This is a genomic window from Streptomyces himalayensis subsp. himalayensis (assembly GCF_013778455.1).
Lineage (GTDB): Bacteria > Actinomycetota > Actinomycetes > Streptomycetales > Streptomycetaceae > Streptomyces > Streptomyces himalayensis.
In genome coordinates this window covers 1-56,958 of record NZ_JACEHE010000026.1, presented here as the reverse complement: position 1 = coordinate 56,958, position 56,958 = coordinate 1, and the positions used below count along the sequence as shown (strand labels likewise).

Here is a 56,958-nt window from a genome sequence, read left to right as displayed (position 1 = left end):
TCCCACAGCTGGTGCGGTCCTTGATCTCCACGTGGGCGACATGGGGCGAACGGCGCCGCGAAGCCGGGCTCGATGAAGAACCGGCGGACCAGCTGATGGAGACCACCAGCAGCCTGTCCAACCACGCACGACGGATCACGCTGATCCGCGACCAGGCCGCCCGGCGCACCCCAGCGCACCGCGCTCCCTCCGGCCCGGCCGCCGCGCCGCCCTCCGCCTCGCCCGCGCCGTCCGCCCGACGGCGATAGCCCCGACCCGCACAGGAGCAACCGCACGTGGGAAACCGTGCCGACGACGAAGGCACCGACGTCACGGTCTACCGCAAGCCCCTCAGCGACACCGTTCACGCCGACACCCCGACCGGCGCCCCGAGCGGCTGCTCGCCACCCATGCGGTGCCCTGGCTGCACAAGGCCGGATACGTGGTCCACATCGACGATGTCTGGGATCCCGTCGCCTATACGGACGCCGTATCGGCCAGGCTCCATCACAGGGCCCCAGCCCCGCCGCCCGCAGTGACCTCAGCGCGTGCCGCGGAACGTCCGGCAGGAGCACGCCGCCTGTGAGCCTCGCCGATGAATACGACGCCGACGTCACCTTCTACCACCGCGACGGAACGATCTACGTCGGCACCCGCGCCGACGCCCCCGAGCAACTCCATGCGCTGCTCGACGATCTCGGTCTCGCCCGGCACAAGGACCTGAACGACGTCTGGCATCAAGTCCCCGACGAGATGGACGAGATCGCCATGAAGTCCATGTCCGACCGGGCCGTGCCCCTGCTGGCCCGTGCCGGATACACCGTCGACATCGACGCCGGGTTCTTCGGCGGCACCGCTTACCACGCCGCCCTCGCCGGACAAGCAGCCCGCCAACAGCCACCGCCACCCGCGCCCCGCTCGGCTCGGGCGCGCCGTACACCACCCGCCCGCCGCCGGCCCCGGGGCTCACCGGGGCCAGCCCGTCACCACCAAGGAGGCCCACCGTCCCGCACGAACCCGACCGCACGCCCCCGCCGATCACCGCCAGCCGCAAGCCCCGCCTGGCCGCTGCCCTGTTCCACCGCTACCTGCGCGCCGTCACCGTCGGCAGCCGGGAGCGCACCCTCCCGCTGGCGGGCGGACGCCCCGAAGCGGCCCTCGACGAAGCCCGCCGCCTCGACGCGCCCCTCCTCGCCGGCAGCTACCGCATCCGCCACCACGACTAGCACCTCGAACCGGCCTGTTCAGGAGGCCCATGACCGACTCGAACCTCCCCTCCATACAGCTGGCCGACGCCATCACCGCTCAGCTCGGCCAGCTCCGCCGCCACCTCGCCCTGGCGCCGCCGCGCGAGGCAGCCCAGATCCTCGCCCACGTCCTGGACTACGACACCGGACTCCTCGGCGAGGTCACCGAACTCGTCTCCACCGGCTCGCGTTTCGCGAAGGTCAACTCCGAGCGCGGCGTGCTGCCGCCCGAGGTCTGGCTGGCGCTTGGCCGCGCTGCCAACGAGCTCAACAGCGTGGGCGTCGACCTCACCGAACACACCGGCGCCATCCAGAAGGTCGCAGCCCCCGCCGTCGAGTCCAGCAGACCGACCGCTGCGCCGGTCGCCTCCGCGATGGTCGTCAGGCGGCGCCGGTGAAGAAGAACAAGCAGTGGTCCGGCTGGGGCCCCACAGGTCAGCAGGCGCAGCAGCACTACCTCGTCGAACCGCGCCACCTCGCCGGCGGCGGCGACCTGCGCCACGTCACCGAGTACCTGCGCGCCTCCGGGTGGAAGGACAAGTCCAAGTCCGGCGGCCCGGTCGTGTTCGACAGCCCCGACAAGTCCGTGCGCATCGGGTATGACCCGTACACCCAGCCCGGCGGCTGGACCATCAGCGGGAAGCAGACCAGGACGCAGGAGGCGTGGCACGCCACACTCGGCCGGCAGGTCCCCGTCGAGATCGTGGCCGGGTTCACCGACGCACTGACCCGGCCGCGCTCGGCGCATGCCCCCAACGTGTGGGCGCCGCTTGAGGCCCAGGGCTGGGAGACCGAGCGCGGGCAGCATTTCACCGCGCGTAGCCCGGACGGCGACGCCGTGCTCCGCTTCCACCAGTCCGGCCCCGGACAGGCGCACTGGTGGGCTGGGGCCCGCAATGAACACGGCCGGGTGTGGGAGGCGATGTTCACGCCGACCACACCGATGCACCTCGTGCAGGCGTTCAGCACCGCGCTCGCCGATCCGCAGCCGGCGATGCGGCCCCTCGGCCACGTGCCGCCCTCGCAGAGGATCCGCACCACCTCCGTGTCCGTGCTGCCCTCGCAGCTCAGCGCGTGGCAGCAGGCCCGGATCACCGCGGCCCGCGCCGCCACCTGAGCCAGCAACACCTTCGCCACCAACAAGGCGCGCCCCCACCAGCCCGGGGCCCGCCCGTACGCCAAAGCCGGACGGAGGCGGTGAGCCACGAACGCTTCTACTCCCGCGTCAACGGCCCCACCCTGCACCGCGTCAACGCCGTCCGATGGCTTGACGAAGTGTCGCCGCGGCACCTGGCCGGCGGGGGGCGACCCCCGGCACGTAACCGAGTACCTGCTCGCGTCCGGCTGGAGCAACCACTCGGTCGCCGGCTATCCGCACGTCCTGCTGGAGAGCCCCGACCACCGACTCCACCTCACCCTGGAGCCCGAACTCGACCCGCACAGCGCCTGGTGGCGTATCCACCCGGCCGAAGGCCACGGGTGGTCCGCCCAGTTCGGCGGCAACACCCCCGTCGAGATGATCGCGGGGTTCACTGACGCCCTCAACAACCCGGCGCCACTACCGGAGACGGACCTGTGGCGCCTCGCGGCCGGTCGGGGCTGGGCCACAGTCCGGACGGCCGAGAACGGGCTGCCCTGTCCCCGGATGAGACCGCCCTCCTGTCCCGGGTCGCCTCGCTCGCCGAGACACCCGTGTGGCGCTGGACCGTCCACGTGTCGATCCCGCGCTCCGACGGCCGGCACCAGTGGATCTGGAACTCCTCCATCGACGAAGCCGCGCCTGCCGCCGCGCTCGCCGGGTTCGTCGACACGCTCACCGCCCCCGAGCCGCTGCTGCGCGCAGAGGGCCAGACGCCCGGCCTCGCCTTCGGCTTCCTCGACTCCCATCGCAGCGCCGTCACACCGGGACAACACCGCCTGCAGCATCGGCATCGCCTCGAAGCTGCTCAGCGCACCGGCCCGTCCGGGTCTTCTTCCGCACCTGCGGCGCCCCCACCCGGAACGGCTCGCCACAAGAGACACCGCTGACCCGGCGCCCGTACGACCTCCCCCCCTTTCCCCTTCGCCCAAGGATCTTGATGCCCAGCCCCTCCGCCCCCAGCGCCGATGACGTCGCGCAGGCCACCGCCACTCTGGCCCAGGTGCAGAACTGCCTGCACACCAATCCATCCGTAGTCGACGTGCTGCCCCTGCTCGCCGTCCTCCTCGACGAGGACACCGGCGTCCCCATCCTGCTCGGCGACATCCTGCGCAGCGCCGCCCGCCTCATCACCCAGGAAGCGAAAGCCGAAAGCGACGAGATCCACCTGATCGTCAGCGGGCTCCGGGAAGCCGCTCAGGAGGCCACCGACTGGCACGTCCTGCACTGGGACGTGCAGCGCCTGAACACTCGCGCCTCTGCGTCCGCCAGCCCGTCGGCGTCGTGACCCGCCCCTACATCGCCAGCGCCGCCGACGATCCCTGGTCCCCGGATCTGGTTCGACACCACGCCCCGCCACCTCGCCGGGCCAGGAGACCCGCGCCACGTCACCCAAGCCCTGCGGGCCGGCGGGTGGAGGAACTTCGGCGACCCCGACTTCCCCCACGTCGTCCTGGCCAGCCCCGACTACCGGCACACCCTCGTCCTGGAGCCCACCCCGGACACGTACGGCTCCTGGTGGCGGATCTCGTCGCAGCACTGGCACGCGTCCTTCGGCGGCAACACGCCCGCCGAGATCATCGCCGGATTCACCGACGCGCTCCTGCACTCCCCGCCCGCGGCCGAACCGGACCCCTGGCCGACGCTGCAGGCAGCGGGCTGGACGTACGAGCGCGACGAACGGGGCAACGAGAAGGCTCACCACCCGGACGGCATCACCACCATGGAGCGGTCGGCGACGCTGACCAGCGACTACTTCAGCTGGAAGGCCGAAGTAGCGCTGCCCACCGGCCTCGGCGGCCACCAACGGCTGTGGCACGCGTACTTCGACCACCGCACCCCGCGCCACCTGCTCGCCGGCTTCGCCACCGCCCTCGTCGACCCCGAGCCCGTCTCCCGCGGCCACTACGACGTGCCCCACTCCCATCTGGTCGCGCAGGTGGAACGCGGCGCCCAGGGCGAACAGCTCGCTTCCGCCCACGAAGCGCGGCTGAAGGCCAGCCGGTCCGCCGCTCGTAAGGCCCGCCGCAGCGCCGCCCTCAGCACCCGGCCACCGGCGCCGGCCGCCGAGGCGACCACGCCTACGGCCCGCAGCCGCTGACCCGTGCGGAGCGGCCCCGGCCGCTCCGCACGCATCCCCCAACTTCCCTGTCTTAAGGCCCCTTTTTGACCATCTCACTCGAACCCGGGAGCCCGTCGCACCGGCTCTATCTGAGCCAGCTGGCGCTCTACCTGCGGCACAGCCGGCAGATCCTGGCCGCCTGGGATCACTACTCCGCCCGACACTCCGACCCCGAGGACTTCCAGCCGTACGACGAGGACGCCTACGGCCTGCGGCAGCAACAGCGCGACGCCGATACCCTGTCCGCGTTCGGCCGGGTGTACCACCACGCCGACGAACTCGTGCACGTCGCCGAGCAGCAGCTCGCCCAGCTCACTCCCTCCGACCGGACCCGGCGCTACGCCTGGCAGGTCCACGAACTACGCGAGGCCACCAGGCGCCTGCACGCCGTCCAGGACGACTGGCGCACCGTACGCGACGCACTGCCCGCCAGCGCCCGGCCCGGCACGAAGGAGTACGACGAACCGCTCGCCGAGAGCCACGCGGAAGCCTGGTCCTACCTCGACCAGTGGGCGATCCACGGCCAGGCCCTCTTCGCCGTCAACGCGCTGGCCGAACGGCAGGCGCGAGCAGCGACGCCCACCGCGGTCGTCGCGCCCCCTGCGCCCACGGCTGCTGCCGCGCATCGGCGGTGACGCCCGTGACCGAGCCCATCGAGCAGGCATTCGTCACGCCGCGCTATCTGGCCGGCGGCGTCGATCCGGCCTGGGTCACCGTGCCGCTGCACCGCGCCTGCGGCTGGAGCAGCGCCGATGACCCGCTGATGCCGCGGGTCATCCTGACCAGTCCCGACCAGCTGGCCCAGCTGCGGATCGATCCGACGCCGGACCCGGGCGAGCCCTGGTGGAGCATCCGCCACGCCCGCGTCGCGGACGAGCGCCCGTGGTCGATCACCTTCGACGCACAGACGCCAGTCGAGATCATCGCCGCGGTCACCGACGCCCTCACCGACCCGAGTGCCCCACCGCCGGAGTCAGGCGACCTCTTTGCGCCGTTGCGCGCCGCAGGCTGGCAGGTGCCACGCCACCACGAAGAGGGGACCGTGACCGAGGTGTTGGCCGCACCCGACGGCCTGGCCCGCGTCGAGCGACTTCATCATGAGGGCCGCACCGTCGGCTGGAACGTCGAAACCTCCGTCCCCCACCTGCCCACGCTCTGGCGCGCATACCTGGACGGCAGCACCCCCGCCCCGCTGGTGTCGGCGCTCTTTCGCGCCCTTGCCGACCCCGACCCGATCATGCGCGCCCCACAGCGGCTGCCGTACCTGGCCACCGCACGCGGCACCAACAGCCGGCGCCCCGTGAGCGCCGAGACCCTCGCCTTCGCGCTGGAGCACCGTACGACGGCCCTCACGCAGCGCCGCACTCCACCGGCCCCCGAGGCGACGCCCGCACGTCCGCCCGTGTCACAGCCGCGCCGCACCCGCTGAACCGACTGCCGCGCGCAGCGCCTCCCCGCTCCCTGGAACAGCCCCTTGCCCCAGCCCAACTCCACGTCCACCGACGGCTACGACATAGCCTTCCGCGTCCTGGGCGTCGCCCTGGCCATCGCCGTCCCCCTGTCCAACCTGGCCTGGCTCGGCGGCAACCTCACCGCCTGGGCCACCAACTCCCCAACGGCCCCCTACCAGCCCGTTCAGGCCCTCCTGCACCCCGACCAGCTGTGGCCTGACCTGAGCGCAACGACTCTCCTCCTCGGCACGCGCATCCTGCCCGTCGCCGTACTCGTCGCGCTCGGCATCACCGCCGCCCTGCTCTACAAGCGGCACCGAGGCGGCGGGCGCAAGAAGCGCATCGCCGGGATGGCCAAGCAGCGGGACATCGAGCCGCTGATGTCCAAGGCCATCACCGCCAAGGCACGCTCACTGCGCCCGAGTCTGAAGGACGCCAAGCACATCGACGCGGCCGACACCGGCATCCTCCTCGGCAACCTCCAGGGCACGAAGCACGAGGTGCGCATGGGGTACGAGGACGTCGCCGTCGCGATCATGGCGCCCCGCTCGGGCAAGACCACCTCGCTGGCGATCCCCTCCATCCTCAACGCCCCCGGCCCGGTCCTCCTCACCTCCAACAAGGCCGCCGGCGATGCCTACACCGCGACCCTCGACGCGCGGGCCGAGGTCGGCCGGACCTGGTCGATGGACCCGCAGCAGATCGCCCACGCGGAGCGGGCCATGTGGTGGAACCCGCTGGCCGACGCCAAGACCCTCGACGGCGCAGGCCGGCTGGCCGGCCACTTCCTCGCCGCCTCCGTGGACGCGAGCCAGCAGGGCGACTTCTGGTCCAAGGCCGGCAGCAACATCCTGTCCCAGCTCTTCCTGGCCGCCGCGCTCGACGAGCGTCCGATCACCGACGTGATGGCGTGGCTGGCCTTCCCCGCCGACCGTACTCCGCTCGACATCCTGCGCGACCACAAGTTCGCCGCGGTCGCCGCGCAGTTGAAGGGCACCGTCGAGGGCCCGCCCGAAACCCGCGACGGCATCTACGAAACCGCCCGCCAGTACGCCGCCGCGCTGCTCAACAGCGGGATTGCCGCGTGGGTGACGCCGCAGAAGGACGTGCCGGAGTTCAAGCCGTCCGCGTTCGTCACCTCGACGGACACGCTCTACCTGTTGTCGAAGGACGGCGGAGGCGGAGCCTCGGCCCTCATCGCCGCGTGTGCGGACAGCGTGATGCGGGCCGCGACCGCGCAGGCCGAACGCGCCGGCGGGCGCCTGGACCCGCCGATGCTCGCGATCCTCGACGAGGCCGCGAACGTCTGCAAGATCTCGGACCTTCCCGACCTGTACTCCCACCTGGGCTCGCGCGGCATCATCCCGATCACCATCCTGCAGTCCTACCGGCAGGGCCAGAAGGTGTGGGGGGACGCGGGCATGGACGCCATGTGGTCCGCCTCCACCATCAAGGTCATCGGCTCGGGTATCGACGATCCGGACTTCGCCGACAAGCTGTCCCGGCTGATCGGCGACCACGACGTCGAGACGACGTCCACCTCGACCTCGGAGTCCGGCAAGTCCACCTCGGTGTCCATGCGGCAGGAACGCATCCTGGCCGCCGACGCCATCCGCGCCCTGCCCAAGGGCACCGCGCTCGCGTTCGCCACCGGCATGCGCGCGGCCATGCTCGACCTGCGCCCCTGGTATCTCGAGCCCGGCGCCGACGAACTCTCCGCCGCCTCCGCCCGCGCCTCCAAGGGCATCACCGCCCGTGCCATCGCCAAGGCCGCTCCCAGGCAGAGCGACTTCGGCCCCGCCGCCTAAGCGCCCCGAGCCCGGCGGCCGTACCCACCTAGACGGGAGACGAGCCCCATTCACCCCTGCCCGACCACGCGGCGTCGCTCATGACCGAGCCGCCCGCCGAATCTCTGCTCTTCGACGTGGCGCCACCGCCCACGCCCGTCGAACGGCTGCTCCACCTGGCCGACCAGTACACCCAGCACAACGACAGGCTCGACCTCCTTCTGCGCGCCGGCGACCCGCCCGAACCGGATGCGCACGCTGCCTCCGCGCAGCGTCTGGCCACCGACACCCTGTCCGCCGTCAAGGCGATCCAGGGCGAACGTCTCTATGAGAGCGTCGAGTTGGCCGAGACGGTGATGCGTCTGAAGCAGCTTGCCTTCCTCACCGGTGCCTCGGTCGATCTCAGTACGGGGACCGCTCGCGAGCTGACCGCGCTGGCCCCGGAAGCCGCCGTCAGCTGCGCCGTGACGCTGGCCGCCGAGACCCGGCGGCGCCGCTGGGCCACCGCGCCGGCCCCCGACGACCGGCTGAACGCCGTGCAGCGCACGGCTCTGGCCGAGATCGCCTGTGGACATGTCGTGGCCAGCAGCTCGCTGGGCCGCGAGTTCACCCGCTCCCGCGAACCCAAGGTGCTGATGAGCACCCTGCGTTCCTTGGAGGCGAAGGGCCTGGCCGAGAGGACCGCACGCTCGGCGCACGCCGCCTATGTCGGCGGCCCGCCCCTGGACCGCGTGCGGCTCACCTCGGCCGGCATCACCGCCCTCGCCTCGGTCATCGACGCGCCTGCAGCCGGGCCGAGCACGGCGCCCGGCACCGCACCCCGCCCCGTACCTGCCGCCGCGCAGGCCGCCACACGAAGCCGCTGAACCTCCATGGAGTCACCCATCCCCACGCCCGCACTCGATCTGAACGAACAAGTCCTGCAACTACGGCAGTTGGCCCGCGACTTCGAGGCCCTCAAGGCGCGCGTGCGCGACATCTCCTACACGCCCGGAACAGACGCGCTGCGCCACATCAGCCCCTTGCTCCTGCAGGCACAGGACCTCACGGCTACCGCCCTGGTGCGCCTGAAAGCACTCGACAACAGCACGTACACCAGCGTCGCCGGCAGCCGGGCGAGCCTGGAGCTTCTGGCCTCCGTCGTGTCCTCGTCGTCGCTCGCCGCCACCGACCTCGCCCACGTCGTGCTCGCCAACCCGTACGAGGGCGCGCAGTTCGCCGGCTACCCGGCCGACGGCGAGGCGGTACGCACCGCCCGTCACGCCGAGGCCATTCCGAAGATGCGCGGGCACCTCGACGATGCCGTCCACCAGCTCGACCTGTGCGCGACCGGCTGCCACTACCTCGCCCACGGCATCACCGAGGACCTGGCCACCGCGCAGGAGCACAAGCCCAAGACCGTGCAGCAGACAACATGCCCCGCGCTCACCCCCGCCCAGTACGACGCCCTCGCCGCGTTGACGAGCGGCGGTCGCCTGTATGAGTCCTCAACGCGCGGCCTGGGCGTGACCCGGGTCGCCACCGTTGATGGCACCCGTGTCTCCATCGCCACCTTCCGGGCCCTGGCCAGACGTCGACTCGTCACCACTGACACGAGCACCTCCCTGTTCACCGGGCAGAAGATCACCGTCACCGATCTGGGGCAGCAGGCCCTGGCCCAGCCACGGCCCCGCACCGCACTGAAGACCGCCGTGGCCGCACCGCCCAAGGCGGCCCTCGCGCAGGGGGCACCGGTGACCTCGCATGCACCCGACGACCGGGTCATGGTCTCCCCGCGGTACATGGCAGGCGCCGGCGCTGGCCACCGCCAGCCGTTCGCGCTGAACCTCGCCGACGACCTCGACGACGTCGCCCCCGTCTTCGCCTCGCCCTGTGTGCCACGTCGCGCCCCCGTTCCACGCCGCTGACCGCCCCACGGACAGCATCCGCTCACCACAAGGACGCCCCATTTCCGCCAACCCCGTATTCCGATCTATCTCGCTCGGCGCCGGAATTCAATCCAGTGCCATGCTCGCCCTGTCCGCCGAAGGGATTCTCCCCAAGGTCGACTACGCCATTTTTGCCGACACCGGATGGGAGCCGAAATCCGTTTATTCGCACCTCGACCGCCTGGAGCAGGAGGTAGCGAAACCGGCAGGCATCCCTATCCTTCGGGTCACCTCCGGGAACATTCGAAGCGATGCACTCGACCCCGGCCACAGATTCGCCTCCATGCCGCTCTACATTCTCAATCAGGACGGCAAGCCCGGGATGACCCGGCGGCAGTGCACAGGCGAATACAAGATAAAACCGATCAAGAAGAAGGTCCGCGAACTCCTCGGCTACCCCTACCCTGCCCGCATTCCGCGAGACGTGTTCGTGGAGCAGTGGGTCGGAATCTCCACCGATAAATTCCACCGCGCCAAGGACGCGGACGTGAAGTACATGCGCAATCGGCACCCGCTCATCGACATGGGCTGGTCACGCAGCGACTGCATCCGCTACCTGGCCTCGCGCGGATGGGCGGACACTCCGAAATCAAGCTGCCTTGGCTGCCCATTTCACGGCAACGCCCAATGGCGACAGATTCGCGACACCTCGCCAGCCGAGTGGGCCGACGTGGTGGAATTCGACGCTGCCATCCGGAAGGGAAACGCCCGCGCCAACGCCACCGGAAACCGCCTGCTGGGCGAGGCATTTCTGCACCGCTCCCGCATTCCGCTGAGCGAAGCTCCGATCGACCACGTGACCGCCGCCGAATGGGCCGCGCTCCAGCAGGAACTCGGCACCGAAGAAGACGCAGAGCAGCTGGAAGAGGGCGTTGCGGACGGGTGCTCGCCCTGGGCCTGCCGAGGCGAGGTCGCAGCCACGCAGGATGACTTCGGGCTGGCCACGTGATCGTGCTGGACCTGTTCGCTGGGCCTGGCGGCTGGAGCCATGCACTGGCCGTGCTCGGCGTACGGGACATCGGACTGGAATGGGATGAGTGGGCCTGCAAGACCCGTGCTGCACAAGGTCAGTTGACGATCCGGACTGACGTGGCGATGTACCCGGTCTGGCCCTTTCTGGGGAAGACATGCGGGCTGATCGCCAGCCCGCCCTGCCAGGCGTGGTCGATGGCCGGCAAACGCCTCGGCCTCCTCGACCAGCCACTTGTCCACCAGGCCGTCGCCGACCTCGCTACCGGCCGCGACACCCGCGAACAGCTGCTGGCCTCCTGCCGCGACGAGCGCTCGCTGCTCGCCGCCGAGCCGATGCGCTACCTGCACGCCCTCCACCAGCACGGGCAGCCCGAATGGGTCGCGATGGAGGAGGTCCCCGACGTCCTGCCCCTGTGGCGCCAGTACTCCGCGATCCTGCGCGGCTGGGGGTACTCGGTGTGGACCGGGATCCTCAACACAGCCGACTACGGCGTGCCGCAGACCCGTCGGCGGGCGATCCTGCTCGCCTCCCGCACCCGGACCGCCGAGCCCCCGCCGCCCACGCACGCCAAAGTAGCCGAGCCCGAGTCGTTGTTCGGGCCGGGCCGCGCGCAGTGGGTGTCCATGGCAGAGGCCCTCGGCTGGGGTGCCACCGACCGCCCCGTGCCGACCGTGTGCGCCGGCGGAGGACCGGGCGGCGGCCCCGAGCCCTTCCCGTCCGGGTCACGCAAGACGCTCACCGACGCCCGCGACCGTGGGACCTGGAAGCCGCAGAGCGACCTCGTCCTGCAGTCGCGACGCGAGGGTGCCGGATGGAGCGCTCGACACGGGGCCCGGGAGAACCGGCCGGCCGACGCTCCCGCCCCTACGTTCACCGGCGAAGCACATCGCTGGTCGTGGTCGCTGCGCAGCAACAACCAGGCGAACGCGACCGTGCGCCGATTCGACGAGCCGGCCGGGACGCTGTTCTTCGGCCACCGCGCGAACGAATGCGTCTGGGTCGCCGAACCCGCTCCCAGTGACGCCGATGGGGAGCAGCCGGCGCCGGAATCCATCCGGATCACCGCCCAGGAGGCCGGCATCCTGCAGACCTTCCCCGCCGACTATCGATGGGCCGGGAACAAGGGTCAGCAGTTCTCCCAGATCGGCAATGCCGTGCCGCCCCGGCTCGCGGCCCACCTGCTGGCCCCGCACCTCAACAAGACGCTGAACCCCAACGACTTCACCCTGGCCGCCTAGATGCCCCAGCCCACCGACCCCGACGAAGACAACCTGGACGACCTGCCCCCTGCCCGGCCGGTGCACTACGCCGAGCAGTCCCTGCTCGGCGCACTCCTCCTGGACCCGCACCGGCTCCCCGATATCGGCGACCTGGACGCCGGCCAGTTCGGCAACCACGCTCACGGCGCCCTCTTCCAGGCCATTCGAACGGTGCCCCCGCCCGACCCGGAAGCCCACCGCTTGGATCCCGCCTGGTTGAACACCGTGCTCGGCGCCGCGCGCCCCAACGCCCCCGGGCTCACCGCCTCCTATCTCCACACCCTCATCCAGGTGTGCCCCTGGCCGAAGCACGCGCCGACGTACGCGCGGATGATCCGAGCCGATCACGCCCGGCGCACGCTGCTCATGCATGCCGAACGCCTCGCCCAGACCTCCACCGACGCCACCTTGCCCAACCCGGCTGCCACCACCCTGGCGCAGGCCGACACGCTCGCGCAGTTCCTGGACTCGCTCGCCGGACAGTTCGCCCCGCACCCCGGCTCGCTGCCGCGCACCGTGGTGCCGGGCACCCCCGGCGGACGCTGCCGCGAGGAAGCCCTCGACGAGGAACGCCTCCTCCTCGCCACGGCCACCGCGCACCCCGCAGAGCTGAAGAACATGCGCTGGCTGCAGCCCGACGACTTCACGCTGCCCCTGCACGCCACCCTCTGGCAGTGCCTGACCGCCCTGGACCACTACGGAGAACCCGTGGACCCCGTCACCGTGCTCTGGGAAGCCCAGCACCGCGGACTCCTCGCCGACGGCCTCGCCCCCGGCGACCTCATCGCCCTGGTCTCCACCCCCGTCGGCTCACCCGAATACTGGGGCGAGCGAGTCCTTCAACGCGCCCTGCTGGCCCGCGCCTTCGACGTCGGCACACGCATCGCCGCCTACGCCCAAGACCCGGCCAACACCCCGCACCAGCTGATCACCGGCAGCCGCCGCGCCCTGGCCGACCTCACCACCCTGCGCACCCGCTGGCACCGCAGCACCAGCCCTCCGACGCCGGCAGCTCGCCAACCGCCCAGCCCGGCCGTCTCACGCGCCGGCCCGCCGCCGCGAGCCACCGCAGGCAGCACCCGAGCACTCCGATGAACCCACCCGCTCCGGCCGGCCCCACGCCGGCCGGAGCCGTGAAACGAGAACAGATTGCCGCACCCCGAAGCAGACCCACACCTCCGCCTCGACCTGCTCGACGGCCGCCCCGGCGCCGTCACCGCCACCATCACCAGCACCCCCACCCACACCGTGCGAGCCCTGCTCGCCCTCCACGGCTTCGAGCCCCTCGCCGACACGACGATGGTCATGGCACGCATCGACCGCGAGGAACCGTATTACGCCGAACTGGCCGCACGTGCCCTGCGCGCCGAGGGCGTCACCGTAGACATCACGCCCCAGCTGCAAGAAGAGATCGACACCGAATGGACCTGGGCCAACTACCCCATGCCCTGGTGCTCGCGTGAGGAGATCCGCGAGGTCTCCAACGACGCCCAGCAGATCTACGACGACATCCGTCACGGCCGCCTGATCATCCACGCTCACGCCCACGACGGCTGGACTACCGTGGCCGTCGGCACCTACCGCGACGGCCCGAGCATCCACCTCCACGGCGAGAACCACCTCCGCGTGGAAGCCGGCCGGTACGACACCCCCGCCAAGGCCATCGCCGAGTTCGAACGCCTCTACGGCGACGCCGTACGCCCCGGCCCCGCCCCCGCCACCAGCACCGAACGCGACGCCGAGCAGGCACGCACCCCATCGACGCCCCACACGGCCGACGCCCAGGCGTCCCCGGCCACGACCGAGCCCGCAGAGGTGGACACGGCCGGCGTCGACGCCCACGAAGCGCTCCTGAAGGACTTCCTCGAGTCACACGGGGAGTGGGAACGCTGGCGCACCTGGTCCGACGACACCACCCATGCCGTCCACGAATCCCTCGTCCTGCGCGCCGAGTTCGTTCACGAAGCCGCCCCCGACGACACCCAGTGGAAGATCGCAGCGTACGAGAGCCCGGTCGGCGAGCGCCTGTGGCACGCCACCGCGAGCACCACGGTCCCCGTGGAGATCATGCGGGTACTCCTCGACAGCCTCGCCTCCGCGGACGCGGCACAGATCGCGGCGGGCAGCAAGGTCTCGGAGGCCGCCATCGGCGAGGCCACCCGCCCGCTGGCCGACGCCGGCTGGGAACACGCCATCGACGGCCGCTGGATCCGCTGGCAGGCACCGGGGGACCACGCCGTCGGCGTCCACTTCGACGCCTTCGCCGCCCACGCCCCTCACAGCGGCCTGCCCGCCTGGACGGTCTGGGGCGGTGGTGACGCCGACACTCCGCGGTGGGCGCTTCACTTCTCGCCGCACGCCGCAGCATCCGTACTGCAGGACGTGGCCTTCGAGGTGGCCCACGTACTCACGCAGAAGCCGGTCACGGCTCGACGCCAGGGGCTCAACCCCCTGACCCGAAACGACATCCGTGCGCAGCTGGCCTCGCGCGCCGGTTCGTCAAGGTCGCGGTGACGTCTGGCCAAGCCGGTGGCAGCAGCCATCACGCCTGCGCCACGATGCTGAGATGCACGACGAACAGGAGCCGCTGGAGGACTGGGCACGCCGCCGCGAGGAACGTCGACACGCCACGAAGGGCAGGCGCCGAGCGGTGCCGCTGACCGAAGGTCCGCACCGCGGGCAACACGTCGACCCCGACACACCACGCGTGATCCAGGAATGGAACGGAACGGAGTGGGAGACGGTCAGCCTCGTCAGCAATCTCGCCGTTGCCAAAACCGTGCTGTACCCACCGCAGCCGGCCGAACAGAAGGCCACCGAATGGGATCGCCCCGCGCTGGGCAAAGGCCGGGGCCGACACCGGAAGCCGACCCCAGCAGAGGACAGAGAGAAGTAGCAGTCCATTCAAGGACACACGAAAAGACGGCGGCAATATAGCGGCGGATCCCCGGTTACCGAAACCGGGGATCCGCCGAATACTTGTAGCTCCACCGCCACTTCCTGACCGCCCGTCGAAAGGCAGCACTGCGACGATCCATCACCTCACCGCCACGCGTCACGCGATGCCCGTTCCTGCTCGGTCACGCCGCGGCGTAGCTCAGCCGGAACAGGTCCTGGGCGCGCTCCAGGTCCCGCTCGGTGCGCAGCTGAACCTCCAGGTCTCCCGTGCCATGGTGGCCGAGCCCGGTCACGTCCCGGGTAAACCCGGGCACCAGATCCACGGCCGTCGGATCCGCTCTCAGGTAGACCAGCACCTTGGTCTGCTGGGGCGGGATGAGGCACGCAAAGTTCCGCAGCCGCTGATAGGCGCGGTACTGCTTGCGCTGCACCCGAGTGACGCCGTCGCCCAGACCGACGAGGACCTCGTCGACCGCTGCAGCCAGCTCGCCCATCGCACCGCCCTGCTGCCGAACCGGCAGACCGGACGCGCGGCGGCGTACCCGCTTGGCCTCGGCCGAGTGACCGGTGACCGAAGCCACGGTCTCAAGGCCAAAGTGGTCGCTGCCGAAGTACCGGTAGCGGACCAGGTCGATCGAGCGCCGGTGCTCGCCTACGGCGTGCACGTCGTAGCGAGTGAAGTCGCCGGCCACGCAGATCAGCCGAGGTGCGCTCCACAGGATCTGGGACGCGGCCGTCCCCCCGAGCCGGTCGCGGACCAGACTCCGGAAAGCGTCCTTGTGGCTCATCAGCCAGGCCATATAGAAGAGGCCCTGGTTGATGACCCCGGCATCCGTGCCCCGCTTGTACTCCACGATCACGGGCGCACCGTTCTCGTCGAGCCCCAGCGAATCGATGCGCCCGCCGTCGACGCAGTCGATCACGTACTCGCTCGCGAGGAACGTGACGCCCAGCATCGCCTCCATGTGCGCCTCGACGAGATCTTGCACATCCGCCTCGACAGCAGCAAGACGCGGCGTGACCACGGTCACGCCGCTATTCGTCGTGTGGAACAGCTTCAGCCCCGACACCTTCCCCTCCTCGGCTTCGAGATCACCAACTCGGAGGGAAGCAGGGTTATTTCCGCAGAGAGCGCCGGGCCTTGCGAGGCAGGAGGGTGACAAGCCGCCAGGAACGTTACCGACCGCAAAGGTGGCTGCCCACCCGTGCCAACTACGGCTACTTCGCCCAGCCCAGACGGACCACTTAACTCGACGCCATAGCGACTCGGTCAGCCGGACAGCGACGCCGAAGACGCCTCCACTAAGCAGGCTTCAACCGACACCAAGGAGCCGCTCGAATGCTCCATCGAGGACAGGCGACGCGAGCGGCCCTTCGCGTATCTGACATCCCGTCAGAAGTACCTGACGGGGTATCAGATCAAGCGTCATTTGAGCGTCACGAGCGTCATTTCAGCGTCAAGATATCGCCCGTAGCGCACACAACGCACATAACGCACAACAAGAAACCTGCAGGTCAACGGCCCTTTTCGGCAGGCTCAAGGATCGCGACGCACTCCACATGGTGCGTCATCGGAAACACGTGGAGACAATGCCGACGGCCCCACCAGCGGTGCCGGCGCCGGTTGGGCCCTATGCAACTCGCCTCCAACGCTGAGCGGAGCAGGGTATCCGTCAATGGCCGGTTACCGAAACCGGTGATTCCGCGGACTATTGGCAGTCCACCGCATCTCCCCGCTTCCTCACTGCCCCGGAAGCAACCGAACCCGAAAGGCACTGTTGACAGGAATGCCCAGCCAGAGCAGCGAAACGCATCACGGCCCGTTCAGCCCCGAGCACATCCGCGCCACCTGGAGTGGGACCGCGAGCGTCGAGGACGCCGCCCAGGCGTTCGGCTTGTCGAGATCGAAGAGCTACGACCTTGTTCGCCGCGGGGAATTCCCCTGCCGCGTGCTGCCGATGGGCCGCACCGCCCGCGTCGTCACCGCCTCGCTCCTCCGCGTACTCGAGAGCGGCGAGCCAGAGTACAACGGAGCCTCCAGCACAAGCCCCAATCCGTCTTGACCAACTGCACGACGACGCCCCGCCGGAGCAACCCGGCGGGGCGTCGTCGTGTCAGGTCCCCGTCCACGCAGGGGCCCCGTCGGAGCAAGCCGACGGGGCCCTCACGTGTCACGAGCGATCACAAGCGTATCACCAACCCCGTAGACGCTCTCACGTCACAGGGCCCTGACCTGGACTTACGCGCTCGCCTTGGACCAGCTGGACGCCCGTGGACGGTTTCTACGACATGTCCCGCCTCCGCACCCTTCGCGGGTACGGAGGCGGATAAGTGCGGGGCAGCGGACCCGTAGAGGGTCTTCTGCCTCACGTCTGGCGCCGTGACCGCGCGCGACGGCCCTTCGGTCAGTCACTTCCGGGGGCGTCGGCCATGAGCTTCCAGTAGACGTCCAGGAAGCGGAGGTTCTCGACCTCGTAGATGTCGTTGAAGGGGCCGGGTACGTAGGCGGTGTTGCTGACGCCCTTCTGGACTGAGGTGCAGAGCTGGTTGTCCTGTTCGCGGGCCAGCTTGTGCAGTTCGAAGAGTGTGCCGGGGTCGTAGTCCGTGCCGGCTTCGGCCTTCTCGGGGACGAGGAAGGTCTGGGTGATGCGAGTGCGGTTGGGAGCCAGGGGCGTGTAGGTCATCACGGCGACGCAGTCCGGGCTGGCGACCATCTCGAAGGTCGACGTGTGCCACTGGAAGAAGCCGCGTGCCTCGTCCAGTGGGGTGGTGCACTCGAAGAGCACCTTGCTCTCCAGGTGGCCTGAGCGCGTCACCGAGAGCGAGTCGCCGAGGAGCGGGTTGACGAAGTAGACGTAGTCGTCGCCGCCGTCGGCGCCGCCGGCGTCACCGTCCTGGTCGAAGACGCGGACGAGTTCGGGGTGGTTGATCGCGCAGTGGTAGCACTCGAGGGCGTTTTCCCAGCAGATCTTCCAGTTGCTCTCCACCTCGTAGGTGGCGACCTCGGCGACCTTGGCCCGGTCGAGGTCTGCGTAGGGCCAGACGACGTCGGCGAGGCTTTCGCGGACCGGGATGGGGGTCTCCTCGCCGAGGTGCACGAAGACGCATCCGTTCCAGATTTCGGTGTGGGCGTGCTTCAGGCCGAACTGGGTCTTGTCGAAGCCCTCGCCCATCTTGGGAGCGCCGCGGAGGCTGCCGTCGTGGTTGTAGGCCCAGCCGTGGTAGTGGCACGTCAGGGCTCGTTTGCAGGTGCCGGTCTCCTCGGAGACGAGTTGCGCGCCGCGGTGACGGCACACGTTGTGCAGTGCGTTGATGCCGCCGTCGGCGGCACGGACCAGGAGGAGGTCGACGGAGCCGACGGCGAAGCGCTTGTAGGAGCCGGTCGTCGGGAACTCCGAGACGTGCCCGGCGTACTGCCACGTCGAGTAGAAGATGCTTTCCAGTTCCTGCTGGAAGTGCTCCTGAGACAGGTATGCCTCGCGCGGCAGTGCCTGGGCGGTCTCGGGGGGACGAATGGTGGGCGCCATAAGGATCTACCTCGATGTGTTGTGGTGTGCGGTGTTGATCTGTGGTCAGTCGGCGGCGTGCACGAGGGCGCCCTCGACGTAGGTCCGCAGGACTCGCGTGCGGGCGATGTCCTCGGGTGGTCCGTCGAAGGGGTTCCGGTCGAGCAGCACCAGGTCGGCGCGGTTGCCGACGGTGAGGGAGCCGGTGTCGTCCAAGTGGTTGGCGTAGGCGCTGCCGGATGTGTAGGCGCGGACCGCGGTGGCCAGGTTGAGGCGCTGTTCGGGAAGGAACACCACGCGTTCGCCGTGTGCTGCGGGCAGGACGCGGTTGACCGCGACGTGGATGCCGAGGAGGGGGTCGGCCGAGGTGACACCCCAGTCGCTGCCGGCGGCGAGAGTGACACCGGCGCGCCGGAGGTCTCCGAAGGGGAATTGCCAGGCGGCGCGTTGCTCGCCGAGTACGGGGATGCACAGGTCGTCCATCTGGTCGTCGTGGGCGGCCCAGAGGGGCTGGATGGTGGCGGTGACGCCCAGTGCCCGGAAGCGGTAGACGTCTTCGGGCCGTACGACCTGGAGGTGGGCGATGTGGTGACGGAGTCCGGTGTCGCCGTTGGTCTTCCGGGCGTGCTCCAGAGCGTCGAGGATCTCTGTGAGCGCCCGGTCTCCGATGGCGTGGAAGTGCAGTTGGAATCCGTGTGCGTCGAGCCGCGTGACGGCACGGTTGAGCCGGTCCGGCTCTACCATGGACAGGCCGCGGTTGGTCGTGGGGCAGCCGCACTTGTCCAGGTAGGGATCGGTGAGCTGCCGTCCCGTTCTCGGGGATGCCGTCCTGGATGATCTTGACGGTGCCGGCGTGGAACCGGCCGGCCCGGCCGCGGTTCCTGCGCTCGATCAGCGAGTCCACCTGCTCCAGGCCCTGGTCCGGGTCCCACCAGAGGGCGCCGCGTACTCGGGCGGTCAGCAGGCCGGAGCGTGCCCCGTCGAGGTACACGCCGAGTGGGTCGGGCTGGCCGCCGTAGGAGCCGACGAGCGCGTCCTGCCAGGCGGTGATGCCCAGGGCGTGGAGGTGGCGCTGGGCGGTGGAGAGGGCGAGCCGCAGGTCGCCCGCGGTCGGTTCGGGCATACATCGTGCTACCAGCGACATCGCCTGCTCGTGGAGGACACCGGTGGGGCGGCCGTTGGCGTCGCGTTCGATCCGGCCCCCCACGGGATCGCCGGTGTGCTCGTCGATGCCGGCCAGTTCCAGGGCGCGACTGTTGACCCAGGCGCTGTGGACGTCACGCACGGAGAGGTAGACCGGTCGGTCGCCGACCACGCTGTCCAGCTGGTCCCTGGTGGGCATGGCGGTGCCGAAGGCGGTGAAGGTCCAGCCCCCGCCCGTGATCCAGGGCCGCTCGGGGTGGCTCGCCGCGTAGTCCGCGACGACCGCGAGGTAGTCGTCGGCATTCTGCGCGGAGCCCAGGTCGCAGTCGAGCAGCTGGAGGCCGGCGAAGACGGGGTGGACGTGGGCGTCCTGGAAACCGGGAAGCAAGAGCTTGCCGTGGAGGTCGACGACCTCGGTCCGCGGTCCGATGAGGTCCCGTACGTCGTGCTCCTGACCGGTGGCGACGATACGGCCGTCGCGAACCGCCACCGCGGCGCACCAAGGATGCGCGGCGTCCACGGTGTGGACGGGGCCTCCGAGGAAGACGGTTTGAGCGTGCATGGAGATGGCTCTTTCGGTGCTCGGGGTCAGGTGTCAGTGACGGCCGCCGCGACAGCACCGCGCCCGCGCCGCAAACGGCTGGCAAGCGCCACGAGGAGTAGGGCGGCGAACGGCAGGGTGACGGCGAAGGTGTTGACGGCTCCGGTGCTGCCGGTCATGAGCTCGACGTTGTCGATCAGCAGGTACGTCACCGCCCCGAGCAAAAGTACGGAGACGGAGGACACCGCGACGATCCAGCGATCGCGGGACGACCGTTGCTTGCGCCAGAAGAAGACGACGACGGCCACCGCGGTCAGGGTCATCAGCACGATGATGCCGAGGACACCGGGCGTGCTCATCCAGACCGTCATGTTCGTGTACGGGTCGAGGCCGACCGCGGCGAACAGGAAGACTGCGCCGACGGTGATGACGGCCTGAAGGTTGCCGTTGTTCGGAGAGCGGTACACCGGGTGGACGCGCGACATTCTCTTGGGCAGCATGCCCTCGCTGGACATGCTGTGTCCGTAGCGGCTGATGGCGTTGAAGTAGGCCAGGGCGGACGCGATGCTGCTGGTGACCATCAGGATCTGCGTCACTTCGCCCGCCCAGGTGCCGACGTAGCGTTCGGCGACCAGGTAGACCATGTCCGTCGGGTGGTCACCGGCCGCCGCCGCGATGGCCGAGTCGCCGAACGCCTGGACGACGGCCCAGCTGACGAAGCAGTAGAAGACGGCCAGAAAGCCCAGGGACACGTATGCGGCGCGGGGGACGGTGCGGTCGGGGTTCTTGGTCTCCGCTCGGTAGATCGCGGTGTACTCGATACCGAGGAAGGCTCCGAACCAGACGACGGATGACGCTGCCATGCCGGAGGTGAAGACGTTGGACGGGGCGAACGAACCGGCCTGGATGCCCTCGCTGCTCCCGCCCTTGAGCAGCACACACACGGCGATGACGGCGAGGATGCCGATCTCCGCGAAGAGCAGAACGCCCAGCACCTTCGTGCCGATGTCGATGCCCCGTCGTCCCAGGTACCAGATGATCACCTGGAGGACAACCGCAATGATGGCCCAGTGGACGTGGACGCCGAAGAAGTTGTCGATCAGTGACTGGGCGACTGTGGCCAGGATGCCCATGGCGCCCACCTGGATCGCCAGGTAGGAGATCAGCGCGACCGCGGCGGCCCCGCGTCCCAGGTCCTTTCCCAGCCCGCGCTCGACGTAGGCGTAGAAGGTGCCCGGACGGTCTATGTAACGGGTCATCGCCATGAAGCCGGCGACGAACGTGGCGAGCACGAGGCCGGCGAGGACGAACCCGACCGGGGCACCGAGCCCGCCGACCATGTAGCCCAGGGGACCGTAGCCGGCCAGAAGGTTCAGGGGGGCAGCGGCCGAGATGACGAGGAAGGCCACCGCGGTCACCCCGAGCACACCCGGTTTGAGCGTGTGGGCGTGACCGTCCGTGCTCCGTGGCTCGGAACTGGTTTCGATGGTGCCGTCAGAAGTCGGTGGCATTGGGGTTCCCTTCGGGCAGGCGAGGGCGGACGAACCGGAAGGCGGTGCGGGTGACGGGATACGGTCCGCCCGGTGGCCGGCTGCGCCTGCTGATGGCGGCGGCCGGCCACGTGCGAGGGCCATTGGGTGACGGCATGCGGGCCGCGGAGACGACGGGGCGTAACGGCGACCCCGCGATTCATGACAGTGTCATAAAAACGTAGGGGCTGGATCGGCGTCAAGAGGGTGAATGCAAAATAGACGCATGCCAGCCTCCGGCACGGCTCTGACCAGCACCGGAGCAGGGGCTGTCACAACAGTCGCCGAGTCAGGCGCAACAGGGGAGGAAGCGTGCCCAAGATCGTCGACCACGGCGAGCGCAAGAAGGATCTGGCCCGCGCCGTGTGGGCGGTGGTGGAGCGCGACGGCGTCGAGGGCGCCACGATCCGCGCGGTGGCCGCCGAGGCGGGGTGGACGCGGGGCGTGATCGCCCACTACTTCCGCGACCGCGACGACTTGCTGCTCTTCGCCTACCGGCTAGCCCTCCAGCGCGAGCAGGAACTGGGGCCGGCGTCCGAGACACCACCACTTGAACGACTCATCGGCGTCCTTCTCCGTGCGCTCCCAGTGGACGCCCAGTCGCGACTGGACTTCAAGATCTGGCTCGGGTTCATGGGACGCGTGGCGGACCATCCGGCCCTCGCCGAGGCGGTGCTGGAGGAGCACCAGGACTACCACGCCCGGATTCGGGAGCTGGTCGAGTCCTGCATCGAGGAGGGAATCCTCGACCCGCCCTGGGAGGCAGCCCGCACGGCCGCGACCCTGGCCACGTTCGTCGACGGACTCGGCGTCATGACCGCCCTGGACCCGGCCACCTACTCCCCCGCCCGGCTGGAGCAGGACGTGCGGGGCTTCCTCCAGAGCTGGAGTCCGGACAGGACCGCCGCACGGGACACGCCGCCCTCACTTTCCAGCGCAGTGGCGCCGAGTAACGAGGTCGACGAGGTCCGCGACTGACCACCTGCCATCCGCAGCGGAGCCGCTGCACCCACCAGGGCGTGTCCAAAATGCTCGTATGCTGAGTCAGCATGCAAAATTCGCTAGTGCCCAGGTGTAGTGTGCGGATCTCTCTCAGGGGTCATGCACACGGAGGTGATGCTCATGCCGCGGCAGCACGACGGGCAGGATGTCGAGCCGGGGGTCCCGGTTCCCGGGGCAGCCCTCGACTCGGTGGACGAGAAGTTGATCAAGCTCCTTACGGCGAACGGGAGAGCCGCGTATGCGGACCTGGGCGCCGGTGTCGACCTGTCGGGAGACGCGGTCCGTGAGCGCCTCAAACGCCTGATCGCCGAAGATGTCATCCAGGTGGTGGGGAGCGTCCCCGCTCCCCTGCTCGGGCTGGAGAGCTTCGCACTGCTCGGCATCACGGTGAGCGGCCCGGCCCTTCCCATCGCTCGCGCGCTGAACGCGCTGCCCGCAGCTGATCTCGTCGTACAGACGGCCGGAGTCTTCGACATCGTCGCCGAGCTGGTGGCCCGGGACGACCGGGACCTGTTGCGGATCCTCGACGAGTCGGTCCGCACGCTGCCCGGAGTGGCTCAGTGCCTGACCATGCAGTACCTCTCCGTGGAGAAGTACGAGCCCACCGGGTCGCACCACGTTCTCCTCGGCGGCGGTCGGCAGCACTCACCGGCCCCCCGTCGTTCCGCCGATGAACTCGACGAGGCCGACAGGGCGCTGATCCGGGTCCTGCAACGGGACGGGCGCGCCAGCTACCGTCAACTCGCCGAGCAGTCGGGCGTCCCGTATGCCAGCGCACGGCGACGGGTGCTGCGCCTCCTCGACAGCGGCGTCGTGCAGATCGTCACCATCACCAACCAACTTCTCTACGGCCATCGCGTGCAGGCCGGCGTGGGAGTACGCGTACAGGGCCCCATGCCCGAGGTCGTGGAGCGTCTGCGTCAGGTGCCGGAAATCGATGTCGTGGCCGCCACGACCGGCCCCTACGACCTCCTGCTGGAGGTGAGCTGCGCCGACAGGGCCGGCCTGTACCGCCTGACCGGCAGCGTCCTGCGCGGCATCCCCGGGGTGCTGACCACGGAGACGTTCAACTACATCGACATCCACAAGCTGCCGTACACCTGGTCCGCCCTGTAGAACCGCAGGAAACCCCTTACCCCCAAAGCAAAAATAGGCTTGCCGAGAAAGCAGCGACTGCAAAATAACCTCCCCAAGCGACCATCGAAACGTCAGATTCCCTTGCCGGGATGGTCATCTCGTGTCATCGTGAGGACGTCCGGCGCTGCCGCGTCCTTGTCGCGCGGCAGCGGGTTGCCGCGGGTTCATAAGGGGAAGCTGATGACCAGGTCACGCACCGTCGTGGTCACTGGAGGGGCGTCGGGCATCGGTGAAGCCGTCGTCCGTCGATTCGTGGCGCTGGGGGACGAGGTCATCGTTCTCGACCGCAGGAAGCCCGGCTCTCCGGTTCGCTTCGTCGAGACCGACCTGAACGACTGCTCGTCGATCGACACCGCTGTGGATGCGCTGGACCGGCCTGCCGATGTCCTGTGCAACGTGGCCGGGGTATCCGGAGCCTCCCCGGTCCCGCTGATCCTCGGCGTCAACTTCTTCGGGCTGCGCCACCTGACCGACCGGCTGGTGCCGCGCATGAACGAAGGCGGCGCCGTCGTCAGCGTGGCGTCCACGGCCGGCTGGTACTGGCGCGACCACCTCGCCGAGGTGACCCGGCTGATCGAAGCACCCGACTTCCGAACCGGCGTCGACACCGGCGCCGCCCTGCTCCCCGACGGCAAGGACGCCTACGCCCGCAGCAAGGAGGCCCTCATCGTGTGGACCTCCCTCGCCGCCCAGCGCTACCGCGGTCACGTGCGCCTCAACACCGTGAGCCCGGGTGCGGTCGAGACCCCCCTCCTGCCCTCGTTCTACGCATCGATGGGACACGCGGAGCTGGACCCTCTGACGGAACTCGCCGGGGGACGCAACGGACGTCCCGACGAGATCGCCGCCGTCATCGAGTTCCTGGCCAGCCCCCGGGCCACGTGGGTCAACGGCACCGACGTCGTGGCTGACGCGGGAGCCGAGATGGCGTTCGCGCTTCGTCAGAACTCCGCCGCCTGACCGGTGGAGTGTCCGACCGTTCGGCGGCGGACGATCAGAAAGAAAGTGAGACACGGGTCATGAGCACCAGCATTGTCGGAGACCGACCGGTGAGTTCCAAAGAGCAGACGTCGAGTCCCGAGGACCGGCGAGTGAGGATCGCCGGCCGGCGTGAGCCCGCCCAGGGCGTGGTGGAGCTGACCCTCGTACCGGCCGAAACGGCCGACGAGCCGCTCGAGGCATGGGAGCCCGGCGCGCACATCGACCTCGTCCTGCCTTCAGGAACGGTCAGGCAGTACTCCCTCTGCGGGCAAGGGGAACGCCCCGGTGAGTACGTCGTGGCCGTGCTCCGGGAGCCGGAGGGCCGAGGCGGCTCCGCCGAAGTCCACGACCGGCTCACCGAAGGCTCGCTGCTGTCGATACGCGGACCCCGCAACCACTTCCGCCTGGCCGAGGCCGACCGGTACCTGTTCCTGGCCGGAGGAATCGGAATCACTCCGATCCTGGCGATGGTCCGCCGGGCCGCCGCCACCGGGACCCCCTGGACGCTCGTCTACGGCGGACGGACCCGGTCGTCCATGGCCTACACGGCCGAACTCGCCGAACTGGCCGCCTCCTGCGAAGGCGAAGCACAGCTGGTGCCGCAGGACGAGATGGGACATCCCGACTTCGCCGCCGCCTTCGCAGACCTGCCCGAGGGAACCGCGGTCTACGCGTGCGGTCCCGAGCCGATGCTCCAGGCCGCCGAGACACTCAGCGAAACGCTGCTGCCCGCCGGCACGCTCCACCTGGAGCGCTTCGGCGCCAAGCCCGTACCCGACAGTGAGCGAACCGGCGCCGACACATCCTTCGAGGTGGAACTCGCCCGCTCCGGACGGACTCTGACCGTTCCCGCGGACAAGCGGCTGATCGACGTGGTGCGCGAGGTCGTGCCGCAGGTCCCCTTCTCCTGCGAAGAGGGCTACTGCGGCTCCTGCGAGACGACCGTCCTCGACGGCACCCCCGACCACCGTGACCAGGTCCTCACGCCGGAGGAGCGCGACAGCAACGAGACGATGATGATCTGCGTCGGCCGATGCCTGTCCCGCAAGCTCGTCCTCGACCTCTGAGCCGTCCGGCCTCCCCATTTCCCACAGCCAGCAGAACAGGCCGTACTCCATGCATGACATCGACACACCCACGAACCCGGCCCTGCCGGAGTTCTGGACCCAACCGGACCCGCAGGCGGCGTTCGCCGCGATGCGCCAGGAGGGCGCCGTGCACTGGCACGACGAGCCGCCCTCCTCCTGGTTCCCCGACGCCGGCCGGGGGTTCTGGTCGGTCGTCCGCTACCAGGAACTGGTCGAGGTCAGCCGCGACCAGGACACGTTCACCTCCGCCCACGGCACCGAGATCGTCGACATGACGCCGGAGATGGTCCACATCTTCGGCGGGATGCTCAACATGAGCGGCGCCGCACACGCCCACCACCGGGCCATCGTCAACCGGGTCCTCACCCCCCGCACCGTCGAGGCCCTCAGCGACACGATCCGCATACACGCCCGGCGGTGCATCGACCGCGTCGCGGACAAGGGCTCGTGCGACTTCATGCAGGACATCGTCGGTGACTTCCCGGCGCAGATCATCTGCGAACTGCTCGGCGTCCCAGCCGACGACCGGGCCCGGCTCGTCGCGCTGACCGGCACCGCACTGTCCGCGTACGGCACCGCCGAGGCGTACAACGCCATGCTGGAGATCATCGCCTACGCCGAGGACCTGGTCGCGCGGGCACGGGAACAGGTCGACGACTCGGCCTCGTTCCTGCGGCGCCTGCTGGCCGCGGAGGTCGACGGGCAGCGCATGAGCGACCACGAGATCGCGGTGTTCTTCGCCCTGCTGGTGACCGCCGGCATCGAGACGACGGCGACCAGCATCGGGCAGGGCATGTACGCCCTGTCGCTCCACCCCGAGCAGCGGCAGCGCTGGCAGGGGGACTTCCAGCGGCTCGCGCCGCGCGCGGTGGAGGAGATCGTCCGCTGGGTGACCCCGGTGATGTACTTCCGGCGCACCGCGACCCGGGACACGGAAATCGCCGGACAGCCAATCGCCAAGGGTGACAAGGTCGTGCTCTGGTACACCTCCGCGAACCGCGACGAGCGGGCATTCGACCGGGCCGGTGAACTCGACTTCGAGCGGCCGGAGGAGCAGCACGTGGCCTTCGGCGGCGGCGGCCCGCACTTCTGCCTGGGGGCGGTGCTGGCCCGCAAGGAGATGACGATCTTCTTCGAGGAGCTGTTCGACCGCCTGCCGGATATCGAGGTCAGCGGCGAACCGGTGCGCCTGCACTCGAACTTCGTCAACGGCCTGGCCTCCCTGCCCGTGAGGTTCAGCCCGGCATGACCACGCTCCTGCCCCGGACCGTGCTGGCGGTGCCCGCCTCCTCCGAGCGGTTCTTGCACAAGGCCCGGACCTCCACCGCCTCGGCCCTGATGGTCGACCTCGAGGACGGCGTCACCGCGACCAGCAAGGACGAAGCCCGCGCGCTGATACGGACGTCGGCACGTCCGCTGACTTCGGCACGGCGACGGCTCTGGCTGCGGGTCAACGCCGCCGGCTCACCGCATCTGGCCGCCGACCTCGACCTCGCAAACGCGCAGCGAGAACACCTCGATGCCCTCGTGCTGCCCAAAGCAACCCCCGACGCGGTGCACGAGATCGCGACCCGCACGGACCTGCCACTCGTGGCGCTCGTCGAAAGCCCCGAAGGGGTCGAGGACGCCCGCGCCATCACCGCCCACCCGGCCGTACGCGCCGTGATGTTCGGCGAGCTGGACTACCGTGCGGAACTCGCCGCGGCGGGCGGGCTCCACGCCCAGGACACCTCCTGGGCGCAGGCGCGGATCGTGAACGCGGCGGCCTGCGCCGCGATCCCCGCGATCGCCGGCCCCACCGCCGCCGTCGACGACGAGCACCGGCTCCAAACCGACTGCCGACGTCAGAGCGACCTCGGTTTCACGGGCAAGCTCTGCATCCACCCAGCCCAGCTCGAACACGCGCTCAGGGCGTTCGCTCCCTCGGACGACATGACCGCCTGGGCGCGCCGCGTCACGGCCGCCGTGGCCGACGCACCCGCCGACGGCGCGATCGCCGTGGACGGAGCCATGGTCGACAAGCCCGTCGTCGACCGCGCCCGTCGCATCCTCGCGGAAGGCCAGCAGTGAGCACACGCAACACAGCCATCCCCCCAGACGGCCCCTACGGCGACGATTTCGTCATCGGTGAACCCCTGCCGAACGCACCGGCCATCACCATCGACGAGGGCACCGCCGCCCTGTACCAGGCCATCAGCGGAGACCCGGCCCGGCTGTCCCTCAGCACACCGCTGTCGCACGCCGTCACCGGCGCGGACACGCGGGTGGTGAACTCGGCCCTCGCCCTTCAGGTCGCCATCGGTCAGTCCACCGTCGCAACGAAGATCGTCATCGCCAACCTCTTCTACCGCGACGTGACCCTGCACCAACAATTGCCGATCGGGGCGACGGTGACCTCGACCGTCACCCCCGTCGCCCGGGCCTTCACGCGCGACAACGGCAAGGGCAGACGGGCAAAGGTACTGCTCTCCATCGAGACGCGCGACGAGCACGGCGCCCTGGTCGCCTCCCTGGAGCGTCTGGCCCTGCTGCCCCTGCGTGACCAGGGCCGCCTGGAGGAGGCCGGAGACATCGGCAGCGCCGACTCCACCCGCCCCCTCACGGACTTCCTGCCCGCCGTACCCGGGCACTGGGATCTCACCCGGCTGTCCCGGGCTGCGCTGCCCGAGAAGGGCTTCCAGGCGGCAGACCCGCTGCGTGACTCGATCAGCGGCGCCCTGGACCTCGTACGCCTGACCCAGAACCAGGCCGCCGCCCATCGCGACCCCGCCCGCGGGCAGCGGGGCCGGCGGCTGGTCTACGGCGGTCACACCGTCGCTCTCGCCCAGGCGTCGCTGTCCCGGCTGGTGCCGGGGCTGGCAGCGGTCGTCGGCTGGCGCTCGTGCGACCACCTCGCCCCCTGCTTCGAAGACGACCTGCTGTCGTTCGACCTGACGTGCGAGGACGTCGTGCCGGTCGCCGGAGGTGCGCTCGTCGGCTTCCGGCTTCGCGGACGGACCGTCGGGCCCGACGCCGAGCCGGTCGACGTCCTCGACTTCCGCCCCGTGGCGCTGGTCGCCGGAAACTCTGGAGGGAACCATGTCTGACGGACTCCACCTGCTCGACGGCATCCGCGTGGTGTCCCTGGAGCAGTTCATCGCCGCCCCGTACTGCACGCAGATGCTGGCCGACGCGGGCGCGGAAGTGATCAAGGTAGAACGGCCCGGAACCGGGGACCCCCGCCGCTGGTACGACCCCAAGGTCGGTCCCGACGACGACTACATCAGCGGCGGCTTCGCCTCCTACAACCGCGGCAAGAAGTCCGTCGAGCTGGACCTGAGTACCGAGGACGACCGGGAGATCTTCGACCAACTCCTCGGGACGGCCGACGTCCTGGTCAGCAACCTGCGCCCGGGCTCCCTCGCCCGGCAAGGGCTGGCCCCCAGCACGCTGCGCGAGCGCCACCCCCGCCTGGTGATCTGCGAGATCTCCGGCTTCGGCACGACCGGCGGACCGTACGCGCAGTGGCCGGCCTTCGACTCGGTCATCCAGGGCATGAGCGGCCTGTCCAGCCTCATCGGAGAGCCAGACGGCCCGCCCGGGCTGGCCCCGATGGGCACGATGGACCTGATGTCCGGCATCTACGGCACCATCGGCATCCTCACCGCCCTCGTCGGCCGAGCCACCACCGGCCAGGGCTCCCACGTCGACGCCGCCATGTACGACATCGGCGCGGCCTTCCTGGAACGCCCCCTGACCCTCCACGAGTACACCGGTGAGGTGCCCACACGCGGCATCGACCGCTTCAGCCCCGTCGGTGCCTTCCGGGCCGGCGACGGGGCGTGGGTGTCCATCGTCATCCCCACCGACGAGATGTGGCGACGCTGCTACGCCGCGCTGGGAAACCCGGAACTGGAGAGCGACCCCGCCCTCGACACCACCCTCAAACGCGCGGAACACATGGCGGACCGCATCGTCCCGCTGCTGGAGGAGTGGGCCAAAGACATGGACCGCCACGAAGCGGTGGCAGCGCTGCGTGCCGCGGGCCAGCCGGCCGGAGTCGTGCAGAGCATCGCCGACGTCCGCGCCTGCGAACACCTCGCCCACCGCGGCCTGTACGCCCCGATCGACGACGAACGCGCCCGGCGTTCCGACGGCTCGGCCCTCAGCCTGCCGCGCCTGCCCCTGCTCTTCGACGGCCGGGGAGCGCGACCGGGGCCGGTGCCCCGACTCGGTTCCAACAACGACGAGTTCCGCCCTCACCACCCCGCAGAGGTGTCCTCGTGATCCCTACCGCTCCCACCGACCTCTTCATAGACGGGACCTGGCGGAAGGCAGAGAACGCCAGCACCTTCCCGGTCGAGGACCCCGCCACCCAGCAGGTCATCGCCGAAGTCGCCGACGCGGACGTCGAGGACGGAAAAGCCGCCGCCGCCGCGGCCGCCGCCGCGCTACCGGCCTGGAGCCGGCGCGCTCCACGCGAACGCGCTGAAATCCTGCGCCGAGCCTACGAGTTGGTCATCGGCGCGAAGAAGCAGCTCGCCGCGCTCATCACCGCCGAGAACGGCAAGGCGCACACGGACGCCGAGGCAGAAGTCGGCTACGCGGCAGAGTTCTTCCGCTGGTACAGCGAGGAAGCCGTGAGGATCGACGGTCACCTCAGCCTGTCGCCGACCGGGGACAAGCGCATCATCGAAATCTCGCAGCCTGTCGGGGTGTCCCTGCTGCTCACTCCGTGGAACCTGCCGGCCGCCATGATCACAAGGAAGGTGGCGCCCGCCCTCGCCGCAGGCTGCTCGGTCGTCGTCAAGCCGTCCTGGCAGACACCGCTGACCGCACTGTTCCTGGCTCAGCTGCTCGCCGAGGCGGGCGTGCCTGCCGGAGTGGTCAACGTCGTACCGACCACCCGTGACGTCGCGGTGACCGCCGAGCTGGTCGCGGACAGCCCGGTGCGTGCCCTGTCCTTCACCGGATCCACCCGGGTCGGCAGCGCCCTGCTGGCGCAGGCCGCCGAGCGCGTGCTGAAGACGTCCATGGAGCTGGGCGGCAACGCCCCGTTCCTCGTCTTCGAGGACGCGGACGTCGATGCGGCGGTCGCCGGGGCTCTGGTCGCCAAGATGCGTCACAACGCCGAGGCGTGCACCGCCGCCAACCGGTTCTACGTGCACAGCTCCGTGCACGACGAGTTCGTCTCCCGCCTCGCCGACGGCCTTTCCGCGCTGAAGGTCGGGCCCGGCACCGTTCCGTCCGTACAGGTGGGGCCGATGGCATCCGCATCCGCGCGCGACACGCTCGCCGCGGCCGTGCAGTCCGCCGTGGACTGGGGAGGCAGGGTCGTCGTGGGCGGCAGCGCCCCCGAGGGCACGGGCTACTACTTCCCTCCCACGCTGATCGACCAGATCCCGCCGACGGCTCCTGTGCTCGGCCACGAACTGTTCGGGCCGGTCGCCCCGGTCGTCTCCTTCGACACCGAGGACGAGGCGATCAGCATGGCCAACAGCACCGAGATGGGCCTGGGCTCCTACGTCTACACGCAGGATCTGCGTCGCGGACTCGGCGTGGCGGAGCGGCTGGAGTCAGGCATGGTCGGCCTGAACACAGGCGTCTTCTCCGACCCCGCGGCTCCGTTCGGCGGGGTCAAGCAGAGCGGCATCGGCCGCGAAGGCGGTCGCCACGGCATTCACGAGTTCCTGGAGACCAAGTACATCGCCACCCAGTGGTGACGGCCCTGGCACCGTCATCGACACCGGAGAGTGAACCAGCATGACCACCCATCTCGCCCCTGTCGTGCGCGACTTCCTCCTGCCTTCTGCCCGTTCCTGGCTGGAGAGGCCGCCGCTCGAGCCGTTCATCGGCGGTTCCTTCCGCGCCGCCCGCTCCGACGACCGCATCCCGGTGATCGACCCGGGCACCGGACTGGCCCTCACCGAATACGCCGCCGCGTCCGAGCAGGACGTGAACGACGCCGTAGCAGCCGCCCGAACAGCGTTCGACGACGGCCGCTGGAGTGAACTCGACCCCGAGCAGCGAGAGTCCGAGCTACGCCTCCTCGCAGACCTGCTGGAGGGCGCGACGGAAACCGTCGCCCAGCTCGAAGCCCTGGACACGGGCAAGACCCTGGCCGAGGCCCGGCTGGACGTCGACGAGGCCGTCGCCGTCCTGCGCTACTACGCGGGCTGGGCCACGAAGGCGGAAGGGGCCGTCTACCCGGCACCCCGCAGCTTCCTGGCGACCGGGACACGAGAGCCGCTCGGAGTGTGCGCGGCCATCACGCCCTGGAACTACCCGCTGCCCATCCTGACGTACAAGCTCGCACCCGCACTCGCCCTCGGTAACACCTTCGTCGCCAAGCCTTCGGAACAGACGGTGCTGTCGACCGCGTACTTCGCCAATCTGTGCGCACAGGCCGGCATCCCGGACGGCGTGGTCAACGTCGTACCCGGCGCCGGCGCGACCGGCGCGGCCCTCACCGCCGCCGAAGGCGTCGACAAGATCGCCTTCACCGGCTCGACCCGCACCGGCCAGGCAGTGATGCGCGCAGCCGCCACCACGATGACCCAGGTGAGTCTGGAACTCGGCGGCAAGAGTCCCCAGGTCGTCTTCGCGGATGCTGACATGGACGCGGCCATCGAAGGCGTGATGGCCGGCATCTGGACCAACGCCGGGCAAGTGTGCGTCGCCGGCAGCCGCCTGCTGGTGGACCGCCGCGTCCACGACGAGTTCGTCTCCGAACTCCTGCGGCGGACAGCGGCCGCGACCTCGCTCGGCCACGGTCTGGCCCCCGGCACGACTCTGGGCCCGCTCATCTCGGCCAAGCAGCGTGACCAGGTGACCACGCTGGTGGAGAAGGCCGCCGCAGAGGGCGCCGAAGTACAAACCGCCTGCTCGCTGCCGGCGGAGGACGGGTTCTTCGCCGCACCTACCGTGGTCACCGGTGCCCGCCCCGGCCAGACCATCGAGCAGGAAGAGGTGTTCGGGCCCGTCCTGACCGTGCTGCCCTTCAACGACGAGGCGGAGGCGATCCGCCTCGCCAACGGCACCACCTACGGCCTGGCCTCCTCCGTGTGGAGCAAGGACATCTCCCGGGTGCACCGCGTCGCCCGCGGCCTGCGCGCCGGCACGGTGTGGGCCAACACCTACGGCATCTTCCACCCGACACTCCCCTTCGGAGGCGTGAAGGCGTCCGGATTCGGCCGTGAACTCGGCTCGGCCGCCATCGACCACTACACCGAGCTCAAGACCACAGTGATCGGCCTGTAGCCCGCCCCCGCAGTCGGCTGCTTGCCGTACCAGCACACCTGATCCCCGCGCAGGACCGCCGCGACTGCCACATGCCCGCACCCGGCGTCCCCACGACACAAAGGAAAGCGCAGTGAGCCTCCCCCTACCCTCGCAGCCACGGGTCCGCCTCGACCAAGTGGTCGGCCAGGTCGACTTCACCCAGGTCCCCCGCTTTGCCGGGCCCACCACGTTCGCCTCCCTGCCCCGTCCCCACGAGGCCGGAGACCTGGACGTCGCGGTCGTCGGCGTGCCCTTCGACGCTGGTGTGAGCTACCGCCCCGGCGCCCGCTTCGGCCCGCAGCACATCCGCCTCAGCTCGCGTCTGCTGCGGCCGTACAACCCGGAGGCCGACGCCTGGCCCTTCCTAGGCCAGCAGGTGGTCGACCTCGGCGACATCGCCGCCCACCCTTACGACATCCCCGCCGCCATCACGGCCATCGAGAACGGCACCCGCGCCGTCCTTGAACGCGCCGGGAAGCTGCTGGTCCTCGGCGGCGACCACACCATCGCCCTCCCCGTCCTGCGTGCCCTGCACGCTCAGCACGGGCCGGTTTCCGTCCTGCACTTCGACGCACACCTCGACACCTGGGACACCTACTTCAACTCGCCCTACCTGCACGGCACGCCCTTCCGCCGGGCTTCCGAGGAGGGCCTGCTCGACCCCGAGGGCTGCATGCATGTCGGCATCCGCGGTGGCCTGTACGGCCCGGGTGACATGACGCAGGACCGCACCCTCGGATTCGCGCCCGTCCGCTGTGAGGAGATCGAGGACATCGGCGTGCGGGGCACCATCGAGCGGATGCGCGCCCGCCTCGGGGACCGTCCGGTCTACGTCTCGGTCGACATCGACGTCCTGGACCCAGCCTTCGCACCGGGCACCGGTACGCCGGAGTCCGGCGGGCTCACCTCCCGCGAGCTGCTCATGATGCTGCGCGCGACGAGTGGACTGAACGTCGTGGGCGCCGACATCGTCGAGGTCGCCCCCGCCTACGACCACGCGGAGATCACCGGCGTGGCAGCCGCCCACGTCGGTTACGAACTCCTCTCCGCCTGGGCGCCGAAGCCGGCGCCCGGTCAAGCGCCCGACACCACGCGAGGGGCCTGACTCAGGCCCGCCACCTGGGCACCCGGCACATCAGCTGACCCGCCCGGAGGCCCGGCCTGGCCTCCGACACAGCTCTACCCGAACAAAACAGCGCCGTGGGCACCATGTCCCCCACTCCCGGCAGCGGCCTGAGCATCTCCACGCCAGCAAGCGCGGAACTGTCAGTCGCCAGAGGTACTCCAGCTCCCAGCCGGGCAATGCCAGCATGACCACCTCGTCACGTGTCCCGACGGCCGTCTCCTCGGCCAGGGGACCGCTGATGCCGGCCACTGCCCGGCAGACAGCACGTACCGGTCCTCGAAGTACAGCTGCTCGCCCGCACCGGGATGTTCTACCTAGGGCTCGTCACCAGCCTCGTACCGCTCGGGGTACTCGCCGGAACCCTCGGGGCGTTCGTCGGCTTGGTTGGACGCGCCGAGGATGCCGCTCACCTCAGTCGTACCTGCGGTGACCAGCAGTAGGGCTCCGACGGCGATGGTGAGCGCGCCCCCGATGATCCCGGTCCAGGTGTTGCGCCACGGGCCGATGGTGACCTCGCGGGGACGGACGAGGCGTTTGACGAACGGGAACCGCCCCCACAGCAGCACGAGGACCATCAACGGCAGGGCCATCCCGGCGGCGAAGACGAGCAGGACGAGCCCGCCGGTGTGCGCGTTGCCCGAAGACTGCGGCGACGGTCAGCACGGCCCCTAGCAGCGGGCCTGCGCAGACCCCGGCCAGAGCCGTAGACGGTGCCGAGCGCGTACACCGCCGTTGCGGTGGTGCCCTCGGCGGCTGTGCCTCGGGAGAGGAAGGGGATGGGGATGTTCAGCAGCATGAGCGCGCCGAGCACGATCACGACGATCGATGCGACGGTGACGAAGGTGAAGCGGTGATCGCTTGCCAGCACCTGACCGTGGCCCGTGTCGCCGAAGGTCTCGGGGTGTCGTGGAACACCGCCAACGACGCGGTCCTGGCCGAGGGCAAGCGGGTCCTGATCGACGATCCCGACAGGTTCGACGGCGTCAAGGTCCTCGGGGTCGATGAGCACGTGTGGCGGCACAACCGCCGCGGCGACAAGTACGTCACCGTGATCATCGACCTGACCGGCATCCGCGAGGGCACCGGGCCGGGCGGCTGCTGGACATGGTCGAGGGCCGCTCGAAGCAGGCGTTCAAGACCTGGCTGAGCGAACGCGAAGAGGCCTGGCGCAACCGCGTGGAGGTGGTCGCGATGGACGGGTTCACCGGGTTCAAGACCGCCACCACCGAAGAGCTGCCCGAGGCGGTCGCGGTGATGGACCCCTTCCACGTCGTGCGCCTCGCCGGTGACGCCCTCGACCAGTGCCGACGCCGCGTGCAGCAGGCCATCCACGGCCACCGCGGCCGCAAGAGCGACCCCCTCTACTCCGCCAGGCGGACCCTGCACACCGGCACCGGGCTGCTCACCGACAAGCAGCGCCAGTGCCTGGAGGATCTGTTCGCGGCCGACGAACACGTCGAGGTCGAGGCGACCTGGGGGATCTACCAGCGGATGATCACCGCCTACCGCGAACCCGACCGACCAAGGGCCGCGAGCTGATGAGCAAGCTGATCGAATCGGTCAGCCACGGTGTCCCCACCGCACTGGCCGAGGTCATCACCCTCGGGCGGACGCTGAAGAAGCGCGCCGTCGACGTCCTGGCCTACTTCGACCGCCCCGGCACCTCCAACGGACCGACCGAGGCGATCAACGGACGCCTCGAACACCTCCGCGGATCCGCCCTCGGGTTCCGCAACCTGACCAACTACATCGCCAGATCGCTCCTGGAGACCGGCGGGTTTAGACCGCAACTACGCCCTCGAATGTGAAGAGCCCGTTATTCAGTAAGTCCCACCGTCAAGATCCAGCCGTTATGGGTTTTCGGATCATGTGGGCTGGACCCCTCGGATGGGAGTGTCCAGGGCGCGGCGCAGGGCGGCGGTGGTGCTCTGTCCGCCCTGCGTCATAGCCCTGCGTCATAAGAGTGAGCCTTTCTGCTGTCACGTCGCTGTGGCGGGCCCGGTGTTACCAGGCGGGCATGATGGGCGCGGGGTAGCGGTCGCCGACCGCGCCGTTCGGCAGAAGCGAGCCGATCAGATCCAGCCCTTCGGGGGTGAAGGTGAGGTGCGCGGCGGCGACGTTCTCGGCCACGCGCTGTGCGCTACGGGTGCCAGGGATCGGCACGATGTCCTGGCCTTGGGCCAGCACCCAGCCGAGCGCCACCTGCGCCACTGTGCAGCCCTTCCACTCGGCGACCGCGCCTAGGTCACGGACCAGTGCCTGGTTGGTTTCGTAGTTGCCGGGCTGCCAGCGCGCGTCGTGGGCGCGCAGGTCGTTCGGCGGGCAGTCGGCGGCGGGCGTGGCTGTCCCAGTCAGGAAGCCGCGGCCGAGCGGGGAGTAGGCGACGAAGCCGATGCCCAGTTCGCGGACTGTCGGCAGCACGTCGGCCTCGACGGAGCGTTCGAACAGCGAGTACTCGGTCTGCAAGACCGAGACCGGGTGGACAGCGTGGGCGCGGCGGATGGCGTCCGGTCCGGCTTCGGACAGGCCGAAGAAGCGCACCTTGCCTTCGGCCACGAGCTCGCCGACGGTGCCGGCGACGTCCTCGATCGGCACGTTCGGGTCGACGCGGTGTTGGTAGAGGACATCGATGTGGTCGGTGCCCAGGTGCCGCAGGCTTGCCTCCACGACCGCGCGGATGTGCTCAGGTCGGCTGTCGAAGGCGCGGCCGAAGCGGCTCATGTCGGTCAGATCGTAGCCGAACTTGGTGGCCAGGACTACCTCGTCGCGGAAGTCCTTGACCGCCCGCCCGAGCAGTTGCTCGCTTGTGCCGCTGCCCAGCCCGTACAGTTCGGCGGTGTCGAAGTGGGTGACGCCGAGCTCGAAAGCGCGGCGGATGGCGGCGGTCCCGCCTTCGGGGTCGGCCGGGCCGTACCCCATGGTCATGCCCATCGTGCCCAGGCCCAGCGCTGAAGAGGTCAAGCCCTGCGAGCCGAGCGAGCGGACCGGCATGGCGTGCTCTGCATCGTGCTGTGCGTTCATGCCCCTGACGCTAGGGGTCAACGTATCCGCAGGTCATTGGGCAACATTCGCGTATGATTGCCTGATCGTCTCACCATGGCCGGCGTGTGGAGCGCGGACTGAGCAGTCGAGGGAACCGTATGCTGGACCGTCTCGCTCAGGCGATTACCGACCACCGCGACGGCCCGTGGGCCGCCACCGCAGTGCCCCGGCTGTCGCTGGTCGCGACCGACGAGTTGCTGCCGCCCAGCCGTCTGCTGTATGAGCCGATGGTGAGCTTCATCGCCGCCGGCGCCAAGCACACCGTCGCGGGCTCGCAGAGCTGGAGCGTGCCCGGCGGCCGGATGCTGCTGAATACCGTGCAACTGCCGGTCACCGCGGTCTTCGAGCAGGTGCCCTACCGCTCGGCGGTCCTGGCCCTGGACAAGCAGATCCTTACCGAACTGCTGCTGGAACTCGGCCCCGCCGCGCCGCCCCCGGCTGCCGAGCCCGCCTGGCGGGCCACGGCCGGTATGCCCGCTGAATTGATCGACGCCGTGACTCGCCTGGTGCGCCTGCTGGATGCCCCCGACGACATCCCGGCCCTGGCGCCGCGCGTCGAAAGCGAGATCATCTACCGGCTGCTGACCAGCCCGCTCGGTCCGGCGCTGCGCCAGGCCGCGGCAGCCCCGAGCACCCGGATCCGCGGCGTCATCACCTGGCTCGGCGACCGCTTTGCCGAACCGGTGAGCATCGACCAGATCGCCGCCGAGGCCGGTATGAGCCCGGCGACCCTGCACCGCCATTTCAAGGCTGCGACCGGTATGAGCCCGCTGCGCTATCAGAAACATCTGCGGCTGCTATCGGCCAGGCGCCAACTGCTGGCCGGCGACGCCACCGCCGCCCAGGTCGCCCACACCGTGGGATACACCAGCGCGACCCAGTTCAGCCGCGAATACCGGGCCTTCTACGGACTGCCGCCGGTCCAGGACATTACCCGCCTGCGCGCCGGTACTACTTCGACCGCCCCGGCACCTCCAACGGACCGACCGAGGCGATCAACGGACGCCTCGAACACCTCCGCGGATCCGCCCTCGGGTTCCGCAACCTGACCAACTACATCGCCAGATCGCTCCTGGAGACCGGCGGGTTCAGACCGCAACTACACCCTCGAATGTGAAGAGCCCGATAAGCGGCGGCGCAGACAGCGTCGACTACATCCGTGTGGGTGGCTCGGGCGGGGAAGGTCAGCCCCAAGAACCGGCGAACTCCATCGCGAGCATCTTCGGTGTAGCCGCCAGTTGGACGGTGACGTAGACCACCGGCACCGGGACCGGGTCGTGCGGGTAACGCTCGCACGTGGCCAACTCGCGAGGCGGCAATATAGCGGCGGGTCCCCGGTTACCGAAACCGGGGATCCGCCGAATACTTGTACCTCCACCGCCACTTCCTGACCACCCGTCGAAAGGCAGCACAGCGACGATCCATTACGTCACCGCCACACGGCATGCAATGCCCGGTGGGTGCTGCTCCTTTCGCGAGACAGCGTCACCTGCGTGAACTGGGACTTGGCGCACTCGGAAGATCGTCTTGACCGTCCGAGCGCGCACCCTCGGGACCTGCGGCACGCGCCGTTTCGAACACGACTCAGCACTCGCGCGTGACCTGCGGATTTCGAAACGATCTCCACGGCCGCCAGTCGGACCAATCCGGCAAATTCCCAGCTCAGCCCGTCCCTCGAAAGGTGCTGCACCACTCCGCCCCCTGGAACACGCAGCCGCGCGCACCCCGAGACTCCGTCCCAACTGGCGAACACGGTGCGACCACCAGGCTCCCTTACACCGCCCAAATAGGCACAGACCCGAAAGGCACGGCTGACAGGAATGCCCAGCCAGAACAGCGAAACGCATCACGGCCCGTTCAGCCCCGAGCACATCCGCGCCACCTGGAGTGGGACCGCGAGCGTCGAGGACGCCGCCCAGGCGTTCGGCTTGTCGAGATCGAAGAGCTACGACCTTGTTCGCCGCGGGGAATTCCCCTGCCGCGTGCTGCCGATGGGCCGCACCGCCCGCGTCGTCACCGCCTCGCTCCTCCGCGTACTCGAGAGCGGCGAGCCGGAGTACAACGGAGCCTCCAGCACAAGCCCCAATCCGTCTTGACCAACTGCACGACGACGCCCCGCCGGACCAAGCCGGCGGGGCGTCGTCGTATCAGGTCCCCGTCTACGCAGGACCCCCGCGGAGCGGGCCGACCGGGGTCCCCACGTGTCACTAGCGATCACAGGCGTGTCACCAACGCCGTAGACGCTCTCACGTCACAAGGCCCTGACCTGGACTTACGCGCTCACCCTGGACCAGCTGAACGCCCATGGACGGTTTCTACGACATGTGCCATGTGGTACCCAGTGAGGGACTCAAGATCAGGACAGGAGCGTCTTCTGGCCCGTCAAAGCGGTATTGCAGGGTGTTCGCTGGTGTCTCACTCACCTGCCTGAGCCTCTCATCTGTCACGACAGCCCCTATAAGCGGGGTCCTGGCTGTAGCTGTTTGACCAGGTGGAAGACGTCCCGAGCAGCGTAGCGCTTGAGGCAACGGACATTTCGCGCCGGGTCTTGCCCTCTTTGATCCGGCGCTCGTAGTAGTCCTGAGTGCGCGGGTCGACCCGTAGACGGGTGAACACGATGCGATGGAGCGCGGCATTGGCCTGACGATCGCCACCACGGTTGAGACGACGGTACTGCCGACGCCCGAGGAACGCTCAACGGGACTGACCCCGCACAAAGCGGCGAAGGACGCCTCACTGTCCAACCGTTCCGGGTTGTCCCCCCACCGCGATCAGCAGAGCGACGGCCGTGTCCGGACCGATCCCCACCACCTCGAGCAGCTGCGGGGCATGACAATCCACGAGCCGGGCCAGAAGAGCGTCCACATCCCGAATCTGCTCGGACATCTGCCCGATCCGGTGAGCCAGCAGAGCCAGCGTGATCCGAGTGGCCTGCAGCACCGCCTCCTCGCCGACTTCCTCGAGACTGCTCACGTCGGTGAACCGCGCACAGGTACGGAAGAGTTCGGCATTACCCAGTCCGGCCAGCTCTTCCCGCAAGGCGGGGTCAGCAGTAATGAGGACGGACTTGAGCTGGTTGATGGCCTGCGTGCGGGCTTTGACCGCCGACGCCTTCGTGAGTTTGTACATTCTCGCGATCTGCACCGGTCCGTCGCCCGATTTGGCCCGGGCGCGGGCCCGCCCGCTCAATACGGCTCGCGCCGCGTTCTGGGCATCGAGCGGATCCGATTTGCCGCGCCGTCGGCGTTCTGCCCGGTCCATCCGGTTCACGTCAAACACGTCTATGTCCTGGGTCAACAGATAGCGCGACAGGGACGCCCCGTAGGAGCCGGTCCCCTCCACCCCGGCCCGCCTCACGGCTCCCGACTTCCTGGCCCACTTCAGCAGATCGCAGTACCCGGCCGCGGTGGCCGGGAACGCGTCAGTGGCAAGCACTGTCCCCATCACGGAGAGCACCGCAGCCACATGAGCGTCCCGGTGCGTGTCCACTCCCAAAACCACCTCCCCCGCAGGGCGACGACGGCGGGTCTGCGGAGCAGGCGACGTAATGGACATGGTCGATCTGGACATGTCCATTCCCCTTTCCGGTCCGACGGCGCGTCGCGTTGCCGGTACCGGGCCGCGTCGGGCGGTCAGAATCGTGAGGACGCCACAACGATCGGCAGGCCCCCATCGGGACACACCCCGCCAGCCCGGCACCGACAACGCACCGTCCCCGGCCAACAGCCGACATGTGACACCAGGACACTTCGGTCAGAGAAATCATGAGTCAGACACCAGACGCGGGACAGCACGCGCTCATCCTCCCGACCCTCACAACGCCCGAACCCCCTGTGCACAAACTCGACCACCGACCGAACCTCCGCGACAACTGGCGTTCGTTGATGGCAGGGAACGCGCGCAAGAGAGACGCAGCATCCGGGCGCCGGACCCGGAGAGGGCTCGCGGCGTCCTCGTCTCCGACGCGTATGCCCATATCGAGGCCCACAACTGGCAGTTAGGCGGGAGGCCGTCGTGAGTGACTAGCGGCGGCTCTCCGCCTCCGCGTGCAGGGCCCGCTCCGGCACCGTGACGCCCGCCCCCGTGGGTGCCCAAAGGGTCGCCGCGGAGAGCAGGGTCACGGCCGCCGCGCCCATGAGCATGGGTACGTTGCCGAGCCAGGCGGCCAGCGCGCCGCCCGCAAGGGCTCCCACCGGCACCGTCGTGAGCAGCACCGCCTGCACGAGTCCCGCGACGCGGCCCTGCATGCCGTCAGGGGTGACCAGTTGCTGCGTGGTCGTCATGGAGATCATCCATACGGTGCCGGAGAGGCCGTAGCAGACCTGGTACGCGAGCAGCACGGGGAAGGCGAGGCCCAGCGACGCGGCCGGGATCAGGAACACGGCAGCGCCTGCCGCGAGTCCGAAGATCTGCGTGGCCCGCCACAGCCCCGAGGTCCTGGCGAAGCGTCCGGCGAGCAGGGCGCCCGCCAGGGTGGCCGCGCTGTAGGCCGCGTACGTCGTGCCCAACTGCCAGGCGGGCAGGGCGAGATCGCGGGTCGCGTAGAAGACGTAGAGGGCGGCCGCCGCACCGCTGCCGAGGTTGAGTCCGGCGCCCGCCAGGACCATGCGGCGCAGCCGGCGCTCGGCGCGCACCACCGCGAGTCCCGTACGCAGCGAGCCGGCCAGGGACTTCGCGCGGGAGGGCTCCCGCGAGCCTGTCAGCGCGTTCAGCGCGGCGGGCAGCGCGAACAGAAAGAGCGCCTCGATTGCGTAGGCCGCACTGCCCGCGAGGAGCGCCGCGTCGGCTCCGAGGAGCCCGACCATGACACCGCCGAGCGCGGGCCCGCCGACCTGTCCGCTCGTACGGGCCGCGGTCAGCGCCGAGTTGGCGGCGAGGAGCCGCTCCGGTCCGACGACGCGCGGCAGCGCTGCCTGGAGCGCGACCGAGAGCGTGAAGGTCAGGGTGCCCGAGACGCCTGCGACCACGTACAGGTGCGCCAGGGTGACATGCCCCACCGCGCCGGCCAACGGGATCGAGCCGACGACCAGGGTCTGCAGGGTGGTCACCCACACGAGGAGGCGGCGCAGCCTGATCCGGTCGACGATCGCTCCGGCCAGCGGGCTCAGCACGGCGCCGGGCAGATAGGTCAGCGCCAGCAGCGCGGCCGCCCCGAACGGCCCCGCGCCGAGGTCGGTCACGGCCAGCAGGGTCAGTGCGAGAGCGGTGATCTGCCGCCCGACGGAGCTGGCGACCTGCTCGCCGCACAGCAGCACGAAGGGACGGTGGCGACGCAGGGGGACCATCCCGTCGGCCCGTGACGCGCCCAACCCTCAGATCCCCGTGCAAGGAACAGGCCAGCGGTGCAGCCGCGGCGGCAGGGCCACCGCCCAACCGTCGGCGACGAGAGCGAGCCGCTCGGCCGCGAGCAGGTCGACGGCCTCCCGCTGCACGGCGTCGAGTTCACCGAGCGCCGTGGGCTCCTGGACCGTGGCGAAGGTGGCGAGCAGATCCGGGTGGTCGAGGGTGAACCTCGCCGAGGCGGGCCGCTCTCTGCGGTCCATGACGGTGATGAAGTCCGGGCCGCGGCGGTGGTAGAGCATGCCGGCGGGGAAGGCGGCGTACGAAGTACGCCAGGCGCTCAACTCACCTGGTTCGTCGGGCCGTTCGACGGGTGGTGGGAGGTGGTGCAGCATCCGTACGTACGAGGCGTCATGCGTGTCAAGCGGGTCGTCGCCTCGCGGCCGGTCTTCGTAGGCGATCTCCCAGTGCGTACGGAGCCGTTGGCTCTGGCACTCGCGCAGGAACTGGACCGCCACCGCCCTCTCGCGCCCCGCCCCGCCCAGGCGCAGCGGCACGTCCACGTGGACCTGTCGGCCGATCACGCGGTGGGGGACGGACGCGGGAATCCCGGTCATCCGGCCACCTCCTGACGGTCCGTGGATTGCGGAGCCGGGTCGGGGTCGATGCGGTCCGGTACGTCCCACGTGGGCAGGGACACGTACGTCCGCCCGTCGCGGAACACCAGCCCCGTCGCCTGAGCCTGCTGGATCCACCCGCACAGCTCCTCGGCCGGGATGTCGTGTCCGTCGCCGGCCAGCAGCCGGTGCAGCGCGGGCTCCGTCCGCCCGTCCTCGAGGCGGCGCAGCGCTTGCGCCTGCCAGCCGGTCAGCCGGTGGGTGCGGCGGGGCCAGCCGTGGCGCCGGTCGTGCACGAGCAGTACGTCCACGCCGTCCTCCGGCTCCGCTTCCTCCATCACCAGGCTCGATCCGTGATGTCCGTCGCGCCATGCCGCGACGGCCCGCTTGAGCCGGCTCTCGGTCTCTCCGCCGATGCCCGCGTCGTCCGTCGCGAACAGGTAGACGAGGTCGGTGAGTTCGGACTCGGGCAGCTCGTAGACATGGCGGTACATCTCGGCTGGGCGCCGCTTGCCGAAGCCGAACCCCGGGTCCGTGAAGTTCGGGCTGAACCGCTCCAGTTGGATGCGGTGGGCGCCGCCCGGGGGCTGCAGGTGGACGAGCGCGGGCAGTTGGTCGACGACCGGGGCGTAGTCCTCGACGGTCTCGCCCGGGAAGCCGTACAGGTAGTTCCAGGTGACGGTCAGCGCGTGGTTCTCGCACTCACGGAGTGTGCGGATGTTGCGGGCGCCGCTGACGCCCTTGTCCATGAGGTCGAGGACCCGGTTGCTCAGGCTTTCGATGCCGGGCTGGATGAGCACGGCTCCGGCCCGCCCGAGGAGGGCGATCTGTTCACGGTTGAGGTTGGACTTGACCTCGTAGTGCATCCGCAGGTCCCAGCCGCTCTCGGCGGCGAGGGGCAGGAAGTCCTTGAAGTACGCCATGTCGATGATGTTGTCGACGGTGACGACGTCGAGGATGCGGTGCCGTCGTACGAGGTGGTCGATCTCGCTCCACAGCTGCTCGCCCGACTTGGCGCGGAACGCCATGGAGGAGCCGTTGAGCCCGCAGAAGGTGCAGTGGTGCTTCTCGCCCCACCAGCAGCCGCGTGCCCCCTCGACCACCAGCTTCGGGTAGACGTATTCGAGGATGGGGGATGCGTCGAGGGCTGCCTGCCACTGGTCGTAGTCGGGCGCGGGGATGTCGGAGGGCGCCACGGTGCGCCGGGACTCGGTGTTCGCCCGCGAGACCCGGTCGTCCGTCTGCCCTTCCCACCAGCACAGGCCCGGTACGTCGGCGGGTGGCGTGTCGGCGTCCAGGTGGCGCAGGAGCGCCGGGAAGGCGTACTCGCCCTCGCCGCGCACCACGTGGTCGACGAAGGGATGGTTGCGGTGCAGGGCGTGCCCCATCGGGCCGTCGCAGTTGCTGCCGCCGAAGACGACGGTAAGCCCTGGACGGCGGCGCTTGAGCTCCCTGGCCAGCGCGAGCGAGGGCACGTTCTGCATGAACGTGCTGGTGAACCCGACGACGTCCGGTTCCTGGGCGAGCACCTCCGTCGCGCACTCGGCGATGAACTCGGTCGCGTGGACCCGCATGTCGGAGGCCGTGTCGATGCAGAGGCCGCGACGTGCGGCGTACTCCGTCAGCCGGGCGACGCCCCAGTTCTCGTCCTCGTACAGCACACCCGAGAAGACCCAGTCACCGAGGCCGTCGAAGATTGAATCGCTGCCGATCGCCTCGTAGTTACCGGGGCGCAGCCGCCCGCCGGACCGCTCGAGGAGGAACTCCGCCCAGCGCAGCGAGCCGTGGAACTCACGCACATCGTCGTCCGGGCGGACCTGCCGCAACAGCTGGTGCAGCAGGCCCACTTGGAGAGAGGGCAGATCGATCGGGTGCCACGGCATGGTCACCAGCTGTACGCGCACACCACTCTCCCCCGTCACCGTCCCCTCGATATCCCGCTCACGCTCACGTTCCCGCCCGGTCAGCGGGTCGGCGGGCGCTTCTCCATGACAGCGGGCTTGCGGTTCGTGCGCTCCTCTTCGCGGATCACTACCTTTTTGATCTCCACGACTCTCCCCTGGTCGACGACCTCGAACTCACGTGCCACACAAAGCAGTTCACCTTATGGGGCATCACATGCGCCCCACAAGAACCCCGACAGCGGAGCGGCCCGCCCATCAGAGGCCGTGCAACACGGGATCACCGAGAGCGACTTTGGGGTATTCGGTGTCGCCAGGGACGTCGCCCTGCTCATGGCCCTCGATCGTGAGGGTGGCAACGCCGGTCAGGCCCACGGTCACCTTCACCGGCCGGTTGATCTGCGCGGTCACGCGAGGACCCCGCTCATAGGGGCTGTCATGACACCGCCCACCGCGCGGATGGAAGACCCCAGCCGAGGCACTCAACGAACACCTACACTCGGCCCAGGAAGCCGGTATTGCGACGACCAGTTGAATCCGCCCGCCGTCAGAGGTCAGGATTTGAGCGATGCCGAGATGCCCCCTCACGCACGGGGCCTATCCTCGTTCTCACGACCCGACGAGTGCCGGTGGAATTGACTTGGTTCGATTCGAGCAAACGGGAATCCGAGCGTGACTGAAACGCCGCACATTGGTCACTGGCGACAGGAACTGGTGCAGCAGATAGCCGTTGTGCCGCAGCGAGCTTGTCGAGGAGCTGGTCGGCCACCTGGGGTGCGCAGCCGGCGAGCTGGGCAGCGGTACGTGCGGTGAAGGCCATGTCGCCGACGACGCCGAGAAGCCGGAAGAACCGGCGGGACAGCGCGGGGAGCGACTCGTAGGCGACGCTGAACGCGGCCCGTACGGCGGTCGAGGGGTTGTCGCCGAGGGCGAGGAGCTCCAGCGGGTCGCCCTCGCGCAGCGCCTCGACGAAGGACTCGACGGACCGCCAGGGCCGTCCGGCGAGGTGTCCGGCGGCGATGCGCAGGGCGAGCGGGAGCCTGCCGCACAGTTCGACGAGTTCGGCGACGGCCGTGCTGCACAGGGTCCCCGGGGCCCGGCCGAGGACGGCAGTGAGGACTTCCTCGCCCTCCTTCTGCGACAGCAGGTCGAGGGCGAAGCTGCGGGCGCCGTAGACGGCGACGAGGTCGGGCCAGTACTCGCGATGCAGGGCGAGTACGGCGCAGCTCGGCGAGCCGGGCAGCAGGTCGGGGACCTGTTCGCTGTCGTTGACGTCGTCGATGACGATGAGCACACGCCGGTCGGCGAGCCGGCTGCGGAGCACACCGGTGAGCTGGTGCCGTTCGGTGGGCAGTGCCGAGACGTCGGCGCCGGAGGAGTGCAGCTCGGCGATGATGTCGTGCACGGACCGGGCTCCGCCGCCGGCGTCGTGGAGGCGTACGTACCACTGCCCGTCGGGGTAGGCGGAGCTGAGCCGGTGCGCGGCGCGCAGCGCGAGCGCGGTCTTGCCGATGCCGGGCGGGCCGACGAGGCTGACGAGCGGTACGGCCGCGCGCTGGCGGGGAGAGAGCGCGGCGACGACCTCCTCCAGCAGTTCCTCCCGGCCGACGAAGTGGGTGGCCTCGGGGGGGAGTTGGCGCTGCACCACCCAGGGCGCGCTGGGGTTGGTGGGCTGCACCTACGGGCCGGGGTGCACACCATCGAGCACTGCAGTTTCCTCGACGCGTCCGGCGCGATCGTCCCGGATCACGGCCTCATGCGCCGGCTCGCCGCGAACGGCGTCCACGTCTGTCCGACCATCAGCGTCCGTTTCACCGAGCGCTGGGACCGACGCGACCCGCGCCAGCTGCCTGCCCTGCCAGCCCTGCACCGGCAGGGCGTCCTCGTCGTCGCGGGCACCGATGCGGGCACGGACGGCGCGCCCCACCACGCGTACGTCGAGGGCCTGATCGGCATGGCCCGGCTCGGTCTGCCGCCCGCGGAGATCCTGGAGGCGGCGACGTCCCGCGCGGCCCGCGCCCTGCGCGTCGAGACGCTGACCGGCCGGATCGGACCCGGCCTGCGCGCCGACCTCATCGCGGTCGAGGGCGACCCGCTGCACGACGTCACGGCCCTGCGGGCCCTGCGCCTCGTCGTCGCGAGGGGACAGGAAGTCCGCTCACCGTCCCAACCGCCCCGCGCCGACGAGTGGGTGCAGTGAGCGGTACAGGCGGCCCACGAGCAGGGTGGGCAGGCTGGGCCGTAGGCGTGCGCGGCATGTGTGCGTGCACGAAGCGTTCGGCCGTACGAGTGGTGCCACGGGCGTGGAGCCGCGCTCCGTCACCTCTCCACCGCCACCGGCGACGCTTCCCTCATGCATGGTGAACCCGAACGACCCACGCCCGGCACATCACCGGCCCCGTCCCCTGACCACCTGGCCCTCCCGCTGGCCTGCGCTCTGTTCACCCAGGACGCCACGTCGGCCGCTGCCCGTCTCCTGGGACTCCCCCCCGGACCCCGCCCCGTCCCCGTCCCATGACTTCTCCTCGTACGCCGCCCGCGCGCTCGGCGTCTGAGCAGGACGGGCCGCACCACCCAGCTGGCGGACACACGCACGCGAAGTTCCGCAGCTTCGAGCCTGGGCGCGCCCGGTCCGTCTCATCTGCCCAGCCGCCGTAATAAGGCCCAGCGCCTGACCGGCCTTTCCGTACCCCGTGCCCTCGCCGAACCCCCTCGGCGGCCAGTGCCTGCGGAATCAGGAGCGACCGGCGGCGGAGCACGGGCGGAATCACCAACCGCTCCTCGTCGTCCCTGAGCGCAGCCACGGCCGATTGAAGGGAACCCAGTCGCGTGGGGGTCGGGAGATGCGCTTCCCCTACCGTTCCACGCCGTGTCGCTTCGCGTAGTAGACGACGCGCCGCCATTCCGCGACCTCGTCGTCATTGGGCTCGGCATGACGGACACGCCCCTCGGCGACCAGCCGCTCGACCAACTCCGTCGCCTTCGCTTGTCGCGCGCGAGCGACGGGCCGTTCGAAATACGGCATCGCGCTGCGCGTTCGGCCCGTGGGTCCGCGCCGCCCGTCGCTTGCCGCCGAAGCCGAAGTCCCCGCGGACATCACCTGGTCACCGCTGTCTACAAACGCCGGGGCGTCGGGATAATGAACCGCCCCGGGTTCGGTAGAGATCTCAGATTGCGGCGGCCCACGTGCTCATCGACACCGACGGCCGCGTGGCCACCGACCTGAGAGTCTCCTTGACCGACCGGTGCAACCTGCGCTGGGCGAGAACGCCCATTCCAGGGAGTTCACTGAAGAGGCTTACCGGCTTGCCGGTGAGCCCAAGGAACGAGTGGTTGTGCCTGGCGCCGGTCACGTGGATCTCTACGATCGCGTCAACCCCATCCCGTTCGACAAGTTGGCCACGTTCTTCCGGAGCAATCTGAAGTAGCCAAGCGCGCCGCCGGGGCAGAACGCTCAAAGAGTGTTCTGCCCCGGCGGGCATCTTTGGTTCGAATAGTCAGGTGGCGCCAGTTCTTGGCGGATTCTCGGGTCAGTCGTCGGCCTATGAGGTCGATCATCTCGACGTGGATTATGGCCTCGGAGCGGTGAGGGTGTGTCTCGTAGTCGCGGTCGAAGGTCTTTGACACATGAGCCAGCCGAAGGTCCGCCCGGTCGTTCCCTCAGGGGGAGTGCCTTACCCCAGGAGGATTTATTCCAGGAAGGAAATCTCCCCTTTTTGCGCGTGCACCTTATGTCACTCTGGATTTCGTGGCCGTCGACAGAACCGGCCCAGCGGAAGGTGCACGGCCAACGACACCTGATCGATCGGGTCCCGGCCGGTCACCCTGTCGCGCACGTTGCCGATGAAATGGGCATCAATGATCGGCAAGACGTCCCCCAGGGCGACCGGATACAGTGCGCGCGTCGGCAGTCTGGTTACTTGAGAAAAGGGGAAGCGTGACCGCCACCAGCGAAGCCCGAGCCGCGGACGGTGCGGCGCATGCGACCCAGCAGGGCCGACTGCGCCGCGTGATGCGCTACATCCCTTTGATCGCCCCCGTCCTGCTGTGGACCGTGCCCTGCTGGGTGCTGCTGCACGCCGGCCAGCACTGGCCGCTCCCCGTGGCGATAGGCGGCACAGCCCTGTTCGTCCTCGGTCTGATCGCTATGCCGCTCGCGATGGTGCGCGGCCACGGCCGACGGCAGCAGGACTGGGCGGCGATCGTCGGAGACACCCTCCTTGGGACCAGCTGGGTGCTGTTCACCTGGTCCGTCCTGCTCGGCGTCCTGCTGCGCCTCGCCCTGAGCGTGGCCGGCGTAGGCGACGGTCAGACCCGGGCCCGGATCGTCACTTGGACGGTCCTCGGCGTAGCCGCCGTGCTGCTCGCCTGGGGGTACGCCGAGGCCCGCCGGGTGCCACGGGTGCGCCACCTCGACGTACAACTCCCGCGCCTGGGAGCCGGATTGGACGGCACTCGCGTCGTCCTCATCACCGACACCCACTACGGCCCGCTCGACCGCGCCCGCTGGTCGGCGCGGGTCTGCGCGAAGGTCAACACCCTGGACGCCGACCTGGTCTGCCACACCGGCGACATCGCGGACGGCACGGCCGAACGCCGCCGCCCCCAGGCCGCTCCGCTCGGCACCGTGCAGGCCACCCGGGCCCGGGTCTACGTCACCGGAAACCACGAGTACTACAGCGAGGCCCAGGGCTGGGTCGACCTGATGGACGAGCTGGGTTGGGAGCCGCTGCGCAACCGTCATCTGCTGCTCGAACGCGGCGGCGACACCCTTGTGGTCGCCGGCGTGGATGACGTCACCGCCGAGTCCTCCGGCCTGGCCGGCCACCGCGCCCACCTCGCCGGAGCCCTGAACGGCGCCGACCCCGACCTGCCCGTCCTGCTCCTGGCCCACCAGCCCAAGTTCGTCGACCGGGCCGCAGCAGGCGGCATCGACCTCCAACTCTCCGGCCACACCCACGGCGGCCAGATCTGGCCCTTCCACCACCTCGTCCGCATCGACCAGCCCGCCGTCGCCGGCCTCAGCCGCCACGGCACCCGCACCCTCCTCTACACCAGCCGCGGCACCGGTTTCTGGGGCCCGCCGTTCCGCGTCTTCGCCCCCAGCGAGATCACCCTGCTCGTACTCCGCTCCCCGCAGCGGCCCCCCACACTGCCCCTATAACGTGGGTTTTGACTGTGGGCCTGACCAGGTGGAAGACCTCCCGGGCAGCGTAGCGTTTGAGACATCGGACAATTTCGCGTCGGGTCTTGCCCTCCTTGATACGGCGTTCGTAGTAGTCCTGGGTGCGTGGGTCGACGCGCAGGCGGGTCTGCACGATCCGGTGCAGGGCGGCGTTGGCCTGCCGGTCGCCGCCACGGTTGAGGCGACGGTACTGCCGACTGCCCGAGGAACGCTCGACAGGGCTGACCCCGCACAGCGCGGCGAAGGACGCCTCACTGCCCAGGCGTTCCGGGTTGTCCCCCACCGTGACCAGCAAAGTGACGGCCGTGTCCGGACCGATACCCACCACAGCGAGTAGCTGCGGCGCGTGGCGTTCCACGAGCCGTGCCAGGCGGCCTTCCAAGTCCCGGATCTGCTCGGTGAGCTGTCCGACGCGCTGGGCCAGCAGACACAGGGTGATGCGGGTGGCCTGCAGCACCACCTCTTCACCGTCCTCGTCGTTCTCGCTGTCGTCGGCGAGCCGTAAGCAGGTACGGAAGAGTTCTGCATTGCCCAGCACGGCCAGTTCTTCCCGCAGGTTCGGGTCGGCACTGACGAGGGCAGCCTTGAGCTGATAGATCGCCTGGGTGCGCGCCTTGACCGCCGACCCCTTGGCGAGCCTGTACATCCGAGCGATCTCCACCGGTCCATCGCCCGACTTGGCCTGGGCACGCGCCCGCCCGCTCAGCACCGACCGGGCCGCGCTCTGGGCATCGAGTTAACGGCTCTGGGACACGACGGCTTGGCGGATCTTGGTGGTGAAGTCGGGGGTACGGGCGATCGGTATCGCCGCCCACAGGGTGCATCGCAGGCAGCCGCTCCCTCTCGCGTCCCGGCGATCAGCTTGTACACGTACGAGTGCCGGTTGGTGCCGGGGCTGTTGCAGACGGAGGCGTATGCGCGGACGCTTTTCGAGAACCAACTGCCGCCGCTGGGCGATGATCTAGTCGAGGCCCAGTGAACAGCGCGCGCCGAACGGCAGCGGTTGCTATGGGATCGGCCGAACACCGCGTACAGCTTCATCTTGGAGGAGCACCTGTTCCTGCGCCGCACGGGTGGGGTGGAGGTCACAGGGGGCTCATCGACCATGTTCTCGAAGTCGCACAGCAGCGGAACGTCGAGATTCAGGTCATGCCGCTGGTCAGGGAGACACATGCCGGACTGGCAGGCCCAATGCAGTTGCTGGAAACCGCTGGGCACCAATGGTTTCGCCTACAACGAGGCACAGCGCGGCGGCCTGTTCATCTCCGACGCGAAAGAGCTAAGCGTGCTCCAGATTGCGGTATGCCAGGATGCGCTCACAGGCTCCCCCTCGACGACTCCGTGAGCCTGTTGCAGCGGATGCGGGTGGCGGCCCGATTCACGACGGTGAGATGGCGGGAGCGTTCGCTGATCGCCGCCTCCAGCCGCGGCAGGTCGCCGAGCGACCGCAGCCAGGCCATGAGCATCAGATTCCGCTGTCCCGCCAGACCGCAGCACAGTCGGACGTCCGGCAGTGCGGCCAGTGCACGTGCCGTGGGATCCAGGTGCTCCGGCGGCACGCTCGCCCAGAACACGGCGGTGTACGGCCACCCTGAGATGGACTGCGCCATCTCGCAGCGCAGTCGCAGCAGCCGGTTCGCCAGCAGGCGCTTCACGCGGCGGCGCGCAGTGGGCTCGCTGATCCCGGCGCGGTCGGCGAGCAAGGAGTACGGCATGCGGCCGTCCTCGTGCAGCAGCTGGTACAGCTCCTGGTCGGTGCCGTCCACTCGCACGGCGCCCGCGGTTGCGGGCCGGGTGTCGGCCGACTCCAGCGCACGCTGCTGTGAGGGTTCGAGGCTGCGCAGCCGCCACCGACTCGGCTCGCTGTAGCCCACGGTCCGCATTTCCGCACGGTACGCCCGGACGCCGGGCAGCCGGCCGACGGTGTGGCGCAGGTAGGCGGACATCTCCGCGGGTGTCCGCAGCGCGATCGTGACCAGCAGCCCGTACGGCCCGGTGATGTGGTGGACGTAGCGGACCGGGTGTTCGGCGCTCAGCGCTGTGGCGACGTCGTCCAGTTGGGCTGGTGCGCACTCGATCTCGACGTAGGCCATGCAGAACTCGTTGTGCAGCGCCGGGCCGAGCACGCAGGTCACCCACGCCAGTCCGGTATCGCTCAGCCGCTCCCAGCGGCGCGCGACCGTCACCGGGTCGAGTTCGAGGGCGCGTCCCAGTTGGGCCCAGGATGCGCGCGGGGTGACCTGGAGCGCGTTGATCAGCGCCAGGTCCTTTTCATCGACGGAATCCTGCGGCATGCCTCTCTCTACCACGTGCTTGCTCGACAGATGAACCCAACTCAGCCGGCAGAAGTGACGGTTTGCTGCGTATCGGCGGCGTATCCGCGAGGCTCGCCAATTCTGGTGGCCACACACGTCGAAGGAGGTCGCGGATCGCCCATGGATGCGAACGCCGAGGAGAACAGGGAGAGCAGGAAGCGAGGGGAGGGACGCGTCAGCAGCAGGTACGCGCCCGGACGGCACGGCACTGCCGGCCTTGGGCCTCGGGACCGGGTCGTCCGCGAGGCGGTCCGGTCCGGACTGGTCGGCCCCGCACACCTGGTGGCCGGTTTCGTCGACACCGACGGTGTCCGGGCATCCGTGCGCGACCTGCGCGAAACATTCGGCCACGCCCCGGTGCTGCACACCTTCGCCGCCAAGGCCGCCTCCCTCGTCCCCGTCCTGCGGCTGCTCGCCGACTGCGGCATGGGCTGCGAGGTCGCCAGCCCCGGCGAACTGCGCCTCGCGCTCGCCGCCGGATTCGCGCCATCCATGATCGTCCTGGACTCGCCTGCCAAGACCTGTGAGGAGATTCATCAGGCGCTCGCCCTCGGTGTCGCACTCAACGCCGACAACCTCGATGAACTGCGGCGCATCCACGCCCTGCGTCCCGCAGACTCCGCGGACCAACTGAACGCCCGTGGGACGGTTTCGGGACTGTAAAACGTTCGGTGTAACTCCCGATCATGGAAGATGCATCGATGACCAGTGAGAACGTGACCGAGCCCGGAAGTGTCCAGTCGGACGAGCCGCGGTCGGCCAAGTCTGTGGACGACCAGCTGATCGACGAGCTGGTGGGCCGGGCTCAGTCCGAGGGCCTGCAACTGACGGGCGAGGGCGGGCTGTTGCAGCAGTTGACCAAGCGGCTGCTGGAGTCCGCTCTGGAAGGCGAGATCACCGACCATCTCGGCTATGACAAGCACGATCCGGCGGGCAAGAACGGCGGCAACTCCCGCAACGGCACTCGCGGAAAGACCGTGCTCACCGACGTCGGGCCGGTGGAGATAGCCGTGCCCCGCGACCGCGAGGGCACCTTCGAACCCAGGATCGTCAAGAAGCGGCAGAAGCGGCTGTCCGGGGTCGACGAGATGGTCATCTCCCTTGCCGCGAAGGGCCTGACGACCGGCGAGGTCCAGGCCCACCTCGCCGAGGTCTATGACGCCGAGGTGTCCCGGCAGACCATCTCCACCATCACCGACAAGGTCCTTGAGGGGATGGCCGAATGGCAAAACCGGCCGTTGGACACCGTCTACCCGGTCATCTTCATCGACGCCATCCACGTGAAGATCCGCGATGGAGCCGTGGCCAACCGGCCCATCTATGTCGCCCTGGCGGTCACCGCTGAGGGTCGGCGGGAGATCCTCGGCCTGTGGGCCGGCGACGGCGGCGAGGGCGCCAAGCACTGGCTGCACATCCTCACCGAGATCAAAAACCGCGGCGTGAACGACGTCCTCATGCTCGTCTGCGACGGCCTGAAGGGCCTGCCCGACGCGGTCGAGACGGTCTGGCCGAAGACGATCGTGCAGACCTGCGTGGTGCACCTGTTGCGGAACTCCTTCCGCTATGCCGCCCGCCAGGACTGGGACAAGATCGCCAAAGTGCTCAAGCCGGTCTACACCGCGCCGACCGAGGAGGCCGCCCTGGAACGGTTCGCCGAGTTCGCCGACGCCTGGGGCGGCAAGTATCCGGCGATCGTGAAGCTGTGGGAGAACGCCTGGGAGGAGTTCACTCCGTTCCTCCGGTTCGACACCGAGATCCGCCGCATCGTCTGCACCACGAATGCGATCGAGTCGGTGAACGCGCGGATCCGCCGGGCGGTCAAGGCCCGCGGGCACTTCCCCAACGAGCAGGCCGCGTTGAAGTGCGTCTACATGGCGATCATGTCGCTCGACCCCACCGGCAAGGGACAGGCCCGCTGGACCAGCCGCTGGAAGACCGCACTGAACGCTTTCGACATCACCTTCGACGGCCGCCTCTCAGCGGCCCGCCAGTAACCCAACCACCCTGGTTACACCGCTCGTTTGACAGACCCACGGTTTCTACGACATGTGCCATGTGGTACCCAGGGAGGGGCCCAAGATCAGGACGGGAGCCTCTTCTGGCCCGTCAAAGCGGTATTGCAGGGTGTTCGACGGTGTCTCACTCACGCCTCAGACCTCACGTATCAAGGAAGCCCCTATCGCGGGGGCTCGCAGGAAGGCGGACTGCATCGTGACGAAGTGGGCGAGCTCCTCTGCGGCACCGCGTGGCAGGCCGGCGACCGTGGTCTCTGGCAATGTCGTGATGACGGTCCGCAGCCGGGCGCAGAGCTCTGGTAGCAGGGCCCAGGCCGAGGCAGGAGCGTTGACGGCGGCGAGCAGCAGGTCGCCCTCGTAGAAGTAGGCGTCGAGCAGCGGCTCCTCGATCAGCAAGCGCACGGCGAGTGGAAGGACGTAGGGCAGTGCCACCTGCTGTGAAATGAGGGTGCGCAGATCCGCGGGACGGAGTTCGTCCAAGGGCACACACCGCAGCTCGTGCACGGTGCGCACCAGATGTGTCGCGTCAGCGGCAGGAGGCATCCAGCGGGGTGGTCCAGTTCGTCGAGCGTGCGGTCGAGGTGCAGCAGATGGTCCACGGGCTTCATTCTCACCAGACCGCTGTGTGCTCTCAGGCCGGACCAGGTGGAAGACCTCGCGTGCCAGGTAGCGTTTGAGGCAGCGGACGATTTCCCGTCGCGTCTTGCCTTCCGCCGTGCGCCGTTGAAAGTAGTCCCGGGTGCGGGGGTCGAGCCGGAGACGCGCGTACACGATTCGATGGAGTGCCGCGTTGGCCTGCCGGTCTCTCCCGCGGTTGAGCCGTTCCGGTTCGTATCCGTACAGAGCGACTGCCAGCCAGTTCACCAGGTGCGTGATGGTGTAGCACTGGTCGTAGGTACGGAGCTGGTCGAAGAAGTCAGCCTCATCCTGTGTGAGCTCAAAGCGCCAACCTGCGGTAGACGTCGACGGAGTGGAGCCAGAATCATCCTGGCTCCACTCCATGGTGCGGACGTGTCACTGGAACTGTGCGAAGAACCTCCAGATCTCTGCCTTGGTCCAGGTGGCGACGCCGCTTTCGTTGGGGGAGCCGTCGACCGGACCGGGTATGTGGTCTCCGTCGAACGCGGCCCATTGGACCGGGTACCCGGCACGGCAGCCCGAGTAGGTGGTGGTGATGTGCGTTCGGCTGCCCGGCGCGGGCTCGCGCGGGCTCTGGGGAGTGCAGCCGTTGTTGCTGACGAATCTGTCGCGCAGGGACCGTCCTTGCGTGATGTTGAGGACGGAGTCGCTGATGCCGTGGATTCCGAAGTAGGCGATGGGCTGGGTGCCGCCGCTGCACCCGCTGATCTCGGCGCCGGAGATGACCGCGACGGCCCTGAAGACGTTCGCCCGGGAGCATGCGAGTGCGTAGCTCATGCCGCCGCCCCAGCTGAAGCCCGTGGCGAAACGCTGTGCCGTGTTGACGCAGAGGCCGCCCTCGATTCGCCGGATCATGTCGTCGACGAAGGTGACGTCCTCACCGCCCGCATTGGCCCAGCCGTTGCCGAGGCCCTGGGGGGCGACGAGGATCGCGGTGTTGTTCGACTGTTCCTGTTGGCCGTAGTAGGACCAGGCGTTCCCGCTCGTTCCGCCCGAGGCGACGTCTTGGGCGGTTCCGCCCCGCCAGTGGAACGCGAAGATCAGCCGGTAGGGGTGGCTGTTGTTGTAGTTGTCGGGAACCCTGAGGATGAAGCTGCGGCTCTTACCGCTGCTCTGGATCGTGTGGGTACCGCTCGTCAGAGTCGGGGCGCTGCCGCATCCGCCGCCGCCGGACGACAGCTTGATCATCTGCCATTGCTGGTTGGCGCCGCCCCAGTCGGTGTACTGGACGACGTTGCCGCCGTCAGTGGTGGAGGCGCCCTGCACCTCGACCGCCTTGCCGCTGTTGCGATTGATCAGCCGGACGTGGCCCGCGTCGGAGTCGGCCAGGCGGAACTGCTGGTTGGCCCCGTTGTGGTCGGCCCACTGCTGGATCGCGGCACCGTCTGCGGTCGAGGCGCCGGCCACGTCGAGAACCTTGCCCGAATGCCGGGCCTTGAGCCGGTAGAAGCCGCCGCCGGAGTCCACGAACTGCCACTGCTGGTTGGCTCCGTCGTTGCGCGTCCACTGGCCGACCCGCGCGCCGTCGGCGGTGGACTCGCCAGAGACGTCCAGCGCCTTGCCGCTGTTGCGATTGACCAGGACGTACCAGGCATTGGTGTCCACCGTCGCCGCCTCGGCGGGCGCCGGATTCACCGCGGTGAGCATGCCGATCGCGAGGGTCGCCGCCACCACGGCGGCGACCCGGGACCACCAGCGATGTCTTGGTGGAGGGGCGGGGGAAGCCGCACCGTAGGTCTTCATCGATTCACTCCTTCCTTTGTGGCAGGTCCCATCAGGTGCGGGTCCAGCGTTGGTTGCTGCTGTTCCAGCAGGAGTAGAGCTGGATCAGGGTGCCGTTGGCGATGCCGCCTGCGGCGGCGTCGAGGG

General features: G+C 69.4%; 50 protein-coding genes and 11 pseudogenes (1 of these 61 only partly in view). 39 read left to right on the top strand and 22 right to left on the bottom strand.

What is annotated here, in order from left to right; genetic code table 11:
* Positions 1 to 248: the 3' end of a hypothetical protein gene (locus tag H1D24_RS31825; protein ID WP_181661186.1), read on the top strand. It extends 421 nt beyond the left edge of the window; the window shows 248 of its 669 coding nt (coding positions 422-669); the start codon falls outside the window, past its left edge; it ends in the stop codon at positions 246 to 248.
* Between the two features lie 238 nt (positions 249 to 486).
* Here H1D24_RS31825 and H1D24_RS31820 read toward each other — a convergent pair whose 3' ends face one another.
* Together H1D24_RS31820 and H1D24_RS31815 are read right to left on the bottom strand one after the other, a co-directional pair.
* Entirely contained in the window at positions 487 to 717 is a 231-nt protein-coding gene (locus tag H1D24_RS31820; RefSeq protein ID WP_181661185.1) for a hypothetical protein, read from the bottom strand.
* A gap of 245 nt (positions 718 to 962) precedes the next feature.
* Complete coding sequence (locus tag H1D24_RS31815) at positions 963 to 1,196, bottom strand: hypothetical protein (RefSeq protein WP_181661184.1); 234 nt, start codon at positions 1,194 to 1,196, stop codon at positions 963 to 965.
* 38 nt (positions 1,197 to 1,234) lie between these two features.
* Between H1D24_RS31815 and H1D24_RS31810 the strand changes: the two genes are divergently transcribed.
* From H1D24_RS31810 to H1D24_RS31740, 17 genes and pseudogenes are all read left to right on the top strand, one after another.
* Positions 1,235 to 1,624 (top strand): hypothetical protein, encoded by a 390-nt coding sequence (locus tag H1D24_RS31810; protein ID WP_181661183.1) that lies wholly within the window; start codon positions 1,235 to 1,237, stop codon positions 1,622 to 1,624.
* A pseudogene (locus H1D24_RS31805) lies at positions 1,621 to 2,427 on the top strand (SPDY domain-containing protein). The gene H1D24_RS31810 and the pseudogene H1D24_RS31805 overlap by 4 nt, the downstream one beginning before the upstream one ends.
* Before the next feature lie 66 nt (positions 2,428 to 2,493).
* Positions 2,494 to 2,724, top strand: a pseudogene (locus H1D24_RS43745) (SPDY domain-containing protein); the annotation flags it as partial.
* Between the two features lie 77 nt (positions 2,725 to 2,801).
* Entirely contained in the window at positions 2,802 to 3,254 is a 453-nt protein-coding gene (locus H1D24_RS43740) for a hypothetical protein (protein WP_309484513.1), read from the top strand.
* A gap of 50 nt (positions 3,255 to 3,304) precedes the next feature.
* Entirely contained in the window at positions 3,305 to 3,652 is a 348-nt protein-coding gene (locus tag H1D24_RS31795; RefSeq protein ID WP_181661182.1) for a hypothetical protein, read from the top strand.
* Between the two features lie 30 nt (positions 3,653 to 3,682).
* Positions 3,683 to 3,922 (top strand): annotated as a pseudogene (locus tag H1D24_RS43735) (FYVE zinc finger domain-containing protein); the annotation flags it as partial.
* Between the two features lie 165 nt (positions 3,923 to 4,087).
* On the top strand, positions 4,088 to 4,465 hold the full coding sequence (locus H1D24_RS42835) for an SPDY domain-containing protein (protein ID WP_258564457.1): 378 nt from the start codon (positions 4,088 to 4,090) through the stop codon (positions 4,463 to 4,465).
* Positions 4,466 to 4,530: 65 nt separating this feature from the next.
* Positions 4,531 to 5,121 (top strand): hypothetical protein, encoded by a 591-nt coding sequence (locus H1D24_RS31785; protein ID WP_258564456.1) that lies wholly within the window; start codon positions 4,531 to 4,533, stop codon positions 5,119 to 5,121.
* A gap of 5 nt (positions 5,122 to 5,126) precedes the next feature.
* Positions 5,127 to 5,915, top strand: coding sequence for an SPDY domain-containing protein (locus H1D24_RS31780; RefSeq protein WP_220137468.1), 789 nt, complete (start codon positions 5,127 to 5,129; stop codon positions 5,913 to 5,915).
* 45 nt (positions 5,916 to 5,960) lie between these two features.
* Positions 5,961 to 7,745 carry a type IV secretory system conjugative DNA transfer family protein gene (locus H1D24_RS31775; RefSeq protein WP_181661180.1) on the top strand — a complete coding sequence of 595 codons (1,785 nt, stop codon included), beginning with the start codon at positions 5,961 to 5,963 and terminating at the stop codon, positions 7,743 to 7,745.
* Between the two features lie 80 nt (positions 7,746 to 7,825).
* Entirely contained in the window at positions 7,826 to 8,590 is a 765-nt protein-coding gene (locus H1D24_RS31770) for a hypothetical protein (protein ID WP_181661179.1), read from the top strand.
* 6 nt (positions 8,591 to 8,596) lie between these two features.
* Positions 8,597 to 9,631, top strand: coding sequence for a hypothetical protein (locus H1D24_RS31765; RefSeq protein ID WP_258564455.1), 1,035 nt, complete (start codon positions 8,597 to 8,599; stop codon positions 9,629 to 9,631).
* 100 nt (positions 9,632 to 9,731) lie between these two features.
* Positions 9,732 to 10,601 (top strand): adenine nucleotide alpha hydrolase family protein, encoded by an 870-nt coding sequence (locus H1D24_RS31760; RefSeq protein WP_181661178.1) that lies wholly within the window; start codon positions 9,732 to 9,734, stop codon positions 10,599 to 10,601.
* Positions 10,598 to 11,863 carry a DNA cytosine methyltransferase gene (locus tag H1D24_RS31755; RefSeq protein ID WP_181661177.1) on the top strand — a complete coding sequence of 422 codons (1,266 nt, stop codon included), beginning with the start codon at positions 10,598 to 10,600 and terminating at the stop codon, positions 11,861 to 11,863. The genes H1D24_RS31760 and H1D24_RS31755 overlap by 4 nt, the downstream gene beginning before the upstream one ends.
* Positions 11,864 to 12,979 (top strand): DnaB-like helicase N-terminal domain-containing protein, encoded by a 1,116-nt coding sequence (locus tag H1D24_RS31750; RefSeq protein ID WP_181661176.1) that lies wholly within the window; start codon positions 11,864 to 11,866, stop codon positions 12,977 to 12,979. It abuts the gene before it with no gap.
* Between the two features lie 54 nt (positions 12,980 to 13,033).
* The gene (locus H1D24_RS31745) at positions 13,034 to 14,398 is read left to right on the top strand and encodes an SPDY domain-containing protein (RefSeq protein ID WP_181661175.1); all 1,365 of its coding nucleotides are present in this window, start codon (positions 13,034 to 13,036) and stop codon (positions 14,396 to 14,398) included.
* A gap of 52 nt (positions 14,399 to 14,450) precedes the next feature.
* A complete protein-coding gene (locus H1D24_RS31740) occupies positions 14,451 to 14,780 on the top strand; it encodes a DUF6087 family protein (protein ID WP_181661174.1) in 330 nt (109 codons plus the stop codon).
* 184 nt (positions 14,781 to 14,964) lie between these two features.
* Here the strand turns inward: H1D24_RS31740 and H1D24_RS31735 are convergent, their stop codons facing one another.
* On the bottom strand, positions 14,965 to 15,852 hold the full coding sequence (locus tag H1D24_RS31735) for a DUF5655 domain-containing protein (RefSeq protein ID WP_181661173.1): 888 nt from the start codon (positions 15,850 to 15,852) through the stop codon (positions 14,965 to 14,967).
* 717 nt (positions 15,853 to 16,569) lie between these two features.
* On the opposite strand from H1D24_RS31735, the gene H1D24_RS31730 reads away from it, so the two are divergent.
* Positions 16,570 to 16,845 carry a helix-turn-helix transcriptional regulator gene (locus H1D24_RS31730; protein WP_181661172.1) on the top strand — a complete coding sequence of 92 codons (276 nt, stop codon included), beginning with the start codon at positions 16,570 to 16,572 and terminating at the stop codon, positions 16,843 to 16,845.
* 342 nt (positions 16,846 to 17,187) lie between these two features.
* On the opposite strand, the gene H1D24_RS31725 is transcribed toward H1D24_RS31730, so the two are convergent.
* From H1D24_RS31725 to H1D24_RS31715, 3 genes and pseudogenes are all read right to left on the bottom strand, one after another.
* Positions 17,188 to 18,309, bottom strand: a complete 1,122-nt coding sequence (locus tag H1D24_RS31725) for an aromatic ring-hydroxylating oxygenase subunit alpha (protein WP_181661171.1) — start codon at positions 18,307 to 18,309, stop codon at positions 17,188 to 17,190.
* 45 nt (positions 18,310 to 18,354) lie between these two features.
* Positions 18,355 to 19,993: pseudogene (locus H1D24_RS31720) on the bottom strand (amidohydrolase).
* A 26-nt stretch (positions 19,994 to 20,019) separates the two neighbouring features.
* A complete protein-coding gene (locus tag H1D24_RS31715; protein ID WP_181661170.1) occupies positions 20,020 to 21,483 on the bottom strand; it encodes an APC family permease in 1,464 nt (487 codons plus the stop codon).
* A gap of 330 nt (positions 21,484 to 21,813) precedes the next feature.
* Between H1D24_RS31715 and H1D24_RS31710 the strand changes: the two genes are divergently transcribed.
* The 11 genes from H1D24_RS31710 to speB all read left to right on the top strand — a co-directional run bounded on the left by H1D24_RS31710 (position 21,814) and on the right by speB (position 34,074).
* Positions 21,814 to 22,479, top strand: coding sequence for a TetR/AcrR family transcriptional regulator (locus H1D24_RS31710; RefSeq protein WP_181661169.1), 666 nt, complete (start codon positions 21,814 to 21,816; stop codon positions 22,477 to 22,479).
* Positions 22,480 to 22,623: 144 nt separating this feature from the next.
* Entirely contained in the window at positions 22,624 to 23,619 is a 996-nt protein-coding gene (locus H1D24_RS31705) for an Lrp/AsnC family transcriptional regulator (RefSeq protein WP_181661168.1), read from the top strand.
* A gap of 201 nt (positions 23,620 to 23,820) precedes the next feature.
* Complete coding sequence (locus tag H1D24_RS31700) at positions 23,821 to 24,600, top strand: coniferyl-alcohol dehydrogenase (RefSeq protein WP_181661167.1); 780 nt, start codon at positions 23,821 to 23,823, stop codon at positions 24,598 to 24,600.
* Positions 24,601 to 24,731: 131 nt separating this feature from the next.
* Positions 24,732 to 25,688: a PDR/VanB family oxidoreductase gene (locus tag H1D24_RS31695; RefSeq protein WP_309484507.1), complete on the top strand. Its 957-nt coding sequence runs from the start codon at positions 24,732 to 24,734 to the stop codon at positions 25,686 to 25,688.
* Between the two features lie 49 nt (positions 25,689 to 25,737).
* Positions 25,738 to 26,958 (top strand): cytochrome P450, encoded by a 1,221-nt coding sequence (locus H1D24_RS31690; protein WP_181661165.1) that lies wholly within the window; start codon positions 25,738 to 25,740, stop codon positions 26,956 to 26,958.
* Entirely contained in the window at positions 26,955 to 27,779 is an 825-nt protein-coding gene (locus tag H1D24_RS31685) for an HpcH/HpaI aldolase/citrate lyase family protein (protein ID WP_181661164.1), read from the top strand. Before H1D24_RS31690 ends, H1D24_RS31685 begins: the two co-directional genes overlap by 4 nt.
* Positions 27,776 to 28,795: a hotdog family protein gene (locus tag H1D24_RS31680; protein ID WP_181661163.1), complete on the top strand. Its 1,020-nt coding sequence runs from the start codon at positions 27,776 to 27,778 to the stop codon at positions 28,793 to 28,795. The genes H1D24_RS31685 and H1D24_RS31680 overlap by 4 nt, the downstream gene beginning before the upstream one ends.
* Entirely contained in the window at positions 28,788 to 29,975 is a 1,188-nt protein-coding gene (locus H1D24_RS42830) for a CaiB/BaiF CoA transferase family protein (RefSeq protein ID WP_181661162.1), read from the top strand. The genes H1D24_RS31680 and H1D24_RS42830 overlap by 8 nt, the downstream gene beginning before the upstream one ends.
* Positions 29,972 to 31,411 carry an NAD-dependent succinate-semialdehyde dehydrogenase gene (locus H1D24_RS31670; RefSeq protein WP_181661161.1) on the top strand — a complete coding sequence of 480 codons (1,440 nt, stop codon included), beginning with the start codon at positions 29,972 to 29,974 and terminating at the stop codon, positions 31,409 to 31,411. The genes H1D24_RS42830 and H1D24_RS31670 overlap by 4 nt, the downstream gene beginning before the upstream one ends.
* Positions 31,412 to 31,451: 40 nt before the next feature.
* Positions 31,452 to 32,948 (top strand): aldehyde dehydrogenase family protein, encoded by a 1,497-nt coding sequence (locus tag H1D24_RS31665; protein WP_181661160.1) that lies wholly within the window; start codon positions 31,452 to 31,454, stop codon positions 32,946 to 32,948.
* A 112-nt stretch (positions 32,949 to 33,060) separates the two neighbouring features.
* The gene (gene speB, locus H1D24_RS31660; protein WP_181661159.1) at positions 33,061 to 34,074 is read left to right on the top strand and encodes an agmatinase; all 1,014 of its coding nucleotides are present in this window, start codon (positions 33,061 to 33,063) and stop codon (positions 34,072 to 34,074) included.
* Positions 34,075 to 34,409: 335 nt separating this feature from the next.
* On the opposite strand, the gene H1D24_RS41825 is transcribed toward speB, so the two are convergent.
* A complete protein-coding gene (locus H1D24_RS41825; RefSeq protein WP_220137467.1) occupies positions 34,410 to 34,685 on the bottom strand; it encodes a hypothetical protein in 276 nt (91 codons plus the stop codon).
* Positions 34,686 to 34,948: 263 nt separating this feature from the next.
* Here H1D24_RS41825 and H1D24_RS31650 point away from each other — a divergent pair.
* Positions 34,949 to 35,903: pseudogene (locus H1D24_RS31650) on the top strand (ISL3 family transposase); the annotation flags it as partial.
* Positions 35,904 to 36,099: 196 nt separating this feature from the next.
* On the opposite strand, the gene H1D24_RS31645 reads toward H1D24_RS31650, so the two are convergent.
* On the bottom strand, positions 36,100 to 37,116 hold the full coding sequence (locus H1D24_RS31645) for an aldo/keto reductase (RefSeq protein ID WP_258564454.1): 1,017 nt from the start codon (positions 37,114 to 37,116) through the stop codon (positions 36,100 to 36,102).
* 119 nt (positions 37,117 to 37,235) lie between these two features.
* Between H1D24_RS31645 and H1D24_RS31640 the strand changes: the two genes are divergently transcribed.
* From H1D24_RS31640 to H1D24_RS31635, 3 genes are all read left to right on the top strand, one after another.
* Entirely contained in the window at positions 37,236 to 38,186 is a 951-nt protein-coding gene (locus H1D24_RS31640; protein WP_181661158.1) for an AraC family transcriptional regulator, read from the top strand.
* Positions 38,132 to 38,254 carry a hypothetical protein gene (locus tag H1D24_RS42825; protein ID WP_508480621.1) on the top strand — a complete coding sequence of 41 codons (123 nt, stop codon included), beginning with the start codon at positions 38,132 to 38,134 and terminating at the stop codon, positions 38,252 to 38,254. The genes H1D24_RS31640 and H1D24_RS42825 overlap by 55 nt, the downstream gene beginning before the upstream one ends.
* A 703-nt stretch (positions 38,255 to 38,957) precedes the next feature.
* Positions 38,958 to 39,233, top strand: coding sequence for a helix-turn-helix transcriptional regulator (locus tag H1D24_RS31635; RefSeq protein WP_181661157.1), 276 nt, complete (start codon positions 38,958 to 38,960; stop codon positions 39,231 to 39,233).
* Positions 39,234 to 39,870: 637 nt separating this feature from the next.
* On the opposite strand, the gene H1D24_RS42815 is transcribed toward H1D24_RS31635, so the two are convergent.
* The 7 genes from H1D24_RS42815 to H1D24_RS31605 all read right to left on the bottom strand — a co-directional run bounded on the left by H1D24_RS42815 (position 39,871) and on the right by H1D24_RS31605 (position 46,613).
* A complete protein-coding gene (locus tag H1D24_RS42815; protein WP_309484506.1) occupies positions 39,871 to 40,626 on the bottom strand; it encodes an IS110 family transposase in 756 nt (251 codons plus the stop codon).
* Between the two features lie 533 nt (positions 40,627 to 41,159).
* On the bottom strand, positions 41,160 to 42,422 hold the full coding sequence (locus tag H1D24_RS31625; RefSeq protein WP_181661156.1) for an MFS transporter: 1,263 nt from the start codon (positions 42,420 to 42,422) through the stop codon (positions 41,160 to 41,162).
* Positions 42,423 to 42,449: 27 nt separating this feature from the next.
* Entirely contained in the window at positions 42,450 to 43,034 is a 585-nt protein-coding gene (locus H1D24_RS31620) for a DUF5825 family protein (protein ID WP_181661155.1), read from the bottom strand.
* On the bottom strand, positions 43,031 to 44,938 hold the full coding sequence (locus tag H1D24_RS31615) for a RiPP maturation radical SAM C-methyltransferase (protein WP_181661154.1): 1,908 nt from the start codon (positions 44,936 to 44,938) through the stop codon (positions 43,031 to 43,033). Before H1D24_RS31615 ends, H1D24_RS31620 begins: the two co-directional genes overlap by 4 nt.
* A gap of 59 nt (positions 44,939 to 44,997) precedes the next feature.
* Positions 44,998 to 45,123 (bottom strand): hypothetical protein, encoded by a 126-nt coding sequence (locus H1D24_RS42810; RefSeq protein WP_256223277.1) that lies wholly within the window; start codon positions 45,121 to 45,123, stop codon positions 44,998 to 45,000.
* Between the two features lie 70 nt (positions 45,124 to 45,193).
* Entirely contained in the window at positions 45,194 to 45,346 is a 153-nt protein-coding gene (locus tag H1D24_RS31610) for a hypothetical protein (RefSeq protein ID WP_181661153.1), read from the bottom strand.
* A gap of 136 nt (positions 45,347 to 45,482) precedes the next feature.
* On the bottom strand, positions 45,483 to 46,613 hold the full coding sequence (locus H1D24_RS31605; protein WP_309484505.1) for an NB-ARC domain-containing protein: 1,131 nt from the start codon (positions 46,611 to 46,613) through the stop codon (positions 45,483 to 45,485).
* 12 nt (positions 46,614 to 46,625) lie between these two features.
* Between H1D24_RS31605 and H1D24_RS31600 the strand changes: the two genes are divergently transcribed.
* Positions 46,626 to 47,135: an amidohydrolase family protein gene (locus H1D24_RS31600; protein WP_181661152.1), complete on the top strand. Its 510-nt coding sequence runs from the start codon at positions 46,626 to 46,628 to the stop codon at positions 47,133 to 47,135.
* Positions 47,136 to 47,789: 654 nt separating this feature from the next.
* On the opposite strand, the gene H1D24_RS31595 is transcribed toward H1D24_RS31600, so the two are convergent.
* Positions 47,790 to 47,960 (bottom strand): hypothetical protein, encoded by a 171-nt coding sequence (locus H1D24_RS31595; RefSeq protein ID WP_181661151.1) that lies wholly within the window; start codon positions 47,958 to 47,960, stop codon positions 47,790 to 47,792.
* Between the two features lie 479 nt (positions 47,961 to 48,439).
* Positions 48,440 to 48,585, bottom strand: a pseudogene (locus H1D24_RS43730) (IS5 family transposase); the annotation flags it as partial.
* Positions 48,586 to 48,872: 287 nt separating this feature from the next.
* Here H1D24_RS43730 and H1D24_RS31590 point away from each other — a divergent pair.
* Positions 48,873 to 50,099 carry a metallophosphoesterase gene (locus H1D24_RS31590; protein ID WP_181661150.1) on the top strand — a complete coding sequence of 409 codons (1,227 nt, stop codon included), beginning with the start codon at positions 48,873 to 48,875 and terminating at the stop codon, positions 50,097 to 50,099.
* On the opposite strand, the pseudogene H1D24_RS31585 reads toward H1D24_RS31590, so the two are convergent.
* Positions 50,047 to 50,856, bottom strand: a pseudogene (locus H1D24_RS31585) (transposase); the annotation flags it as partial. The gene H1D24_RS31590 and the pseudogene H1D24_RS31585 overlap by 53 nt on opposite strands.
* Positions 50,857 to 50,973: 117 nt before the next feature.
* On the opposite strand from H1D24_RS31585, the pseudogene H1D24_RS42805 reads away from it, so the two are divergent.
* Positions 50,974 to 51,491, top strand: a pseudogene (locus H1D24_RS42805) (DUF5753 domain-containing protein); the annotation flags it as partial.
* Positions 51,492 to 51,766: 275 nt separating this feature from the next.
* Here H1D24_RS42805 and H1D24_RS31580 read toward each other — a convergent pair.
* Positions 51,767 to 52,414, bottom strand: a pseudogene (locus H1D24_RS31580) (Lrp/AsnC family transcriptional regulator); the annotation flags it as partial.
* Positions 52,415 to 52,696: 282 nt separating this feature from the next.
* Between H1D24_RS31580 and H1D24_RS31575 the strand changes: the two are divergent.
* Together H1D24_RS31575 and H1D24_RS31570 are read left to right on the top strand one after the other, a co-directional pair.
* Positions 52,697 to 53,077: pseudogene (locus tag H1D24_RS31575) on the top strand (diaminopimelate decarboxylase); the annotation flags it as partial.
* 59 nt (positions 53,078 to 53,136) lie between these two features.
* Positions 53,137 to 54,429 (top strand): IS256 family transposase, encoded by a 1,293-nt coding sequence (locus H1D24_RS31570; protein WP_258564451.1) that lies wholly within the window; start codon positions 53,137 to 53,139, stop codon positions 54,427 to 54,429.
* 156 nt (positions 54,430 to 54,585) lie between these two features.
* Here the strand turns inward: H1D24_RS31570 and H1D24_RS31565 are convergent, their stop codons facing one another.
* From H1D24_RS31565 to H1D24_RS31560, 3 genes and pseudogenes are all read right to left on the bottom strand, one after another.
* Entirely contained in the window at positions 54,586 to 54,993 is a 408-nt protein-coding gene (locus tag H1D24_RS31565; RefSeq protein ID WP_258564463.1) for a contact-dependent growth inhibition system immunity protein, read from the bottom strand.
* Positions 54,994 to 55,089: 96 nt separating this feature from the next.
* Positions 55,090 to 55,272: pseudogene (locus H1D24_RS42800) on the bottom strand (IS110 family transposase); the annotation flags it as partial.
* Between the two features lie 192 nt (positions 55,273 to 55,464).
* On the bottom strand, positions 55,465 to 56,763 hold the full coding sequence (locus H1D24_RS31560) for an RICIN domain-containing protein (RefSeq protein ID WP_181661234.1): 1,299 nt from the start codon (positions 56,761 to 56,763) through the stop codon (positions 55,465 to 55,467).
* Positions 56,764 to 56,958: the final 195 nt, after the last annotated feature.

Bases quoted from the DNA above. Each gene is read 5' to 3' on its own strand.
- H1D24_RS31820 (WP_181661185.1), bottom strand. From the start codon at position 717: ATGCCAGACGTCGTTCAGGTCCTTGTGCCGGGCGAGACCGAGATCGTC.
- H1D24_RS31810 (WP_181661183.1), top strand. From the start codon at position 1,235: ATGACCGACTCGAACCTCCCCTCCATACAGCTGGCCGACGCCATCACC.
- H1D24_RS31795 (WP_181661182.1), top strand. From the start codon at position 3,305: ATGCCCAGCCCCTCCGCCCCCAGCGCCGATGACGTCGCGCAGGCCACC.
- H1D24_RS42835 (WP_258564457.1), top strand. From the start codon at position 4,088: ATGGAGCGGTCGGCGACGCTGACCAGCGACTACTTCAGCTGGAAGGCC.
- H1D24_RS31770 (WP_181661179.1), top strand. From the start codon at position 7,826: ATGACCGAGCCGCCCGCCGAATCTCTGCTCTTCGACGTGGCGCCACCG.
- H1D24_RS31765 (WP_258564455.1), top strand. From the start codon at position 8,597: ATGGAGTCACCCATCCCCACGCCCGCACTCGATCTGAACGAACAAGTC.
- H1D24_RS31760 (WP_181661178.1), top strand. From the start codon at position 9,732: ATGCTCGCCCTGTCCGCCGAAGGGATTCTCCCCAAGGTCGACTACGCC.
- H1D24_RS31750 (WP_181661176.1), top strand. From the start codon at position 11,864: ATGCCCCAGCCCACCGACCCCGACGAAGACAACCTGGACGACCTGCCC.
- H1D24_RS31740 (WP_181661174.1), top strand. From the start codon at position 14,451: ATGCACGACGAACAGGAGCCGCTGGAGGACTGGGCACGCCGCCGCGAG.
- H1D24_RS31730 (WP_181661172.1), top strand. From the start codon at position 16,570: ATGCCCAGCCAGAGCAGCGAAACGCATCACGGCCCGTTCAGCCCCGAG.
- H1D24_RS31725 (WP_181661171.1), bottom strand. From the start codon at position 18,309: ATGGCGCCCACCATTCGTCCCCCCGAGACCGCCCAGGCACTGCCGCGC.
- H1D24_RS31715 (WP_181661170.1), bottom strand. From the start codon at position 21,483: ATGCCACCGACTTCTGACGGCACCATCGAAACCAGTTCCGAGCCACGG.
- H1D24_RS31705 (WP_181661168.1), top strand. From the start codon at position 22,624: ATGCCGCGGCAGCACGACGGGCAGGATGTCGAGCCGGGGGTCCCGGTT.
- H1D24_RS31700 (WP_181661167.1), top strand. From the start codon at position 23,821: ATGACCAGGTCACGCACCGTCGTGGTCACTGGAGGGGCGTCGGGCATC.
- H1D24_RS31690 (WP_181661165.1), top strand. From the start codon at position 25,738: ATGCATGACATCGACACACCCACGAACCCGGCCCTGCCGGAGTTCTGG.
- H1D24_RS31685 (WP_181661164.1), top strand. From the start codon at position 26,955: ATGACCACGCTCCTGCCCCGGACCGTGCTGGCGGTGCCCGCCTCCTCC.
- H1D24_RS42830 (WP_181661162.1), top strand. From the start codon at position 28,788: ATGTCTGACGGACTCCACCTGCTCGACGGCATCCGCGTGGTGTCCCTG.
- H1D24_RS31665 (WP_181661160.1), top strand. From the start codon at position 31,452: ATGACCACCCATCTCGCCCCTGTCGTGCGCGACTTCCTCCTGCCTTCT.
- H1D24_RS41825 (WP_220137467.1), bottom strand. From the start codon at position 34,685: ATGGCCCTGCCGTTGATGGTCCTCGTGCTGCTGTGGGGGCGGTTCCCG.
- H1D24_RS31645 (WP_258564454.1), bottom strand. From the start codon at position 37,116: ATGAACGCACAGCACGATGCAGAGCACGCCATGCCGGTCCGCTCGCTC.
- H1D24_RS31640 (WP_181661158.1), top strand. From the start codon at position 37,236: ATGCTGGACCGTCTCGCTCAGGCGATTACCGACCACCGCGACGGCCCG.
- H1D24_RS31635 (WP_181661157.1), top strand. From the start codon at position 38,958: ATGCCCAGCCAGAACAGCGAAACGCATCACGGCCCGTTCAGCCCCGAG.
- H1D24_RS31625 (WP_181661156.1), bottom strand. From the start codon at position 42,422: ATGGTCCCCCTGCGTCGCCACCGTCCCTTCGTGCTGCTGTGCGGCGAG.
- H1D24_RS31620 (WP_181661155.1), bottom strand. From the start codon at position 43,034: ATGACCGGGATTCCCGCGTCCGTCCCCCACCGCGTGATCGGCCGACAG.
- H1D24_RS31595 (WP_181661151.1), bottom strand. From the start codon at position 47,960: ATGCCGTATTTCGAACGGCCCGTCGCTCGCGCGCGACAAGCGAAGGCG.
- H1D24_RS31570 (WP_258564451.1), top strand. From the start codon at position 53,137: ATGACCAGTGAGAACGTGACCGAGCCCGGAAGTGTCCAGTCGGACGAG.
- H1D24_RS31565 (WP_258564463.1), bottom strand. From the start codon at position 54,993: ATGCCTCCTGCCGCTGACGCGACACATCTGGTGCGCACCGTGCACGAG.